At 73.0% G+C, this 55,617-nt stretch carries 53 protein-coding genes and 1 riboswitch (2 of these 54 running past the window's edge); of the genes, 32 read left to right on the top strand and 21 right to left on the bottom strand.

Annotated features, from left to right (window positions below):
- The 10 genes from OOK31_RS39555 to OOK31_RS22215 form a co-directional block, all read left to right on the top strand.
- Window positions 1–492 carry the 3' portion of a formate/nitrite transporter family protein gene (locus tag OOK31_RS39555; protein ID WP_353962694.1) on the top strand. It extends 111 nt beyond the left edge of the window, so 492 of the gene's 603 nt are visible here — the last part of the coding sequence; its start codon lies beyond the left edge, outside the window; its stop codon occupies window positions 490–492.
- A 119-nt stretch (window positions 493–611) separates the two neighbouring features.
- Window positions 612–1,349 carry a metalloregulator ArsR/SmtB family transcription factor gene (locus OOK31_RS22255; RefSeq protein WP_267089057.1) on the top strand — a complete coding sequence of 246 codons (738 nt, stop codon included), beginning with the start codon at window positions 612–614 and terminating at the stop codon, window positions 1,347–1,349.
- Complete coding sequence (gene sufB, locus OOK31_RS22250) at window positions 1,346–2,761, top strand: Fe-S cluster assembly protein SufB (protein ID WP_254383815.1); 1,416 nt, start codon at window positions 1,346–1,348, stop codon at window positions 2,759–2,761. The genes OOK31_RS22255 and sufB overlap by 4 nt, the downstream gene beginning before the upstream one ends.
- Before the next feature lie 59 nt (window positions 2,762–2,820).
- The gene (sufD, locus tag OOK31_RS22245) at window positions 2,821–3,999 is read left to right on the top strand and encodes a Fe-S cluster assembly protein SufD (RefSeq protein WP_267089056.1); all 1,179 of its coding nucleotides are present in this window, start codon (window positions 2,821–2,823) and stop codon (window positions 3,997–3,999) included.
- Window positions 3,999–4,316: a bifunctional 3-phenylpropionate/cinnamic acid dioxygenase ferredoxin subunit gene (locus OOK31_RS22240; RefSeq protein WP_267089055.1), complete on the top strand. Its 318-nt coding sequence runs from the start codon at window positions 3,999–4,001 to the stop codon at window positions 4,314–4,316. The genes sufD and OOK31_RS22240 overlap by 1 nt, the downstream gene beginning before the upstream one ends.
- Window positions 4,317–4,323: 7 nt before the next feature.
- Entirely contained in the window at window positions 4,324–5,091 is a 768-nt protein-coding gene (gene sufC / locus OOK31_RS22235) for a Fe-S cluster assembly ATPase SufC (protein WP_007263436.1), read from the top strand.
- Window positions 5,088–6,344, top strand: coding sequence for a cysteine desulfurase (locus OOK31_RS22230; RefSeq protein WP_267089054.1), 1,257 nt, complete (start codon window positions 5,088–5,090; stop codon window positions 6,342–6,344). The genes sufC and OOK31_RS22230 overlap by 4 nt, the downstream gene beginning before the upstream one ends.
- 22 nt (window positions 6,345–6,366) lie before the next feature.
- On the top strand, window positions 6,367–6,828 hold the full coding sequence (gene sufU, locus OOK31_RS22225; protein ID WP_267089053.1) for a Fe-S cluster assembly sulfur transfer protein SufU: 462 nt from the start codon (window positions 6,367–6,369) through the stop codon (window positions 6,826–6,828).
- Complete coding sequence (locus OOK31_RS22220; RefSeq protein WP_007263433.1) at window positions 6,825–7,169, top strand: metal-sulfur cluster assembly factor; 345 nt, start codon at window positions 6,825–6,827, stop codon at window positions 7,167–7,169. The genes sufU and OOK31_RS22220 overlap by 4 nt, the downstream gene beginning before the upstream one ends.
- Before the next feature lie 258 nt (window positions 7,170–7,427).
- Window positions 7,428–8,762, top strand: coding sequence for a hypothetical protein (locus OOK31_RS22215; RefSeq protein WP_267089499.1), 1,335 nt, complete (start codon window positions 7,428–7,430; stop codon window positions 8,760–8,762).
- On the opposite strand, the gene OOK31_RS22210 is transcribed toward OOK31_RS22215, so the two are convergent.
- Window positions 8,749–9,603, bottom strand: a complete 855-nt coding sequence (locus OOK31_RS22210) for a hypothetical protein (RefSeq protein WP_267089052.1) — start codon at window positions 9,601–9,603, stop codon at window positions 8,749–8,751. The genes OOK31_RS22215 and OOK31_RS22210 overlap by 14 nt on opposite strands.
- Window positions 9,604–9,720: 117 nt before the next feature.
- On the opposite strand from OOK31_RS22210, the gene OOK31_RS22205 reads away from it, so the two are divergent.
- Window positions 9,721–10,044, top strand: coding sequence for a multidrug efflux SMR transporter (locus OOK31_RS22205; protein WP_267089051.1), 324 nt, complete (start codon window positions 9,721–9,723; stop codon window positions 10,042–10,044).
- The gene (locus OOK31_RS22200) at window positions 10,044–10,583 is read left to right on the top strand and encodes a TetR/AcrR family transcriptional regulator (RefSeq protein WP_267089050.1); all 540 of its coding nucleotides are present in this window, start codon (window positions 10,044–10,046) and stop codon (window positions 10,581–10,583) included. Before OOK31_RS22205 ends, OOK31_RS22200 begins: the two co-directional genes overlap by 1 nt.
- A 49-nt stretch (window positions 10,584–10,632) precedes the next feature.
- On the opposite strand, the gene OOK31_RS22195 is transcribed toward OOK31_RS22200, so the two are convergent.
- Window positions 10,633–11,508 (bottom strand): winged helix-turn-helix transcriptional regulator, encoded by an 876-nt coding sequence (locus tag OOK31_RS22195; RefSeq protein WP_267089049.1) that lies wholly within the window; start codon window positions 11,506–11,508, stop codon window positions 10,633–10,635.
- Window positions 11,509–11,601: 93 nt separating this feature from the next.
- Here OOK31_RS22195 and OOK31_RS22190 point away from each other — a divergent pair, with 93 nt between their 5' ends.
- Window positions 11,602–12,831 (top strand): MFS transporter, encoded by a 1,230-nt coding sequence (locus OOK31_RS22190; protein WP_267089498.1) that lies wholly within the window; start codon window positions 11,602–11,604, stop codon window positions 12,829–12,831.
- A gap of 9 nt (window positions 12,832–12,840) precedes the next feature.
- Entirely contained in the window at window positions 12,841–13,821 is a 981-nt protein-coding gene (gene dapD / locus OOK31_RS22185) for a 2,3,4,5-tetrahydropyridine-2,6-dicarboxylate N-succinyltransferase (protein WP_267089048.1), read from the top strand.
- A gap of 233 nt (window positions 13,822–14,054) precedes the next feature.
- Here the strand turns inward: dapD and OOK31_RS22180 are convergent, their stop codons facing one another.
- The 3 genes from OOK31_RS22180 to OOK31_RS22170 all read right to left on the bottom strand — a co-directional run bounded on the left by OOK31_RS22180 (window position 14,055) and on the right by OOK31_RS22170 (window position 16,800).
- Window positions 14,055–14,309, bottom strand: coding sequence for a hypothetical protein (locus OOK31_RS22180; protein WP_267089047.1), 255 nt, complete (start codon window positions 14,307–14,309; stop codon window positions 14,055–14,057).
- Between the two features lie 137 nt (window positions 14,310–14,446).
- Window positions 14,447–14,896, bottom strand: coding sequence for a GNAT family N-acetyltransferase (locus tag OOK31_RS22175; protein WP_267089046.1), 450 nt, complete (start codon window positions 14,894–14,896; stop codon window positions 14,447–14,449).
- Window positions 14,897–14,958: 62 nt separating this feature from the next.
- Window positions 14,959–16,800, bottom strand: a complete 1,842-nt coding sequence (locus OOK31_RS22170) for an endonuclease/exonuclease/phosphatase family protein (protein ID WP_267089045.1) — start codon at window positions 16,798–16,800, stop codon at window positions 14,959–14,961.
- Window positions 16,801–17,141: 341 nt separating this feature from the next.
- On the opposite strand from OOK31_RS22170, the gene OOK31_RS22165 reads away from it, so the two are divergent.
- Window positions 17,142–18,641 (top strand): hypothetical protein, encoded by a 1,500-nt coding sequence (locus tag OOK31_RS22165; RefSeq protein ID WP_267089044.1) that lies wholly within the window; start codon window positions 17,142–17,144, stop codon window positions 18,639–18,641.
- 174 nt (window positions 18,642–18,815) lie between these two features.
- Entirely contained in the window at window positions 18,816–20,267 is a 1,452-nt protein-coding gene (locus tag OOK31_RS22160) for an alkaline phosphatase PhoX (RefSeq protein ID WP_267089043.1), read from the top strand.
- Between the two features lie 44 nt (window positions 20,268–20,311).
- On the opposite strand, the gene OOK31_RS22155 is transcribed toward OOK31_RS22160, so the two are convergent.
- From OOK31_RS22155 to OOK31_RS22140, 4 genes are all read right to left on the bottom strand, one after another.
- Window positions 20,312–20,488 carry a hypothetical protein gene (locus OOK31_RS22155; protein WP_267089042.1) on the bottom strand — a complete coding sequence of 59 codons (177 nt, stop codon included), beginning with the start codon at window positions 20,486–20,488 and terminating at the stop codon, window positions 20,312–20,314.
- Between the two features lie 102 nt (window positions 20,489–20,590).
- Window positions 20,591–21,757 (bottom strand): TerD family protein, encoded by a 1,167-nt coding sequence (locus tag OOK31_RS22150; RefSeq protein ID WP_267089041.1) that lies wholly within the window; start codon window positions 21,755–21,757, stop codon window positions 20,591–20,593.
- A gap of 53 nt (window positions 21,758–21,810) precedes the next feature.
- Window positions 21,811–22,032, bottom strand: a complete 222-nt coding sequence (locus OOK31_RS22145; RefSeq protein ID WP_267089040.1) for a hypothetical protein — start codon at window positions 22,030–22,032, stop codon at window positions 21,811–21,813.
- A 79-nt stretch (window positions 22,033–22,111) separates the two neighbouring features.
- Entirely contained in the window at window positions 22,112–23,656 is a 1,545-nt protein-coding gene (locus OOK31_RS22140) for an aldehyde dehydrogenase (NADP(+)) (RefSeq protein WP_267089039.1), read from the bottom strand.
- Between the two features lie 137 nt (window positions 23,657–23,793).
- Here OOK31_RS22140 and OOK31_RS22135 point away from each other — a divergent pair, with 137 nt between their 5' ends.
- The 8 genes from OOK31_RS22135 (at window position 23,794) to OOK31_RS22100 (ending at window position 31,954) form a co-directional block, all read left to right on the top strand.
- Complete coding sequence (locus tag OOK31_RS22135; protein ID WP_267089038.1) at window positions 23,794–24,588, top strand: IclR family transcriptional regulator; 795 nt, start codon at window positions 23,794–23,796, stop codon at window positions 24,586–24,588.
- Window positions 24,589–24,714: 126 nt separating this feature from the next.
- Complete coding sequence (locus OOK31_RS22130) at window positions 24,715–25,707, top strand: hypothetical protein (protein WP_267089037.1); 993 nt, start codon at window positions 24,715–24,717, stop codon at window positions 25,705–25,707.
- Between the two features lie 250 nt (window positions 25,708–25,957).
- Window positions 25,958–27,262 (top strand): sensor histidine kinase, encoded by a 1,305-nt coding sequence (locus tag OOK31_RS22125; RefSeq protein ID WP_267089497.1) that lies wholly within the window; start codon window positions 25,958–25,960, stop codon window positions 27,260–27,262.
- Complete coding sequence (locus OOK31_RS22120; RefSeq protein ID WP_267089036.1) at window positions 27,259–27,921, top strand: response regulator transcription factor; 663 nt, start codon at window positions 27,259–27,261, stop codon at window positions 27,919–27,921. Before OOK31_RS22125 ends, OOK31_RS22120 begins: the two co-directional genes overlap by 4 nt.
- 62 nt (window positions 27,922–27,983) lie before the next feature.
- Window positions 27,984–29,432 (top strand): penicillin-binding protein 2, encoded by a 1,449-nt coding sequence (locus tag OOK31_RS22115; RefSeq protein WP_267089035.1) that lies wholly within the window; start codon window positions 27,984–27,986, stop codon window positions 29,430–29,432.
- A 64-nt stretch (window positions 29,433–29,496) separates the two neighbouring features.
- The gene (locus OOK31_RS22110) at window positions 29,497–29,991 is read left to right on the top strand and encodes a GNAT family N-acetyltransferase (RefSeq protein ID WP_267089034.1); all 495 of its coding nucleotides are present in this window, start codon (window positions 29,497–29,499) and stop codon (window positions 29,989–29,991) included.
- A gap of 76 nt (window positions 29,992–30,067) precedes the next feature.
- Window positions 30,068–30,775 (top strand): DsbA family oxidoreductase, encoded by a 708-nt coding sequence (locus tag OOK31_RS22105; protein ID WP_267089033.1) that lies wholly within the window; start codon window positions 30,068–30,070, stop codon window positions 30,773–30,775.
- A gap of 120 nt (window positions 30,776–30,895) precedes the next feature.
- The gene (locus OOK31_RS22100; protein WP_267089032.1) at window positions 30,896–31,954 is read left to right on the top strand and encodes an aminotransferase class V-fold PLP-dependent enzyme; all 1,059 of its coding nucleotides are present in this window, start codon (window positions 30,896–30,898) and stop codon (window positions 31,952–31,954) included.
- Window positions 31,955–31,970: 16 nt separating this feature from the next.
- Here OOK31_RS22100 and OOK31_RS22095 read toward each other — a convergent pair whose 3' ends face one another.
- Complete coding sequence (locus tag OOK31_RS22095; RefSeq protein WP_267089031.1) at window positions 31,971–33,047, bottom strand: alanine--glyoxylate aminotransferase family protein; 1,077 nt, start codon at window positions 33,045–33,047, stop codon at window positions 31,971–31,973.
- Between the two features lie 64 nt (window positions 33,048–33,111).
- On the opposite strand from OOK31_RS22095, the gene OOK31_RS22090 reads away from it, so the two are divergent.
- Window positions 33,112–34,206 carry an amidohydrolase family protein gene (locus OOK31_RS22090; RefSeq protein ID WP_267089030.1) on the top strand — a complete coding sequence of 365 codons (1,095 nt, stop codon included), beginning with the start codon at window positions 33,112–33,114 and terminating at the stop codon, window positions 34,204–34,206.
- A gap of 292 nt (window positions 34,207–34,498) precedes the next feature.
- A complete protein-coding gene (locus tag OOK31_RS22085) occupies window positions 34,499–35,404 on the top strand; it encodes an SCO1860 family LAETG-anchored protein (RefSeq protein ID WP_267089029.1) in 906 nt (301 codons plus the stop codon).
- Here OOK31_RS22085 and OOK31_RS22080 read toward each other — a convergent pair.
- Both OOK31_RS22080 and cobC read right to left on the bottom strand, forming a co-directional pair.
- A complete protein-coding gene (locus tag OOK31_RS22080) occupies window positions 35,401–36,618 on the bottom strand; it encodes a CapA family protein (protein WP_267089028.1) in 1,218 nt (405 codons plus the stop codon). The two genes, OOK31_RS22085 and OOK31_RS22080, sit on opposite strands and share 4 nt — an antisense overlap.
- A 217-nt stretch (window positions 36,619–36,835) precedes the next feature.
- Window positions 36,836–38,245: an Rv2231c family pyridoxal phosphate-dependent protein CobC gene (gene cobC / locus OOK31_RS22075; RefSeq protein ID WP_267089496.1), complete on the bottom strand. Its 1,410-nt coding sequence runs from the start codon at window positions 38,243–38,245 to the stop codon at window positions 36,836–36,838.
- A gap of 113 nt (window positions 38,246–38,358) precedes the next feature.
- On the opposite strand from cobC, the gene OOK31_RS22070 reads away from it, so the two are divergent.
- Window positions 38,359–39,084, top strand: coding sequence for a ZIP family metal transporter (locus OOK31_RS22070; RefSeq protein ID WP_267089027.1), 726 nt, complete (start codon window positions 38,359–38,361; stop codon window positions 39,082–39,084).
- A gap of 58 nt (window positions 39,085–39,142) precedes the next feature.
- On the opposite strand, the gene OOK31_RS22065 is transcribed toward OOK31_RS22070, so the two are convergent.
- The 7 genes from OOK31_RS22065 to OOK31_RS22035 form a co-directional block, all read right to left on the bottom strand.
- Window positions 39,143–40,549, bottom strand: a complete 1,407-nt coding sequence (locus OOK31_RS22065) for a cobyrinate a,c-diamide synthase (RefSeq protein ID WP_267089026.1) — start codon at window positions 40,547–40,549, stop codon at window positions 39,143–39,145.
- 5 nt (window positions 40,550–40,554) lie between these two features.
- Entirely contained in the window at window positions 40,555–41,154 is a 600-nt protein-coding gene (cobO, locus tag OOK31_RS22060; protein ID WP_267089025.1) for a cob(I)yrinic acid a,c-diamide adenosyltransferase, read from the bottom strand.
- Window positions 41,154–43,277: a putative cobaltochelatase gene (locus OOK31_RS22055; RefSeq protein WP_267089024.1), complete on the bottom strand. Its 2,124-nt coding sequence runs from the start codon at window positions 43,275–43,277 to the stop codon at window positions 41,154–41,156. The genes cobO and OOK31_RS22055 overlap by 1 nt, the downstream gene beginning before the upstream one ends.
- A 340-nt stretch (window positions 43,278–43,617) precedes the next feature.
- A complete protein-coding gene (locus tag OOK31_RS22050) occupies window positions 43,618–45,138 on the bottom strand; it encodes a cobyric acid synthase (RefSeq protein WP_267089023.1) in 1,521 nt (506 codons plus the stop codon).
- A complete protein-coding gene (locus OOK31_RS22045; protein ID WP_267089022.1) occupies window positions 45,135–46,121 on the bottom strand; it encodes a cobalamin biosynthesis protein in 987 nt (328 codons plus the stop codon). The genes OOK31_RS22050 and OOK31_RS22045 overlap by 4 nt, the downstream gene beginning before the upstream one ends.
- Window positions 46,122–46,179: 58 nt before the next feature.
- Window positions 46,180–46,269: riboswitch (cobalamin riboswitch) on the bottom strand.
- 223 nt (window positions 46,270–46,492) lie between these two features.
- Window positions 46,493–46,714 (bottom strand): hypothetical protein, encoded by a 222-nt coding sequence (locus OOK31_RS22040; RefSeq protein ID WP_267089021.1) that lies wholly within the window; start codon window positions 46,712–46,714, stop codon window positions 46,493–46,495.
- A gap of 28 nt (window positions 46,715–46,742) precedes the next feature.
- Window positions 46,743–48,023 (bottom strand): inorganic phosphate transporter, encoded by a 1,281-nt coding sequence (locus OOK31_RS22035; protein ID WP_267089020.1) that lies wholly within the window; start codon window positions 48,021–48,023, stop codon window positions 46,743–46,745.
- 376 nt (window positions 48,024–48,399) lie between these two features.
- On the opposite strand from OOK31_RS22035, the gene OOK31_RS22030 reads away from it, so the two are divergent.
- On the top strand, window positions 48,400–49,530 hold the full coding sequence (locus OOK31_RS22030) for a S9 family peptidase (RefSeq protein ID WP_267089019.1): 1,131 nt from the start codon (window positions 48,400–48,402) through the stop codon (window positions 49,528–49,530).
- A gap of 290 nt (window positions 49,531–49,820) precedes the next feature.
- Window positions 49,821–51,155, top strand: coding sequence for a hypothetical protein (locus OOK31_RS22025; RefSeq protein ID WP_267089495.1), 1,335 nt, complete (start codon window positions 49,821–49,823; stop codon window positions 51,153–51,155).
- 57 nt (window positions 51,156–51,212) lie between these two features.
- Here OOK31_RS22025 and OOK31_RS22020 read toward each other — a convergent pair whose 3' ends face one another.
- Window positions 51,213–51,608 (bottom strand): VOC family protein, encoded by a 396-nt coding sequence (locus tag OOK31_RS22020; protein WP_267089018.1) that lies wholly within the window; start codon window positions 51,606–51,608, stop codon window positions 51,213–51,215.
- 78 nt (window positions 51,609–51,686) lie between these two features.
- Complete coding sequence (locus OOK31_RS22015; protein ID WP_267089017.1) at window positions 51,687–52,577, bottom strand: neutral zinc metallopeptidase; 891 nt, start codon at window positions 52,575–52,577, stop codon at window positions 51,687–51,689.
- A gap of 255 nt (window positions 52,578–52,832) precedes the next feature.
- Here OOK31_RS22015 and OOK31_RS22010 point away from each other — a divergent pair, with 255 nt between their 5' ends.
- The 3 genes from OOK31_RS22010 to OOK31_RS22000 all read left to right on the top strand — a co-directional run.
- On the top strand, window positions 52,833–54,431 hold the full coding sequence (locus OOK31_RS22010) for an ABC-F family ATP-binding cassette domain-containing protein (RefSeq protein WP_267089016.1): 1,599 nt from the start codon (window positions 52,833–52,835) through the stop codon (window positions 54,429–54,431).
- Between the two features lie 352 nt (window positions 54,432–54,783).
- Window positions 54,784–55,005: a helix-turn-helix domain-containing protein gene (locus tag OOK31_RS22005; RefSeq protein WP_267089015.1), complete on the top strand. Its 222-nt coding sequence runs from the start codon at window positions 54,784–54,786 to the stop codon at window positions 55,003–55,005.
- A gap of 207 nt (window positions 55,006–55,212) precedes the next feature.
- Window positions 55,213–55,617, top strand: partial view of an enoyl-CoA hydratase/isomerase family protein gene (locus OOK31_RS22000; protein WP_267089014.1) — the 5' portion only. Its footprint extends 375 nt past the window's final position; only the first 405 of its 780 coding nucleotides appear in the window; its start codon is at window positions 55,213–55,215; its stop codon lies beyond the right edge, outside the window.

Here is a 55,617-nt window from a genome sequence, read left to right as displayed (position 1 = left end):
CTAGCGTTGAGGGGTGAACAGCATCGCCGAGAACGTCGAAGCCACCTCCGGGCAGGCCGCGCACAAGGCCCGGCTCTTCACGAGCAACGTGATGGTGATGCTGGTCGGCGCGCTGTCGGGGCGGACCGGGCCCCGGGACCTGGCGGCGTCCTGGGGGCTCTCGCTCGCGGGGCCTGGCGGGCGGTGCTGTGCAACATGCTCGTGTGCCTGGCGGTCTGGATGTTCACTCGAGCCCGGGGTGATGCCGCCAAGATTTTCGTCCTCTGGCTGCCCGTGGCGGTATTCGTGGCGGTCGGTTTCGAACACTGCGTCGCGAACACGGCTCTTTTCAGCCTGGCGATCCTGGATGGCCCAACCGCTTTCAGTGATCTTTTCCGGAACCTGATGTTTACCGTCCCCGGGAACGTCGTGGGCGGAGGTCTGCTGGTGGGAGCCGTGTACTGGCTCACCGGAGGGGCCTGGAGGGAATGCGGAGTGCTGCCCTCCGATTAACTCTGCGTAGAGAAATTAGGTAACCCTTAGTGATGGAGGCCACCAGGAGTGGCCTCCATCACGGCTTGTCGTCGCTCGGTTAATTACGCAACAATGGCGTTGTGAAATACGGCGAACGGATGATCGAGACCCCGCAGGGGGAACTCGTGACCGGGGAGCGGTCGACCCGCAACCGGGTCGCGCGGTCCATCCTGGATCACGGTCCTTCCACCGTCGCCGACCTCGCACAGCGTCTCGGCCTCACCCAGGCCGCCGTCCGCCGCCATCTCGACACGCTCGTCGCCGACGACGTGGTCGCACCCCGTGAGCAGCGCGTGTACGGCACGCGCACCCGAGGCCGGCCCGCCAAGGCCTTCGCGCTCACCGACTGCGGCCGCGATGCCTTCGACCAGTCCTACGACACCCTCGCCGTGGACGCCCTGCGCTGGATCGCGCAGTCCGTCGGCGGAGGGGAGCAGGGCGAGGCGGCCGTCGCCGCGTTCGCCCGGGCCCGTATGGAGGCACAGGCGCAGACCTACCGGGAGTCCGTCGACGCGGCCGCTCCGGCGGACCGCACCGAGGCCCTGGCCAAGGCGTTGACCGTGGACGGGTACGCTGCTACGGCGAAGAGCGCTCCCGGTCCGCACAGCGGTGAACAGCTCTGTCAGCACCACTGCCCGGTCGCACACGTCGCCGAGCAGTTCCCGCAGCTCTGCGAGGCGGAGACCGAGGTCTTCTCCCGCCTGCTGGGGACGCATGTGCAGCGCCTCGCCACGATCGCCCACGGCGACGGGGTGTGCACCACGTTCATTCCGCGAAGCGCCACACAGACCGACACATCAGTATCTGCAAGTACGGCCGGGAGGAACCCCGCATGACCACGGAGACTGCTCACCCTGAGCTCGATGGCCTGGGCACCTACGAATACGGCTGGGCCGACTCCGACGCGGCCGGCGCGGCTGCCAAGCGGGGTCTGTCCGAAGAGGTCGTCCGCGACATCTCGGCGAAGAAGTCCGAGCCGGAGTGGATGCTGAACCTCCGCCTCAAGGGCCTCAAGCTGTTCGGGAAGAAGCCCATGCCCAACTGGGGTTCCGACCTCTCGGGCATCGACTTCGACAACATCAAGTACTTCGTGCGTTCCACCGAGAAGCAGGCCGCTTCGTGGGAGGAACTGCCGGAGGACATCAAGAACACGTACGACAAGCTCGGCATCCCGGAGGCGGAGAAGCAGCGCCTCGTCGCCGGTGTCGCCGCCCAGTACGAGTCCGAGGTCGTCTACCACCAGATCCGTGAGGACCTGGAGGAGCAGGGCGTCATCTTCCTCGACACGGACACCGCGCTCAAGGAGCACCCGGAGCTCTTCCAGGAGTACTTCGGCACGGTCATCCCGGTCGGCGACAACAAGTTCGCCTCGCTGAACACCGCCGTGTGGTCGGGCGGCTCGTTCATCTACGTCCCCAAGGGCGTCAAGGTGGACATCCCGCTCCAGGCCTACTTCCGTATCAACACGGAGAACATGGGCCAGTTCGAGCGGACGCTGATCATCGTCGACGAGGACGCCTACGTCCACTACGTCGAGGGCTGCACCGCCCCGATCTACTCCTCGGACTCGCTGCACAGCGCCGTGGTCGAGATCATCGTGAAGAAGGGCGGCCGCTGCCGCTACACGACGATCCAGAACTGGTCGAACAACGTCTACAACCTGGTCACCAAGCGCGCCGTGGCGTACGAGGGCGCGACCATGGAGTGGATCGACGGCAACATCGGTTCCAAGGTCACCATGAAGTACCCGGCCGTCTACCTGATGGGCGAGCACGCCAAGGGCGAGACCCTCTCCATCGCCTTCGCGGGCGAGGGCCAGCACCAGGACGCCGGCTCCAAGATGGTCCACATGGCGCCGAACACCTCCTCCAACATCGTCTCCAAGTCGGTGGCGCGAGGCGGCGGCCGCACCTCGTACCGAGGCCTGGTCGAGATCGGTGAAGGCGCCCACGGCTCCAAGTCCAACGTGCTGTGCGACGCGCTCCTGGTCGACACCATCTCCCGCTCGGACACCTACCCCTACGTGGACGTCCGCGAGGACGACGTGTCCATGGGCCACGAGGCCACCGTCTCCAAGGTCTCCGACGACCAGCTCTTCTACCTGATGAGCCGCGGTCTGACGGAGTTCGAGGCCATGGCGATGATCGTGCGCGGCTTCGTCGAGCCGATCGCCCGTGAGCTGCCGATGGAGTACGCGCTGGAGCTGAACCGGCTGATCGAGCTGCAGATGGAGGGCTCGGTCGGTTAGTCCCGGCCCGCCCGACGTCCCGCAGCAGATTCTTTAAGGAAGAGAGCAACACGACAGCCATGGCTGAGGCTCAGAACATTCCGGCGGGTTCGACCACCGCCGGCGCGATCGCGGTGGCCGCCGAGTCCACCGTCGCCACCCGGATGAGTGCCCCCCCGTCCTTCGACGTGGCGGACTTCCCCGTGCCCAACGGCCGCGAGGAGGAGTGGCGCTTCACGCCGCTCGCCCGCCTCAAGGGCCTGCACGACGGCACCGCGGTCGCCAACGGCACCATGAAGGCCCAGATCGACGCGCCCGAGGGCGTCACGATCGAGTCCGTGGAGCGCGACGACGCCCGCGTCGGCAAGGCCGGCACCCCGGTGGACCGGATCGCCGCGCAGGCGTTCTCGTCCTTCGCCAAGGCCACGGTCGTGACCGTGCCCAAGGAAGCGGTCCTCACCGAGCCCGTGCGCGTCTCGCTGCACGGCGAGGGCGGCACCACCTTCGGGCACACGGTCTTCGACGTGCAGGCCTTCGCCGAGGCCGTCATCGTCATCGACCACACCGGTGACGGCGTGCGCGCTGCCAACGTCGACTTCCTCGTCGGCGACGGCGCCAAGCTCACCGTCGTGTCGGTGCAGGACTGGGACGACACCGCCGTCCACTGCTCCCAGCACAACGCGCTGGTCGGCCGCGACGCGACCTTCAAGTCGATCGTGGTCACCTTCGGCGGCGACCTCGTGCGCCTCCACCCGCGCGTGAACTACGCGGGTCCCGGCGGCGAGGCCGAGCTCTTCGGCCTGTACTTCACGGACGCCGGCCAGCACCAGGAGCACCGCCTCCTGGTCGACCACAAGGCCCCGCACTGCAAGTCGAACGTGGTCTACAAGGGCGCGCTCCAGGGCCAGGACGCCCACGCCGTCTGGATCGGTGACGTGCTCATCGAGAAGACCGCCGAGGGCACCGACACCTACGAGATGAACCGCAACCTCGTCCTGACGGACGGCGCGCGGGTCGACTCGGTGCCGAACCTGGAGATCGAGACCGGCGAGATCGTCGGCGCCGGCCACGCCTCCGCGACCGGCCGCTTCGACGACGAGCAGCTCTTCTACCTGCAGTCCCGCGGCATCCCGGCCGACGACGCCCGCCGTCTGGTCGTGCGTGGCTTCTTCGCCGAGCTCGTCCAGCAGATCGGTGTCGCGGACATCGAGGAGCGGCTGCTCGCCAAGATCGAGACCGAGCTGCAGGCGTCCGTCTGATGACTTACCTCAAGGCCTGTGCGCTGAGCGAGCTGGAGGAGAACACCCCCAAGCGGGTGGAACTCGACGGCACGCCGGTGTCCATCGTCTCCACCGAGGGGGAGGTGTTCGCGATCAACGACATCTGCTCGCACGCGAACGTCTCCCTCTCCGAGGGCGAGGTCGAGGACTGCATGATCGAGTGCTGGCTGCACGGGTCGGCCTTCGACCTGCGCACCGGGAAGCCGTCCGGTCTGCCCGCGACCCGCCCCGTACCCGTTTACCCCGTAAAGATCGAAGGGGACGACGTGCTCGTCTCCCTCACCCAGGAGTCCTGAGGTATCCATGGCAACGCTTGAAATCCACGACCTGCACGTCTCCGTCGAGGCCGAGAACGGCGCCCGCGAGATCCTCAAGGGCGTCGACCTCACCGTCAAGCAGGGTGAGACGCACGCCATCATGGGTCCGAACGGCTCCGGCAAGTCCACCCTGGCGTACTCGCTGGCCGGGCACCCGAAGTACACGATCACCGGTGGCACCGTCACCCTCGACGGCGAAGACGTCCTGGAGATGTCCGTCGACGAGCGCGCCCGCGCCGGCGTCTTCCTCGCCATGCAGTACCCGGTCGAGGTCCCCGGCGTCTCGGTCTCCAACTTCCTGCGTACGTCGGCCACCGCCATCCGTGGCGAGGCGCCGAAGCTGCGTACCTGGGTGAAGGAGGTCAAGTCCGCGATGGAGCAGCTCCAGATGGACCCGGCCTTCGCCGAGCGCAACGTCAACGAGGGCTTCTCCGGCGGTGAGAAGAAGCGCCACGAGATCCTCCAGCTCGAGCTCCTCAAGCCGAAGATCGCGATCCTCGACGAGACCGACTCCGGCCTCGACGTCGACGCCCTGCGCCAGGTCTCCGAGGGCGTCAACCGCGTCCGCGCGACCGGTGAGGTCGGCACCCTGCTGATCACGCACTACACGCGGATCCTCCGCTACATCAAGCCCGACTTCGTCCACGTCTTCTCCGAAGGCCGCATCGTCGAGTCCGGCGGCGCCGAGCTCGCCGACAAGCTGGAGGCCGAAGGCTACGAGTCGTACAGCACGAAGGGTGGCGCGACCGCGTGACACAGTTGCCTGGCCTCCTCGACATCGAGGCGATCCGCAAGGACTTCCCCCTTCTGGATCGTGTGGTCCACGACGGGAAGAAGATCGTTTACCTGGACAACGCGGCGACCTCGCAGAAGCCGCGCCAGGTGCTCGACGCGCTGAACGAGTACTACGAGCAGCACAACGCCAACGTCCACCGTGGCGTGCACGTGCTCGCCGAGGAGGCCACGGCGCTGTACGAGGGCGCCCGCGACAAGGTCGCCGCCTTCATCAACGCGCCGAGCCGCGACGAGGTGATCTTCACCAAGAACGCCTCGGAGTCGCTCAACCTGGTCGCGAACATGCTCGGCTGGGCGGACGAGCCCTACCGGGTCGACCGCGAGACCGAGATCGCCATCACGGAGATGGAGCACCACTCCAACATCGTGCCGTGGCAGCTGCTCTCGCAGCGCACCGGCGCGAAGCTGAAGTGGTTCGGCCTCACCGACGACGGTCGGCTCGACCTGTCCAACATCGAAGAGGTCATCACGGAGAAGACGAAGATCGTCTCCTTCACGCTGGTCTCCAACATCCTGGGCACGGTCAACCCCGTCGAGGCGATCGTCCGGCGCGCGCAGGAGGTCGGCGCGCTGGTGCTGATCGACGCCTCGCAGGCCGCTCCCCACATGCCGCTGGACGTGCAGGCCCTCGGCGCCGACTTCGTGGCCTTCACCGGCCACAAGATGTGCGGCCCGACCGGCATCGGCGTCCTGTGGGGCCGCCAGGAGCTGCTGGAGGACCTGCCCCCGTTCCTCGGCGGCGGCGAGATGATCGAGACCGTGTCGATGCACTCGTCGACGTACGCTCCCGCGCCCCACAAGTTCGAGGCCGGTACGCCCCCGATCGCCCAGGCCGTCGGCCTCGGCGCGGCCGTGGACTACCTGACCGCGATCGGCATGGAGAACATCGCGGCCCACGAGCACGCGATCACCGAGTACGCGGTCAAGCGCCTCCTCGAGGTGCCCGACCTGCGGATCATCGGCCCGACCACGGCCGAGGACCGCGGCGCCGCGATCTCCTTCACGCTCGGGGACATCCACCCGCACGACGTCGGCCAGGTGCTCGACGAGCAGGGCATCGCCGTCCGCGTGGGTCACCACTGCGCGCGCCCGGTCTGCCTGCGGTACGGAATTCCCGCGACGACGCGAGCGTCTTTCTACCTGTACTCCTCTCCCGCCGAGGTCGACGCGCTGATCGACGGGCTGGAGCACGTACGGAACTTCTTCGGCTGACGAGGGCGACGAGGACGACGCTGTGAAGCTTGATTCGATGTACCAGGAACTGATCCTGGACCACTACAAGCACCCGCACGGGCGGGGGCTGCGCGACGGTGACGCCGAGGTCCACCACGTCAACCCGACGTGCGGCGACGAGATCACGATGCGCGTGAAGTACGACGGGGAGACGCTCACCGACGTCTCCTACGAGGGCCAGGGCTGCTCCATCAGCCAGGCCAGCGCGTCCGTACTGAACGAGCTGCTCGTCGGCAAGGAGCTGGCGGACGCGCGGAAGATCCAGGCGGTCTTCCTGGAGCTGATGCAGTCCAAGGGCAAGATGGAGCCCGACGAGGCGATGGAGGAGGTGCTGGAGGACGCGGTCGCGTTCGCCGGCGTCTCCAAGTATCCGGCTCGGGTGAAGTGTGCTCTGCTGAGTTGGATGGCGTGGAAGGACGCGACCGCCCAGGCACTGGGTGACGCGGAGAGGAAGACGGCATGACCGAGAACGCGACGCCCGAGGCGTCGATCAAGCCGGCCACCGAGGAAGAGGTCCGCGAGGCCCTCTACGACGTGGTCGACCCCGAGCTGGGCATCGACGTCGTCAACCTGGGCCTGATCTACGGCATCCACATCGACGACGCGAACATCGCCACCCTCGACATGACCCTGACCTCGGCGGCCTGCCCGCTGACGGACGTCATCGAGGACCAGGCGAAGTCGGCGACGGAGGGCATCGTCAACGAGCTCCGCATCAACTGGGTCTGGATGCCGCCGTGGGGCCCGGACAAGATCACGGATGACGGTCGTGAGCAGCTGCGCGCGCTCGGCTTCAACGTCTGACGCACCGCTTCACGAGAGGGCCCCCGGCACGGTCGTGCCGGGGGCCCTCCCTGTTTTCAGGAGCGGAGTCCGGACCCCCTTTTACGGGGTCGCTGTTCCCCGGGCGGACAAGTGAAATGCACCGGGAGTTGGCCACGGTGGCCGAATCTTCTCGACGGCCGTCACGACGTGACGGAGCACCTGAGAGGACCATCCGTGACCGTTCGCCATTCCCCGGTACGCCGCTGCGGCGCCGTGGGCGCCGCCGGGGCGGCGGCCCTGCTCGTCGCGGGCCTCACGGCCCCCGCGCACGCCGAGGCGGGCTACGCCGCTGTGACGATCACCCTGTCCGCCACCCACCTCAGCGGCGCGGTCGCGGCCGTCGCCGACCCGGCCGTCACGGCCGACATCGGGCAGGCCGGCGTCCCGGACGGCTTCCTGCGCCTCGAGGTCGTCGCCTCCAGCAACCCGGCCGTGGCCGGCCCCGACGACGTGCGCCAGGAGCGCACCGGGTCGGGCGACCGCAGGCTGACGGTCCGGGCGCGCGCCCGCGGGTACACCGACCTCACCCTGAAGGTCACCGGGCGCGGCGGCAGGGCCACCACCGCCACCCTCTCCTACGCCGCCTCCGCGCGCGTCGAAGGCACCTTCGCCACCCGCTACCTGACCGGCTCCAGCGACGCCTCGGCCGCCGTGGACGTGGGCGGCGGTTACGCGCTGGTCGCCGACGACGAGTCCAACGTGCTGCGCCTGTACGACCGTGCCCGCTCCGGCGCCCCGGTCAGGACCTGGGACCTCGGCCCCGCGCTCGGCCTGAAGAAGGAGGCCGACATCGAGGCCGCCGCCCGGGTCGGCGACACCGTCTACTGGACCGGCTCCCTGGGCAACAACAAGGACGGCAAGTACAAGGCCGAGCGGAACACCGTCTTCACCACCCGGATCACCGGCTCCGGAGCCGACACCGAGGTCACCTTCACCGCCGCCTACAAGGGCCTGCGCGAGGACCTCATCGCCTGGGACACGGCCAACGGCAACCGCTACGGCTTCGCCGCGGGCACCGCGGCCGGCCAGGTCCCCAAGCGGATCGACGGCTTCAACGTGGAGGGCCTGGAGTTCGCCCCGGGCTCCACCACCACCGCCTACCTGGGCTTCCGCGCCCCGCTGGCCCCCGCCGTGCCCGGCGGCAAGGCGCTGATCGTGCCGGTCACCAACCTCGACAAGGTGCTCTCCTCCGGGGCCAAGGCGGTCTTCGGCTCCGGCATCGAACTCGACCTCGGCGGCCTCGCCGTGCGCGACATCCGCAAGAACGCGGCCGGCCAGTACCTGATCCTGGCGGGCTCCTGGGCGGCCGACGACAACTCCGACCCCTACGCCCTCTACCAGTGGGACGGGATCCCCGGCCACGCCCCGGTCAAGCGGGCCGACCTGCCGACCACCGACCCCGGCGGCTGGGAGGCCATCGTCGAGGTGCCCGACCTGCGGGTGCCCGGCGCCCGCGTACAGCTCGTCACCGACAGCGGCTCCGCAGACCTGTACGGGGACGGGACCGAGGCCAAGGACCTGACGCACCCGGAGTGGAAGAAGGCCCGGGCGGCCTGGTTCACCCTGGGCTGACCGGCTCGGGACCGCTGCGGTCCGGATCCGCCGCGAGGGCCTCCCCGAGGTGCTCGCGGCGGATCAGCCGGTCCACGTAGAGCAGGCCGGCGGGCAGCTGCGGGAACGCCGGGAGCAGGAACAGTGCGAGCAGCGCCCCCACGGCCCCGAGCCGCAGCGGGAGCGCGACGGCGGCGGCCGCCGCCAGCACCACCGCCGGCGCCACCACCCACAGGCTCCGCCACCAGGACCCCCGCACCAGCGAGGCCGAACGCCGCAGCGCGGCCACCGGCCCCAGCCCCTCGTACCCGGCCGCGACGGGCGCCAGCACGAACAGCACCCCGAGCCACAGGGCGACCGGGGCCAGCGGGAGCAGCACGAGCGCCGGCAGCCCGGCCAGGGCGACGGCCGCGACCGGGCCCGCCGAGGCCGCGAGCGCCAGCAGCTGCGCGCCCAGCACCCGGGGGAGCGCCGGCAGCGCCGAGCGCAGCAGCCCGGACGCGGTCACGGGGCGGCCGAGCACCGCCGGGCGCAGCAGGGCCGCCGTCAGGGCGGTGGCCAGCGCGCAGGTGAACAGCAGGAACAGGGCCGCCGCGGGGAGCAGCGTCCACACGAAGGCCCGGCTGCCGGGCGTCGGGCTCAGGGAGGCCAGGGTGGCCGCCCCGGCCGCCGCCACCACCAGCCCCGCCGCGAGCTGCCCGAGCAGCAGGGCCGCGTACATCCGGCCGCCGTAGCGGCGCAGGGCGGTGAAGGCGCCGCCCGCGATCTCGGAAGGTGCCAGCGGGCGCAGGGGCACCACGCCCGGCCGGGGCCGCTGAGGGGGCAGCCAGCCGCCGCCCCGGTGGGTCCATTGCTGCGCCATGCGCGGGCCCCCTGTCGCCTGAGGGGGACACCGTAGTCCCGAACTCCGCCAGTGTCCCGGGGTCTGCGTGTGTACAGCTGTACGCATCGACTGCCGACGATGTGTACAGTCGTACGCATGCCCTACGTACTGCTTGCCGCGGCCATCGCCGCCGAGGTCGCCGGAACCACCGCCATGAAGTACAGCGAGGGCTTCACCCGGCTCTGGCCCTCCCTGGGCACGCTGGTGGGCTACGTGATCGCCTTCACCCTCCTCTCCCAGACCCTGAAGTCCATGTCGGTGGGCACGGCCTACGCGATATGGGCCGGGGTCGGCACCGCCGCCATCGCCGCGATCGGCATGGTGTTCATGGGCGAGGCGGCCACCGCCGCGAAGATCGCCGGGATCGTGCTGGTCATCGCCGGCGTGGTCCTGCTCAACCTCGGCGGGGCGGCCCACTGATGGCCCCCGGAACGCGCCGGTACGACCCCGAGCGGCGGCAGCGGATCGTCGACGCCGCGATCCGGGTCGTGGGCGCCAAGGGCATCGCGGGGCTGAGTCACCGCAGCGTGGCGGCGGAGGCGGACGTACCGCTGGGCTCGACCACCTACCACTTCGCGACCCTGGACGACCTGCTGGTGGCGGCCCTGCGCCAGGCCGACGAGGCCTTCGCCCGGGCGTTCGTGCTGCCCGAGGGCGTGGACCTCGCCGACGCCCTGGCGAAGCTGCTGGGGGAGTTCCTCGGGGCGGACCGCGGGCGCGCGGAGCTGGAGTACGAGCTCTACCTGGCCGCCCTGCGCAGGCCCGCCCTGCGCCCCGTCGCGGCCCAGTGGTGCGAGACGGTGTCGCGGGCGCTCGCCGGGTACACGGATCCGCAGACGGCGCGGGCGCTGGTGGCGGTGATGGACGGCATCAGCCTCCAGGTGCTGCTGACGGACACCCCGTACGAGGAGGCGTACGCCCGCGAGGTCCTGTCCCGGGTGCTGGGGCCGGCCCGGTGAAAGCCGGTGCGCCGGACCCGGGGCGCCCCTGGTCCGGCGCCGGACCCGGTCAGGGCGCCGTGCGCACCGCCGCGAGGGCCTCGGTCACGCTCGCCTCGATGTCCAGGATCGGGTAGATCACCTCGCGCACCGTCCGGTCCCGGTCCAGGACCAGCGTCAGCCGCTTGAGCCGGCTCGTCCCCGCCGCGCGGAACGTCGGCAGCCGCAGCGCCGTCACCAGGTCCAGGCCCGCGTCCGACAGGAGCGGGAAGCGCAGCTGCTCCTGCTCGGCGAACTCCCGCTGCTCGTCCGGGCGCTGGGTCGAGACCCCGTGCACGGTGGCGCCGGCCGCGGTGAACTCCGCGAGCTGGTCGCGGTAGGTGCACGACTCGAACGTACAGCCCTTCGCGCCCGGGATCCCGGCCCAGCCGGGCGGGTAGGACTCCGCCCGGGCGTAGGCGCCCGGGAAGCAGTACAGGACGGTGAACGGGGTGTCCGCCACCGGGTCGCGCAGCTCGCCGAACCGGTCCGGCAGCAGCAGCTCCGGCAGCCGGGTGCCGCGCAGCGCGTGGACCCGTACCGCCTCCTTCGAGGACTCCTGCGTCGTCGCCGTCATCTCTCCCTCTCCCAGGACCCAGGTGTCACCCCAGTCCTGGAGGGCCACCAGGACCGGCAGCAGCCCCCGCCCGCGCGGGGTCAGCCGGTATTCGTGCCGCACCGGGCGCTCCTGGTACGGCTCGCGCGTCAGCACCCCGGCCTCGACCAGCAGCTTGAGCCGCTCGGCGAGCACCTTGCGGGACACGCCCAGCTCGCGCTGGAGCTCGTCGAAGCGGTGCAGACCGCGCGCGGTGTCGCGCACGATCAGCAGCGTCCACCAGTCGCCCACGACTTCCAGGGCCTGGGCGATGGAGCAGTCCGCGTCGCCGAGATGTGTGCGCTGGGCCATGGCACTCCTTCGTCCGTTGACCCCAGGCTGTCATGCTGACATAGTCCGTTCCCAAAAGGAACTTACTCGGATCGCGAGGGGGACACGGGTGTGCTGCAGGGGATCAAGGACGTACCGAGGGTCGTGTGGCTGCTGGCTGCGGGGATCTTCGTCAACACCGTCGCCAGCTTCACCGTCGTCTTCGTCTTCCTCTACCTGACCGGCCCGCGCGGCCTCGGCACCACCCAGGCGGGCCTGATCGTCGGCATCGGCGGCATCGGCCTGGTCGCCGGCAACTTCACCGGCGGCTGGTACGGAGACCGTTTCGGTCACCGTCGGGTGCTGCTCACCGCCTCGGCCCTCGGCGGAGCCGCCCTCGTCTGCCTGCCGGCGGTCCCCACCGCCCTGCTGGCCCTCCTCCTGCCCCTCGCCCAGTACGCCTCCGGGGTGATCCGCGCCGCCAACTCCGCGCTGGTCGCGGTCACCGTGCCGGAAGGTTCCCGCCGCCAGGCCTTCGCCGTCACCCGCTGCCTGTCCAACGGCGGCTTCGCGGTGGGCGGACCGCTCGGGGCCCTCATCGCGACCGGGCTCTCGTACGACTGGCTCTTCGTCGCGGACGGCCTCGGCACCCTCTTCTTCGCCCTCTGGACCGCCCGGGTCGTCCCGGCCAGGGCCCCCACCGCCCCCTCCGCGGCCCCGGACGGGGGTCTGGGCCGCGGAGGGCTGTGGCGGGAGCTGCGCGCACGGCCGGCCGTACTGGTCCTGCTCGGTGCGATCGTCGTCATCGACGTCGTCTACCGGCAGCACCTCACGACCTTCCCCGTCTACCTCGCCGACCACGGTCTGGACACCCGCGCGTACGGCTGGCTCATCGCGGTCAACTGCGGCGTCATCCTGCTCCTGGAGATCCCCGCCGCCCTCGCCCTGCGGCGGCGCTCCCCGCTGCACGTCATCGGCAGCGGGCTGGTGCTGGTGGGCGGCGGCTACGCGATGCTGATGCTCGGGGTCGGTACCGCAACGGCCGTCGCGATGATGCTGCTGCTCACCCTCGGTGAGATCCTCTACAAGACCACCGCCATGGCGTACGTAGCGGACGAATCTCCCGAGCACGCCGTCGGCCGGTTCCAGAGCCTGTACGCGGGTGTCTCCATCAGTGGCTTCGTCCTCGCCGCGCCCCTCGGCGGAGCCTTGTACGACAGCGCGCCGGAGCTGCTGTGGCCGCTGTGCGCGGCGCTCGGCGCGGCCGCCGGGGGGATCGTGCTGGCCACGGGTGCGCGGGGGGTGCGGCGACCCGCGCGACCGTCACATGAGACCGGTTCGCAACCGAAGGCCGTCGCCGGTTAGGTTTCGGATATGACTGCTACGCGTACCACCGGCGCCGTCGCCGCCGGACTTGCCACCATCACCGCCGACGGCACCGTCCTCGACACCTGGTTCCCCGCCCCCGAGCTGGTCGACGGGCCCGGCCCGGCCGGCACCGAGCGCCTCACCGCCGAGCAGGCCGTGGAGTTCCTCGGCGCGGCCGCGGCCAAGGCCCTCCGCTCGGACGCGGTCCGCGGCGTCGAGGTCGTAGCCGTCCGCACCGTCATCTCCTCCCTGGAGGACAAGCCGCTGGACGCGCACGACGCGTACCTGCGCCTGCACCTGCTGAGCCACCGCCTGGTCAAGCCGCACGGCCAGAACCTGGACGGCGTCTTCGGCCTGCTGACCAACGTCGCCTGGACCTCGCTCGGCCCGGTCGCCGTCGACCAGGTCGAGACCGTCCGCCTGAACGCCCGCGCCGAGGGCCTGCACCTCCAGGTCACCTCGATCGACAAGTTCCCGCGCATGACCGACTACGTCGCCCCCAAGGGCGTGCGCATCGCCGACGCGGACCGCGTCCGCCTCGGCGCGCACCTCGCCGAGGGCACCACCGTCATGCACGAGGGCTTCGTCAACTTCAACGCCGGCACCCTCGGCACCTCCATGGTCGAGGGCCGCATCTCCGCGGGCGTCGTGGTCGGCGACGGCTCCGACATCGGCGGCGGCGCGTCCACCATGGGCACCCTCTCGGGCGGCGGCAAGCAGATCATCTCGATCGGCGCGCGCACCCTCATCGGCGCCGAGGCGGGCGTGGGCATCGCCCTGGGCGACGAGTGCGTCGTCGAGGCCGGCCTCTACGTCACCGCGGGCACCCGCGTCACCCTGCCGGACGGCCAGATCGTCAAGGCCCTGGAGCTCTCCGGCGCCAACAACATCCTCTTCCGCCGCAACTCGGTCACCGGCGCCGTCGAGGCCCGCCCGTACAAGGCGGCCTGGGGCGGCCTGAACGAGGTCCTGCACAGCCACAACTGACGCCCGGCCGGACCGGCGCCCGGTCCGCCCGTCACTGCCGAACGCCCTCCCACGGCCCACCGCGGCCCCGGGAGGGCGTTCGCCGTCGCGGGGCCGCGGTGGGCCGGTGCGAGGCCGCTCAGTCCAGGGGGATCAGGTGCGCCCAGACGGCGCGGAGCCTGGCGAGCAGGACACGTTGCTCCTCGCTCCAGCCGTCGTCCACGGTGAGGGAGAGGGCCCGGGGCTCCCGGACGTCAGTGCTGGGGGAAGGTGCGGATCAGGCCGGCGAAGGCCTGCTGCTCCGCCTCCGTCAGTTCCACCGACTCCATCGGGTGCGCGGCGCGGCCGCGCTGGGCCGGGATGACCGGCAGACCCTCGTAGGCGCCTGGCTCGGGGTGGTGGAAGCGGCTGTCCCACAGCATGTGGCCCAGGCCGAGGACCCAGACGAGGGCGGCCGCGAACAGGACGACGAGGCCGATTTCCTGGGCGAGGGAGATGGAGGGGAACACGCGGTCCTCCCGGGAGAGCAGGGTGGTGGATCGGGCGTGGAGACACTCTCCACCACAACCGGCCGATTTCGGTACGGATGTGTCGAGCGTCACGCCAGGGCCGAAAGGCCTGAATTCGCCGGGCGCGGGGCCGCCCGTCACTGCTCCAGGCGCAGCTTGAAACCCTCGTGGCTCCGTTCGAAGCCGAGGCGTTCGTAGAACCGGTGGGCGGCCCCCCGGCGCTTGTTGCTGGTCAGCTGGACCAGGCCGCAGCCCCGGGCGCGGGCCCGGTCCACCGCGAGGCGCATCAGCTCCGCGCCCAGGCCGCCGCCCCGGCGGTCCGCGCGGACCCGTACCGCCTCCACCAGGGCCCGCTCCTGCCCGTCCTGGCCCAGGCCCGGGATGTAGGTCAGCTGGAGGCAGCCGAGGACCTCCTCCCCGTCCGCGAGGACCAGCATCTCGTTGCGCGGATCCGCCTCGATGTCGGCGAAGGCCCGCTCCTGGGCCGGGCCGGCCACGACCGAGGCCGGGTCGACGACACGGTCCTCGTCGGCCAGCAGGGCGAGTACGGCGGGCAGGTCCCGGCGGGTGGCGATGCGGAAGATCATGCCCGGATTGTGCCAAGGGGGCCCGGCCGTGGCGGCGGCCGGGCCCCCTCGGGGTCCGGTGGCTACGGGCGGAAGCGCAGCACCTGCGGGTCGTGGTCGCTGTTCTGGGCCGAGAACTCCGCGTTGATGTGGACGCTGTCGTACGTGAAGTTCTTGATCGCCGGGCTGGTCAGGATCTGGTCCAGGACCTGGGCGTTGCCCTGGTAGACGTAGGAGTAACGTTCCGCCTTCGGCAGCGACTTGATCGCCGGGTACAGGGCCCCGCCGTCCGCCAGCGCGTTCGTCGTCGCCGAGAACTCGAAGTCGTTGATGTCACCGAGGACCAGGACGTTCGCGTTCTTCTCGGTCGCCAGGATGTCCTTGACGAAACCGTTCACCGCCTGCGCCTGGAGCAGCCGCTTGGCCTCCGAGGAGCGCACCGGCGGCTGGTGGTGCGAGGTCAGGCCCTCGTCGCCGCCCTTGGAACCGAAGTGGTTGGCGATCACGAAGACCGTACGGCCGCGGAAGAAGAACTCGCCGGCCAGCGGCTTGCGGCTGTCGGCCCACGCCGGGTTCGCCGGGTCGATGCGGCCGGGGGAGTGGGTCAGGGCGGCGTGGCCCTTCTCCCGGACGACACCGGTCGCCGTCGTCGCGTCGCCCGGGGCGCGCTCGGTGAAGGAGACCCGCGCCGGGTTGAAGAGGAACACCTGGCGGATGTTGCCGCCGGGCTCGCCGCCGTCCTTCTTGTCCTCGGGGTTGATGGTCCGCCACTGGTACGCCGGGCCGCCCGCGGCCACGATCGCGGCCGTGAACTTCGTCAGCGTCTGCTCGGCGGAGACGGTGCCGTCGTTCTTGGCGCCGTTGTCGTCCTGGATCTCCTCCAGGGCCACGATGTCGGGGGAGGCGAGGTTCTCCACGACCGCCTTGGCGAGGTTGTCGAACTTCGTCTGCGGGTCGGTCGGGTCGAGGTTCTCGACGTTGTACGTGGCCACGGCCAGCTCGCCGGGGGACTGCGCCTTGGTCTTCTCGGGGGCCAGGGTGCCCGCCTTGACCGTGCCCAGGGTGCGGGCCACCAGGGTGTAGCCGCCGAACTGGTTGAAGTCCAGGGGGCCTTCGGTGGTGCCGGTCAGCTTGTCGCCGACGTTGGCGACCGGGAAGGGCTGCTGCGCGAGCGGGGCGAGCTGCTGGATCTGGAGGCGGCCGGTGTTCTGGGACTCGTACGAGCCGTAGACCGTGCCGCCGCGCTTGGCGGTGTTCTCCCAGCCCTTGACCGTGACCCACAGCTCCGAGTACGGGTCGGTGGCGCCGACCACGCGCGAGGTGCCGATCTTGACGGTCATGCCCTCCAGGGACTCGTAGTGGTCCAGGGCGTAGCGCGAGGGCTCCAGGCGCAGGCCGTTGATGCTGCCGGCGGCGGCCGGGTCGCCCGCCGGGGCGTACTCGGAGGGGACCGTGTACTCGTTGATCGCGGTGGCCGCGGGCAGCGCGTTGCCCGAGGAGACCACGGTCACGGTGGGCTTGGCGATCTGGGTGACCGACTGGTTCCCGGAGTTGACCCCGCCGGGGACGTACTCGCCCACGGTGCCGGAGACCTTGACCGCGTCGCCGACGGTGACGGTCGGGACGGAGCTGGTGAAGACGAAGACGCCCTCACTGGTGGCGGCGTCGTCGTCGGCGTCCGGGTCCTGGATCCAGAAGCCGCGCGAGCCGTAGGTGCGCACGCCGGTGACGATGCCCTCGACGCCGGCGACCGCCTTGCCGTTGAAGGGGGAGACCCGGGTGGTGCCCTGGATGTCGTGGATGCGTATCGGATCGGCGGACACGGCGCCTTCGGCCGCGTCGGCGGAACCGGCGAGCAGGCCGGTGGCCAGCGCGGTGGCGACGAGGGCCGCGACGGCGGCGGAACGGGGATGCGAGGAGCGCATGGGCTGGAACTCCGGTGTGTGGAGGAAGGGGAGGACTGACGGCCTTGAGATGTCTACGCGCGTCAATTTCCTGTGTGACCAGCGAAGTTGTCAAGGCCTCCAGGGAAGACGGGAGCTGACTGTGGGATGAACCAACGGAGATGGCCCGCCAGGCGTGCCCGAAATGCGTCTACGCTGGGTCGCCGCACCAGGCCTGACGGACCGCGACCACCAGCACGGGCGCCGTGATTCCGCTTCCGCTTCCGCGCCGCACCCCGCGGGCCGACGGCGCACCACCGCACCACCGCTTCGCGCACCACCGCTTCGCGCATCACCGTTCGACCTCCGAGGAGAAACACCGCATGTCCGCAGAGCCGCGCCCCACGCTGCCGCCGGTACGGCTGCACTCCGATGCGGAGCTGGCCCGCGACGCCCTCGTCGCCCCGCTGTTCGCCCGCGCCGTCCGCCTCGCCCGCTGGGCCGGACCCGACACCCGCGTCGAGGTCGGCGGCGAACTCGCCGCCGACCAGCTGGCCGAAGCCGCCGCCGTACTCGGCCTCGACGCGGGTGACGAGGACGGCCCGATGTACGCGAGCCAGGCCTGGCGGGTGGCCGTGGACACCGGCCTGGTCGACGTGACCGAACCCGAGGAGGACGCGGGCGACGCCGAGGAAGGCCCGGACGGCGGCGAGCCCGACCACGGCACCGCCGCCCCCGGCGAAGACCTCGCCCTGCTCGCCGGCGGCGCCCCCGGCGACGTGCTCGACCTGTGGCTGGCGGCCCTCGACACCGTCCTCGCGGACGCCGCCGTACCGGACCTGGACGACCTCGTCGACGCGATGGACTCGGGCGGCGAGATCGACTTCGACCGGCTCGACTGGAACCCGCAGCGCGAGGCGGACTTCCTCGACGGCGTGCTCGCCAACCTCTACCTGCTCACCGTCGCCGAGGGCGGCTCGGGCGAGGGGCCGGTTCCGCTGCCGGTGCTCGCCGCCTCGATGATCGTCCCCGACGACATGGGCGACCCGACCGACGCCGTCCTGGAGCAGGTCTCGGACGCGATGATGCGCCTCGACGACCAGTTCCGGCAGCTGGAGCCCATCGGCCTGGTCGAGTTCCGACCCGTCGACGAGGAGCTGATGGCCGAGACGGCCGACGAGGACCTCGCCGCCGGCCCCCAGGGCATCGACGACGACGAGGACGTGTCCCGGTACGGGATGGTACGGCTGACCCCGCTCGGCCTGTACGGCGTCCGCGCCCGGATGCTGGAGGCCGGGGTCGACGCCCCCGCCATCGGGGAACTGGCCGACAAGGGCGCCGAGACCCTGCTCGACGCGGTCTCGTACTACCCCGAGAGCGCGGCGCAGGCCGAGATCGAACAGTGGCTGGACGGCCGCGAACTGCCCGCCGCCGTCGCCGAGCTGCTGGCCGCGGCCCGCGGTGACGACGAGGGCGCCCCGCTGCGCAGGCTGCGCTGCCAGCAGGCGCTCGCCCCGGCCGGACGGGAGGCCGAGCCGGCCGTCCGCGCCGTGCTGGACGACCCGCAGCTCGGCGGGCTCGCCCGGGTGTGGCTGGCGGAACACGGGGTGGCCGACGTACCCGCCCCCGACCAGGCGATGGTGTTCTGGCTGACGGTCGACACCATCGCGGCGCAGCTCGCGGCCGACGGGGAGACCGAGGAACTCCCGCTGCTGATGCGCGGGCTGACGGAACACCACGCCGGGTTCTTCGAGCAGGCGTGGCGGGTGGAGCACCCCGCGACGGCGTACGTGCTGGAGGCCATGGGCCGGCTGCACCCGGACAAGAAGGCGTCGAAGGAGGCGCGGAAGGCCGCGTTCAAGGCCCGCTCCCGCCGGCCCTGACCGGGCGGCGTCCACAACCGGCCGTTCCCTGGGCCGGAGCCCGCCATTCCGGGCACCGGCAAGGGATAGGCTCGTTTTCCGGGGTAGTTCAGCCGCCGTTCACGTGCGGGCGGGAGCGTGTGCGCCGACGACCGTACGTCAGGCGCACCACCTCCCCCACCCCCTGGAGACCCGATGCCCCTCAGCCGCAGAGACTTCACCGCCCGCACCGTCATCGCAGGTGCGGGTGTCGCGCTCACCGGGACGGTCGGCGCACTCGCCACCGCGCCCGGGGCGCTGGCCGCCGAAGACGCCCCCGCACCCGAGGACGGGCGCCAAGAGCTCGGCCGTCCGCACGGCCCCGGCTACGGGCCGCTCGTCGCGGACCCCGCCGGACTGCTCGCGCTCCCGGCCGGATTCTCGTACCGCGTGATCACCCACAGCGGGGTCACCACCCTCGACTCGGGCGAGAGCACCCCCTCCAACCACGACGGCACCGCCGCCTTCGAGGGACACCGCGGGGTGACCCTCCTCGTCAACAACCACGAGCTGAAGGGGCCGCGCGCGGGCTGGAAGCACCCCGTCCCGCTCACCGAGGGCCTCGTCTACGACCCGGCCGCGTCCGGCGGCTGCACGGTCGTCGAGGTCCGGCGCGGCGGCGAGGTCGCCGAATGGGTGGGCATCGCCGGCACCTCCACCAACTGCGCGGGCGGCTCCACCCCCTGGGACACCTGGCTGACCTGCGAGGAGAACGAGGACCTGGCCGGCAAGAACGGCATGACCAAGGACCACGGCTACGTCTTCGAGGTCGACCCGCACGACCGCCGGGCCAACCGGGACCCGAAGCCGGTCAAGGCCTTCGGACGGTACGCGCACGAGGCCGTGGTCATCGACCCGCGCCACGGCCACGCGTACCTGACCGAGGACGCCTCCGGCCCCAACGGCCTGCTGTACCGCTGGACCCCGCCGCAGGGCTTCCGGCACGGGCGCGGCAAGCTGCGCACCCTCGCCGCCGACGCCGGCGTCCTCGCCGCCGCCAAGTGCTTCGACAGCGCGGGCCGCTTCGTGGACGACCTCTCGCGCGCCACGAAGACCGGCACCGTGTACGGGGTCGACTGGGTGACCGTCCCCGACCGGGACGCGCGCACCACCGCCGTGCGCAAGCAGTTCGGGGAGGGCGCCGTGACGCGGGCCCGCAAGCTGGAGGGCATGTGGTGGGCGGACGGAGGCGCCTACTTCGTCTCCTCGTACGCGCGCGAGGAGAGCCCGGGCGCCGCGCACGACGGCCAGGTGTGGTTCTACGACCCCAAGCGGCGCACCATCCGGCTCACCGTGCTGATCGGGGTGAACGCCGACCCGTCGGCCGACGGCGGCTACGACGGACCGGACAACATCACCGTGTCCCCGTACGGGGGACTGGTCATCGCCGAGGACGGCAGCGGGCTCCAGCACCTCTTCGGGGCGACCGAGTCGGGACGGGTCTACCCGCTGGCGCGCAACGAGCTGAACATCGGGACCGAGCAGGAGCCGGAGTACTCGGAGTTCACCGGCGTCTGCTTCTCGCCGGACGGGCGCACCCTGTACGCCAACATCCAGGACCCGGGCATCATGCTGGCCATCACCGGCCCGTGGCGGCGCGGACGCTGAACCGGGCGGCCGGGCGGCCGGGCGGCCGCCAGGGATCCACGGCCCTACGGGGCCGTGGCCACCTCGGCGCGGTGGGCGGCGGCCCACTCCTCCAGGAGGAATTCGTACGCCTGCGAGGGCCACTCCCCGTCGACCCCGGTGTCGACGAGGTGCCGGATCGCCTCGTTCGCCTCTGCGGCGGACGGGCGAGCGGGACCCGCGGGCCGGAGTGTGTTCTGCATGCCTTCAAGGCTACGGGCGGGCACTGACAGCCACCGCCGAATTACGGGTGGCATCGATCACCCGTGACGGCCGGTGGTGGCGCCATGTGCCCGCCCACCTGCTCAGAGTGCCTGCGAGGCGGGCTTGACCATGCCGCGCACTGTGCGGGACTTCACAAACTCGCCCAGCGCAGTCATCTCCCACTCGCCGGAGAACTGCTTGATCAGCTTGGCCATCATGACCCCGGTCTGCGGCTCGGCGCCGGTGAGGTCGAAGCGGACCAGCTCCTCGCCGGTCGCCGCGTCGATGAGCCGGCAGTAGGCCTTGGCGACCTCGGTGAACTTCTGCCCGGAGAAGGAGTTCACCGTGAAGACCAGCCCCGTCGCGTCGGCGGGAAGCCGGCCGAGGTCCACGACGATCACCTCGTCGTCCCCGGAGCCCTCACCGGTGAGGTTGTCGCCCGAGTGCTTGACGGCGCCGTTCAGGATGGACAGCTTGCCGAAGTAGCAGCTGTCGATGTGGTTGCGCTGCGGGCCGTAGGCGATGACGGAGGCGTCGAGGTCGATGTCCCCCCGGCCGCCGAAGGCGGGCTCCCAGCCCAGCCCCATCTTGACCTGGGACAGCAGCGGGCGGCCGCCCTTGACGAGGGAGACCGTCTGGTTCTTCTGGAGGCTGACCCGGCCCTTGTCCAGGTTGATCTTGCCCGCGCCGAGGGGCGCGGCGGGCGGCGCGGCCGGAGCCGGGGGCGCGGCGGGCGCGGCCGGGGCGGCGGCGGCCGGGGCGGGCTCCTCCTCCACCGAGACGCCGAAGTCCGTGGCGATGCCGGCGAGGCCGTTGGCGTACCCCTGGCCGACCGCGCGCACCTTCCACGCGCCGCCGCGCTGGTAGACCTCGACGACCACGAGGGCGGTCTCGGCGCCGAGCTGCGGCGGAGTGAAGGTGGCGATCACCGCTCCGCCGGCCGCGTCCCGCACGGTGGCGGTGGGCTCGACGCCCTGGAAGGTCTGCCCGGCGGCGTCGGGGCTGGCCGTGACCACGATCCGCTCGATGCCGGGAGGCAGCGCGGCGGTGTCCACGGTGATGGAGTCCGGCGCCGCGCCACCGCCGGACCGGTAGGTGACACCCGGGCCGGACGGCTGGTTGTAGAAGATGAAGTCGGCGTCGGAGCGCACCTTGCCGTCCGCCGTCAGGAGCAGGCCCGACACGTCGAGCCGCACCGGGGCGGCCACGTCGACCGTCACACGGGCGGTGTTGAGCGGCAGGTTGGAACCAGGGGTCATAGCGGTCATGCACCGAGAACGACCGGGGCGGCTTTGCCGTTCCCTTACCCTCGGGACGGATTTCAGTTCCGGTTACGGGGGTGGTTGCGGGCCGTGCGCTCGTTGCCGAACTTGTAGGAACCGGTCCAGCGGGCCATCACCAGCTGCGCGTCACCCGCCTCCACCTCGGCGAGGAACTTCTCGGCGCGGCCCCCGCGCAGGGTGCTCGCGGCCCGGCCCTGGTGGGTGATGAGGACGGTGCGGTCGCTGCGCATCTCGTACGTGAACCCGTGCGGCTTCGGCATGACGCGCAGCCTGCCCCGCCGGGAGCGGGGCGGGCAACGCATTTACGCCGTCCGGCAGCCCGGCCCGGCGGGGCGCGGCTCAGGCCGGCGCCGGCCCGCCGCTCACCCGGCGCGGCAGGCCCAGCGGGTTGGCCTCGCGCAGCTCCGCCGGGAGCAGGGCGTCGGGCACCGACTGGTACGCCACCGGCCGCAGCCAGCGCTCTACGGCGGTGATGCCGACCGAGGTGGAGTGCGAGGTCGCCGCCGGGTACGGGCCGCCGTGGTGCTGGGCCGGGGCCACCGCGACCCCGACCGGCCAGCCGTTCACCACGATCCGCCCGGCCAGGCCCGTGACCTGCGCGATCAGCTCGCCGGCCGGTCCGGGCGCGCCCTCGGTCTCGGCGGCCGACAGCTGGAGGGTGGCGCTCAGGTTCCCGTCGAGCAGGCCGAGGACCGCGGAGGCCTCGCGCTGGTCGGCGTACCGGACCACGACGGTGGCCGGGCCGAAGCACTCCTCCAGCAGCAGCGCGTGCGGGCCGCCCGCGCCGCCCTCCAGCAGGGCCTGGGCCCGCACCTCCAGGTAGCCCGCGCCGACGGTGTGCTCGCCGCCGGAGCCGGGGGTGACGGGGGCGGTGACGCCGGGCAGCGCGGCGCGCTCGGCGACACCGGCGACGAAGTTGTCCCGCATCCGGTGGTCGAGCAGCACGCCCGGTCCCACCTGTTCGAGGGCCTTGGTGAGCGCGTCGGTGAGCCGGTCCCCGTCGGAGCCCCCGGGGACCAGGGCCAGGCCGGGCTTGACGCAGAACTGGCCGACCCCGAGGGTGACCGCCCCCGCGAGCCCGGACCCGATCTCCTCGGCGCGCTCGGCGGCGGCGGCCGGGGTGACCACGACGGGGTTGAGGGAGCCGAGCTCCCCGTGGAAGGGGATCGGTACGGGCCGGGCGGCGGCCGCGTCGAACAGGGCCCGCCCGCCCCGGACGGAACCGGTGAACCCGGCCGCCGCGACCAGCGGGTGGCGGATCAGCTCCAGACCGGCGTCGAAGCCGTGGACCAGGCCCACCACTCCGGCGGGCAGCCCGTGCTCCTCGGCCGCCCGGCGCAGCAGCGCGGCGCACAGCTCGGAGGTGGCCGGGTGGTCGGGGTGCGCCTTGACCACCACGGGGCAGCCGGCGGCGAGGGCGCTCGCGGTGTCGCCGCCGGGCACGGAGAAGGCCAGCGGGAAGTTGGAGGCGGCGTACACGGCGGCCACGCCCAGCGGCACCTTGTAGCGGCGCAGTTCGGGGCGCGGGGGGCTCAGGGAGGGGTCGGCGCGGTCGATCCGGATGTCGAGGTAGGTCCCCTCGTCGACGGCGTCGGCGAAGGCGCGCAGCTGGCCGGTGGTGCGGGCGAGCTCACCGGTGAGCCGGGCGGCCCCGAGCGCGGTCTCGGCGTCGGCGGTCTCGACCACCCGCGCGACGGCCTCGTCGAGCAGCCGGGCGGCCGTCCGCAGGAAGGCGGCGCGGACGGTCGCGTCGGCCAGCGCCCCGCGGGCGGCGTGGGCGGCGCGCACGGCCTCGTCCACCTCCAGGGGTGTGGCCTGTGCCGCAACCTGTCCGCGCTGCTTCCCGGTGCGGGGGTCCACACTCCAGACTGGTGTCCCTGCCATGGCCCGCTACCTCCTGGATCGTTCAGTATTCTGAACGCCGTTCCGGTGGATGAATGATCACTTCTGCTGCGGACTCTATTTCCGCGTCCACCGCGTGACAAGAGGCGATCAGAGCCGACCAGAGGGGAAGTAGGCGTATGACGACAGCCGAGACGGCCGAACCGGAGGGCGGCGCGACGGCCGCGGCGCCGGTGAAGTCGGCGGTGCGCACGGTCCTGCTGCTGGAGCACTTCGCGGCCCGGCCCGGCCTGCACAGCCTCGCCGACATCCAGAGCGACCTCTCCCTGCCCAAGTCCAGCCTGTACATGCTGCTGCGGACCCTGGTGAACCTGGGCTGGGTGGAGACCGACGCCACCGGCACGCGCTACGGCATCGGCGTACGGGCGCTGCTGGTCGGCAGCTCGTACATCGACGGGGACGAGGTCGTCGCGGCCGCCCGGCCCACCCTGGACCGGCTCTCCGACGACACCACGGAGACCATCCACCTGGCCCGGCTGGACGGCGCGAGCGTCGTCTACCTCGCCACCCGCCAGTCCCAGCACTACCTGCGGCCCTTCACCCGGGTCGGCCGCAGGCTCCCGGTCCACTCCACCGCCCTCGGCAAGGCCCTGCTGGCCACGCACACCGACGAGGAGGTGCGCAGGCTGCTGCCGAAGCGGCTGGAGGCGGTCACCGAGCACACCATCACCGACCGGGAGCGGCTGGTGGAGGAACTGGCGCTGGTACGGGAGCAGGGGTACGCCGTGGACCGGGAGGAGAACACCCTCGGGCTGCGCTGCTTCGGGGTGGCCGTGCCCTACCGGACGCCGGCGCGGGACGCGGTGAGCTGCTCGGTGCCGGTGGCCCGGCTGACGCCGGGGCACGAGCGGGTCATCAAGGAGGCCCTGTTCGAGGCCCGGGACCGGCTGTCGGTGGTGACCCGGCGGATGTGAGGTCCCGCCACGGTCGGTGCGGTCGGTGCGGGTCCTCCTGCCGGTGAGGACGTCTCCCCCACGCGGGGGAGGCGGTTCACCTTCGCGGGGGAGGTGGCGGGGCCCGGGAGACGGGACCGTGAGGACATGAGCGAAAGCACCGTCCACCGGACGCACACGACGCAGCCGTCGGCCCCCGCGCTGGGGACCGGGCGGCGGATCCTGCGGGCCGCCGCGCTGGCCGCGACCCTGCCCTACCTGACGCTGAAGGCGGCCTGGGTGGCCGGGAGCGACCTCGGGATACCGAAGGGCAGCGTGCTGCTGGAGCCCGGCCTGTTCTTCCCCGTGGCCAATGCGGTGACCCTCCTGATGGACTCCTGCGTCATCCTGCTCGTGCTGGTGCTCACCCGCCCCTGGGGCCTGCGCGTACCGGGCTGGCTGCTCACCGTCCCGGTGTACGTCGCGACCGGACTGCTGACCCCGATCGTCCTGGGGTTCCCGGCCCAACTGCTCGTCAAGGCCTTGGGGATGGGCGCCGGGGAGGCCGCGAAGGCGGCCCAGCCGCCCTTCCTCGACCCGTGGGTCTTCGGCGTGGTCTACGGGGGCTTCATCGTCCAAGGACTCGCCCTGGCCGGGCTCTTCGTCCCCTATGCGCGGGAGCGCTGGGGTGCGGGCCTGCGGGGCGCGCTGGGACAGCGGCTCCCGTCGCCCACGGGGGTGGTGGCGGGAGCCGCGGCCGTGGCGGGCACGGGGGAGGCCGCGGTGAGCCTGTACTGGGCCTTCGGCGGGAGCGCCGGACTGCCCGCCCAGCGGGTCGCGGTGTACTCGGCGGAGACGGGCGTGGTGTCCGCGGCCCACGCGGTGTGCGCGCTCGGCGGCGTCGTGGGCGTGGTGCTGCTGGCCCGCGGCGGCGGGCGGCGGGCGGCCTGGCCGCTGGCCCTGGCCTGGATCGGGTCCGCCGCCGCGCTGAGCTGGGGGATGTGGATGCTGGGCGCCACGCTGGGACCTGACCCCGTCTCGGGCGAACGGGCGACCCTCGGGATCACCCTGGCCTACGCTGGCCAGATGATCACGGGGATACTCGGAGCCGCCGTCCTCACCCGGCACCTCCGCTCCCGCTTCCCCCGCCCCGCGGCCTGAGGCGGGGCCGGTGGACGGGGGAGAGCGCAGCGGACCGGACGGGCCGGGCGGGCCGCGACCACTGGGCGACGGGCCCGGACAGCCGGAGGCCGGACGGGCCGATCGTGCCGGACGGACCGATCGTGCCGGACGGACCGATCGTGCCGGACGGACCGATCGTGCCGGACGGACCGGACGGACCGGACGGACCGGACGGACCGGACGGACCGGGCGGACCGGGCGGTCCGCGTGGCGCGGCTGGTTGTCGGTGGTGCGGGCCGGGGCCCGGTGGCTGCTGGGGGCGCGGGCCGGGCTGCGGTGGGTGCACCTGGTGCTCGGCGGGGCCCTGCTGATGCCGTACCTCCTCCTCACCCAGGTCGGGGTGGGCGTGGCGGCTGGCGGGAGCAACGCCCTGAACTCCTTCCCGCTGACCCTCATCGCCTACGCCGCCGCCCTGCCCCTGGCCGCCGTCACCGGGCTCGTGGGGCTGGTCCGGCCCCTGTCCGTGGCCGCCGTACGGGCCATGTGCGCGGTCCCCGGGGAACTGCTGGCCGACGGTCCGGCCCGCTCCTGGGCCGCCCGCTGGCGGGCCTCCGCCTGGTGGACCCTGCACCTGGGGGTCGGGGCGGTGATCAGCGGGATGAGCCTCGCGGGACCGCCCCTGGCGGTGGTGCTGCTCGCGGTGCCGTTCTCGGAGACCCTGCGCCGCTCCCCGTTCGGGCAGGGCTGGTTCGCTGCCCAGCCCACGGCCTACGCCGCCCCGCTGCTCGGGTTGGCACTGCTGGCCGGGATCGCGCTCTGCTCCGCGGGGGCGGGCGCGCTGCTGGCCCGGCTCGCTCCCGTCCTGCTCGGGCCGACCGCCGCCGACCGGCTGGCCGCCGCCGAGGAACGGGCCACCGACCTCGCGGTGCGCAACCGGCTGGCCCGGGAACTGCACGACGCCGTCGGGCACGCGCTGAGCGCCGTCACCCTCCAGGCGGGCGCCGCCCGACGGGTGCTCGACAGCGACCCGGAGTTCGTCCGGGAGGCGCTCGCCGCGATCGAGGACACCACCCGGCGCACGGTCGGCGAGCTGGACGCGGTGCTCGGCCTGCTGCGCGACGGGGACCCCGCCCGGGCCGACGCCGCACCCGCCCCCACCCTCGCCGCCGACCTCGACGGCCTGCTCGCCCGCACCCGGGCCGGCGGCACCACCGTCACCGCCCACCAGGACCCCGGCCCGGCCGCGGACTGGGCACAGCTCCCGGCGATCGCCTCCCGCGAGGCCTACCGCATCGTCCAGGAGGGACTGAGCAACGCCCTGCGCCACGGCGCCGGACCGATAACCCTGCGGATCCGGGTCCACGCACCCGGCGGACAGCGCGAACTGGAGATCACCATGACCAACCCGCCGGCCCGGACCGGGTCCGCCCACGAGGGCGGCCGGCCGCGCACCACCGGAGGCCGCGGACTGCGGGGCGCCGCCGAGCGGGCCGCCCTGCTCGGCGGCCGCGTCGATGCCGGACCGCACGAGGGCCGGTGGCGGCTGTGCGCGGTCCTGCCGCTGGGCACCGCCGCGGACGGGGCCGGGCGATGAGCCGGCCCCCGCTGCGCGTGGTCGTCGCCGACGACGAGCGGATGGTGCGCACCGCGCTGCGCGTCATCATCGACGCCGAACCGGACATGGAGGTCGTCGGTGAGGCGGCCTCCGGGGCCGAGGCCCTCCCGCTGGTGCGCTCCCTCGCCCCCGACGTGGTGCTGATGGACGTCCGGATGCCGGAGATCGACGGGATCCGCGCCACCGAGCAGATCCTCGCGACGATGGCGGAACCGCCCAAGATCGTGGTGGTCACCACCTTCGAGAACGACTCCTACGTCTACGACGCGCTGCGCGCGGGCGCCTCCGGTTTCCTCCTCAAGCGGGCCGGTCCCGACGAGCTGATCGGCGCGGTCCGCCTCGTCGCCCGCGGGGACTCGCTGCTCTTCCCGGCGGCCGTCCGCTCCCTGGCCGCCTCCCACGCCGCGGCCGCCCGGACCGCGGCGCCCGCCTGGGCGGCCCGGCTCACGGACCGGGAGGCCGACGTCCTGCGCCTGATGGCCGGCGGACTGTCCAACCACGAGATCAGCGAGCGCCTCGGGGTCGGCCCGCAGACCGTGAAGACGCATGTGGCGGGCGTCCTCGCCAAGACCGGTTCCCGCGACCGCACCCAGGCCGTCATCGCCGCGTACGAGGGAGGCTTCATGAAGAAAAGCTGAGAACCCGGCCACAATCGGGGCAGAGCGGAACGCCGGGGGCGGCTGGTGCGTCCTTCTGGGGGATGAACAAGACGATCAGGCGTGCGTCGGTCTTCTGTCTGCTTCTGGTGCTGGCCCTTTTGGTGCGGGTCACCTGGGTGCAGGCATATCAAGGCCAGGCCCTCGCAGACGACAAGAACAACCGGCGCAACCTCATCGGGCAGTACGAGAACCCGTTGGGGAACATCATCGTGGGCGGGGAGGCGATCACGGGTTCCACGAAGACGGGCGGCAAGGACTTCGGGTACAAGCGGACCTACGTCGACGGCCCGCTGTACGCGCCGATCACCGGATACAGCTCCCAGGCCTACGGCACGAGCATGCTGGAGGGTGTCTACAAGAACATCCTGAACGGCTCCGACACCCGCCTCAAGACGATGATGGACACCCTCACCAACAAGCGGGCCGACCCGGGCAACGTGCTGACCACCCTCGACAAGGGCGTGCAGAAGGCGGCGTACGACGCCCTCGACGGCAAGCAGGGCGCGGCCGTGGCCATCGACCCGGCGACCGGCGCGATCCTCGCGGTCGTCAACAACCCGTCCTACGACCCGGGCCGCATCGCCGGGGCCAACGACGGGGACGCCTGGAACGAGCTCTCCGCCGACCAGGGCAAGGCCATGGAGAACGTGGCCCTGCGCAAGCCGCAGGCGCCCGGCTCCACCTTCAAGCTGGTCACCCTCGCCTCGGCGATCGAGAACGGCCTGGTCACCAGCATCGACCAGCAGACCGGCATCCCCGCCCCGTACACGATCCCCGGCACCCGGACGAAGCTGCCCAGCGAGGCGGGCGACGAGGCCTGCAACAACGTCTCCGCCCGCACCGCCCTGAAGCTGTCCTGCAACAACGTGTTCGCGGAGCTCGCCTCCCGGCTCGGCCAGGACAAGATGCGGGCGACGGCGGAGAAGCTCGGCTTCAACACCCAGATCGACACCCCGGTCCGGACGAACCCGCCGAGCAAGTACCCGTCGAAGAAGATGTCCGTGGACCAGGTCGCGCAGACCGGTATCGGCCAGTTCGACGTCCAGGCCACGCCCCTCCAGATCGCCATGGTGACGGCCGCCATCGAGAACGGCGGCAAGCTCGTCGCCCCGCACATGGTCTCCGAGGTGACCGACGCGAACGGCAACGTGCTGGAGAGCTTCAAGAACCCGAAGTCCGAGCAGGTGATGAGCCCGAAGACGGCCTCGATGCTCCAGGACGCCATGCGTACGGTCGCCACCGAGGGTGGCGGCAAGCCCGCCCAGGTGGCGGGCGCCGAGGTCGGCGGCAAGACGGGCACCGCCCAGCGCGGCGTGAACAACAGCATCCCGCCGCTGGCCTGGTTCACCTCGTACGGAAAGTCCGGCGACAAGCAGATCGCCGTCGCGGTGATGGTCGAGAACTCGGACACCGACCGCTCCGAGATCGGCGGCGGCAAGCTCGCCGCGCCCATCGCCCAGAAGATGATGGCGGCCTGGCTGAAGAAGTAGCCACCGCACGCACGGGGGCGACGCGCCGGGAACCGAACAGGGTTTCCGGCGCGTTCCTCTTCCCATGATCAGAGCCGCGCTCCCCGCCGACGTCGACGCCATCGCCGCCCTGCACACCCGGGCCCGCGCCACCTACTACGCGGGCCGCTTCCCCGAGGAGACCTACGCGGGCGACCTGGCGGTGGCCCATACCCGCGAGGGCTGGTCCCGGGCGGTGGTCCGGGACCGGGCCGACGGCGGGGTGTTCTGCGCGGAGCGGGACGGGGAGGTCACCGGGGTCGCCGCCTTCCTCACCGCCGACGGCGAGACCACCCTCACCCAGCTGCACGTCGACCCCGGCCACTGGCGCCGGGGCACCGGCGCCGCCCTGCACGCCGCCTGCCTCGCGGCCTGGCGCCGGGCCGGGGTCGAGCGGGTCCGCCTGGAGGTCTACGAGCACAACCTCCGGGCCCAGGCCTTCTACGCCTCCCACGGCTGGCGCCCGGATCCGGCCGCCGCCCCCTCCGGCTCGCACCGCACGCTGTGGCTCCGGGTGGACGGGTCCCCGTCCGGGGAATGAGACGGGCCGACAGTTGGTTGAAGTCGAAACCGGTTGCCGCCGGAACCCGACCCCGAACCCGGAGAGAAGAAGGAACATGCGCGTCGAGATCTGGGCGGACATCGCCTGCCCCTGGTGCTACGTAGGCAAGGCCCGTTTCGCCAAGGGGCTGGCCGGGTTCGCGCACCGCGACGAGGTCGAGGTCGTATACCGCTCCTTCGAGCTCGACCCGCACAGCGCCAAGGGCGTCACCGCGCCCGTCCTCGACATGCTCGCCCAGAAGTACGGGCGCACCCTCGACGAGGCGCGCGACATGGAGGAGCACGTCGCGGGCAGCGCCCGCGCCGAGGGCCTGGACTACCGGGTCGACGGACGCGACCACGGCAACACCTTCGACATCCACCGCCTGCTGCACCTGGCCGCCGCCCGCGGCCGCCAGGAGGAGCTGCTCGACCGGGTCTACCGGGCCAACTTCGCGGAGGAGCGCTCCGTCTTCGACCCCGAGGTGCTGGTGGCGCTCGCCGTGGAGGCCGGACTGGAGGAGGCGGAGGCCCGTACGGTCCTCGCCGACGACTCCGCCTACGCCGACCAGGTCCGGGCCGACGAGCGCGAGGCGGCCGAACTGGGCGCGAACGCCGTGCCCTTCTTCGTCTTCGACCGCCGCTACGGCATCTCCGGCGGCCAGCCGGCCGAGGTGTTCGCCCAGGCGCTGGAGCAGGCGTGGGCCGGCCGCGAGCCCGCCCCGGAGCCCCCGGCCGCCGACGCCTGCACCCCCGACGGGGCCTGCGCCGTCCCGCAGGCCTGAGCCGACGCCCCGCGGGGCCGGGGACGGGTGGCCCCGGCCCACGGCCCATAAGACTTCCTTTGGGTTCACCAGGAAAAAATAGCAATGGACTAATGGGTGATCGTGGCGCAGAGTTGGCGCATGGATCTCACGCTCTCCGACGTGTCCCGTGCCGAGTTCGCGCACTCCACCACCTACCTCAACACCGCCAACTACGGGCTCCTGCCGCGCACCGCCCTCGCCGAGGTACACGCCCTGGCCGAAGCGGCCGGGGCCGGGGCGCCCGAGGGATCCGGTGACTTCGACCGCGTCGACCGCGTACGAGCCGCCTTCGCGCGGCTCGTCGGCGTCGCGACGGACCGGGTGGCCGTCGGCTCGACCGTGGCCACCCACGTCGGACTCGTCGCCGCAGCCCTCCCGGCCGGAGCCGAAGTGCTCGTCCCCGAGGGCGACTTCGCCTCCGTCATGAACCCCTTCGTGGTGCGGTCCGACCTCAAGGTCCGCTTCGCCCCGCTGGAGGGGATCGCCGAAGCCGTCGGCCCGGACACCGCACTCGTCGCGCTGAGCGCCGTACAGTCCGCGGACGGCCGGACCGCCGACCTCGCCGCCGTCCGCGCGGCGACGGACGAGCGCGGGGCCCGGATGCTCGTCGACGCCACCCAGGCGGCCGGCTGGCTGCCCTTCGACGCCACCCCCTACGACTACACGGTCACCGCCGGGTACAAGTGGCTGCTCGGGGCGCGCGGAGCCTCGTACCTGACGGTCTCCGAGGACGCCCAGGACACCCTCACCCCGCTGCACGCCGGCTGGGTCGCGGCGGCCTCGAAGTGGGACGCCACCTACGGCCCCATGCCCGAACTGGCCGCCGGAGCACGCCGGTTCGACGAATCCCCCGCCTTCCTCGCCTACCACGCCGCGGAGCCCGCGCTCGCACTGCTGGAGCGGATCGGCATCGAAGCCGTCCACGCCCACGACACCGCGCTGGCCGCCCGCTACCGCGCCGGGCTCGCCCGCCTCGGGCACGAGCCCGTACCCGGCGACGCCCCCATCGTGTCCGTCCCCGGGCTCCAGGACAGGCAGCCGCAGCTGCTCGACGCCGGGGTGGCCACCTCGGCCCGCGCGGGCGCCCTGCGGGCCTCGTTCCACCTGTACAACACCGAGGCGGACGTGGACCGGCTGCTCGACGTCCTCTCCGGCTGACCCCGCACGACAGGCCCTAGCTCCAGGCCGCCGACGCCGACGCCGCCGCGACCGCCGGCTCCGGGTCGGCGGTCAGGGCCGCCGCCAGTGCGCGCAACGCGTCCTCGACCGCCTCCGGCGAGGCCGCCGGGCCGTAGTGGTTGACCCGGACCATCTCCCGGGCCAGCGCCCCGCCGCCCGCGGCGAGCGGGGCCGAGGGCCGCGCCGACAGGGCCTTGGCCACCACCAGCGAGGCGTCCGCGACCCGCAGCGTCGTCGCCACCGGGGCCGCCTCGGCCGCGTCGGCCACCCACGGGGCGATCCCGAGCGCCGCCGCGCCCGCCCGGGTGGCCCGGGCGGCGGCCGCGTGCCGCTCCAGCACCTCCGCCAGGCCCTCTTCCCCGATCCGGTCCAGGCAGGCCTCCAGCGCCAGCATCTCCAGCTGCGCCGGGGCGTGCAGCAGCGTCTTGCGCCCGCCGTCGATCCAGCGCTCCTTCCAGTCCAGCAGGGAGAGGTAGGAGCGGCGAGGGGCCGCCGGGTTCTCCGCGAACCGGGCCCAGGCGCGCTCCGACACCGACACCGCCGACACCCCCGCCGGGCCGCCCATCGCCTTCTGGGCGCCGATCACGCACAGGTCCACGCCCCACTCGTCCGGCAGCAGCGGCTCCGCGCCCACCGAGGCCACCGCGTCCAGCATGAACAGCGCCCCGTGGGCCCGTACGGCCTCGCCGATCTCCGCGACCGGGTTCGTGTTGCCGGTGGCGGCCTCCGCGTGCACCAGCGAGACGAAGTCGATCTCCGGGCGTTCGGCCAGGGCCCGGGCCACCTGCTCGCCGGACACCGCCGTGTCGAAGGGCACCGCCAGGTCCACCACGTCCGCCCCGGCGTCGCGCAGCCAGTTGCCGAAGGTGGTCCCGTACGGACCGGTCACCACGTTCAGCGCGACCGAACCCGGCCGCGCCCCCGAGCGGATGCACCCCTCCAGCGGCAGCAGGGCCTCGCCCTGGGTGATCACCACGTCCTGCCGGGTGCCGAGGAGCCGCGCGACCCCCCGCTCGATCGACGCGAAACGCTCGGCGGTGAGCGGCGGAAGGTCCAGGAGGGGGTGGGTCACGGCGGGGCTCTCTTCGTCCGGGGTTACCCGGTGAGCGTACCCAGCACGCACGTACAGTGCCGACATGAGTGATCACAACGGTGTGCTCCATGTGAAGGGAAGAGTGCTCGTCGGGCCCCACGAGGCGCGCGACGAACTCTGGGTCGTCGGCGGCCGGATCTCCTACGAGCGGCCACCCGCCGCCCGCGAGGTCACCACGGTCACCGGCTGGGTCCTGCCGGGCCTCGTCGACGCCCACTGCCACGTCGGGCTGGACAGCCACGGCCCGGTGGACGCCCCGACCGCCGAACGGCAGGCCCTCACCGACCGGGACGCGGGCGCCCTCCTCATCCGCGACGCCGGATCCCCCTCCGACACCCGCTGGATCGACGACCGCGAGGACCTCCCGAAGATCATCCGGGCGGGCCGGCACATCGCCCGCACCCGGCGCTACATCCGCAACTACGCGCACGAGATCGAGCCCGACGAACTCGTCGCCTACGTCGGCCGCGAGGCGCGGCGCGGCGACGGCTGGGTGAAGCTGGTGGGGGACTGGATCGACCGGGACGCCGGCGACCTGACGGCCTGCTGGCCGCGCGCCGAGGTCGAGGCGGCCATCGCCGAGGCCCACCGGCTCGGCGCCCGGGTCACCGCGCACTGCTTCGCGGAGGACTCGCTGCGTGACCTCGTCGAGGCGGGCATTGACTGCGTGGAGCACGCCACCGGGCTGACCGAGGACACGATCCCGCTGTTCGCGGAGCGCGGGGTGGCGATCGTGCCGACCCTCGTGAACATCGCGACCTTCCCGAAGATGGCGGCGGGCGGCGAGGCGAAGTTCCCGCGCTGGTCGGCGCACATGCGGCGGCTGCACGAGCGCCGCTACGACACCGTCCGGGCGGCGTGGGACGCGGGCGTGCGGGTGTACGTCGGCACCGACGCGGGCGGATCCCTGCCGCACGGCCTGGTCGCCGCCGAGGTCATGGAGCTGGTCAAGGCCGGGATCCCGCCCCTGGACGCCCTCTCCGCGACGGCCTGGGCGGCCCGCGAATGGCTCGGCAGGCCAGGCCTGACGGAGGGGGCGCCCGCCGACCTCGTGGTCTACGGGGCCGATCCGCGTGCCGACGTACGGGTCCTGGCGCAGCCGGAACGGGTGGTCGTGAACGGCGTGGTCCGGGCATGACGCCACGGGAGGCGTGATGTTGACGGGGCGTGACATCGGCGCCCCGTCAGTCGTTGAAGACGCCGGCCCGGACGCCTGCGGGCCCCTCGTCCGGGGCGGGGGAGAACAGACGAGCCGCATGGGGCGCAATAAATCGAATACCTGCATGAAAACCACCCTTTGGGGTGAACTCACGTCAGGTTGCCGCCCGTTCACTCACAGTGCGTAAAGATTTCGAGCACCGAAGCCGTCGGCGCGCGATGTCCCCCATTGGCGGCGCGACGGCGCCCATCTCCCCGGGGGTTCCTCCATCTTGAACAGCAACACCTTCCGCATGCCCGCGGCCGTGCTCCTCGCCACGGGAGCGGTAGCCCTGCTCACCGCGCCCCCCGCCCTCGCCACGGGCGGCGGCGCGACGGGCGAGGGCAGCGCCGGAGCCGTCGTCCTGCGGACCGGACTGGACGTGGGCCTGCTCAACAAGGCCGTGCACATCCCCCTCAAGGCCACCCTCAACGAGGTCAGCGCCCCCGAATCGGCCGAGAAGACGGCCCTCACCGTGACCCTCGACGGCGCCGAACAGGGCAAGCCCGTCAGCGTGCTGAAGGCCGACGTCGCCACCTCCAAGGCCACCGCCGACAAGAACCGGGCCGAGGCCGAGGCCAACCTCGCCCACGCCAAGGTCCACGTACCCGGCCTGCCCCTGCTCTCCCTGATCGAGGTGGAGAAGGTCACCTCCAAGGCCGTCTGCGAGGCCGGCAAGAAGCCCGTCGCCACCTCCAACGTCCTCGGCACCGTCACGGCCCTCGGCAAGAAGGTCACCCTCACGGCCGGCGGCCCCACCCGGATCGAAGTCCCCGGCGTCGGCCTGGTCAGCCTGGAGCTGTCCGGTACGCAGACCACCTCCACCACGGCCGCCGCGGCCGCGCTCCGCCTGAAGGTGTCGGTGAACCCGCTGAACCTCAACGTGGCGCAGGTCGAAGGCGAGATCGTGCTCGCCGAGGCGCACTGCGAGGCCCCGAAGGCCGCCCCCGCGCCCACCCCGTCGGCCAAGCCCGACGTCAAGCCGCAGACCGCCACCGTGACCGGCACCGCCGCCACCCAGGCCGACCTCGCCGAGACCGGCGCCGCCTCGGTCACCCCGTACGTCGCCGGCGGCGCACTGCTCCTGCTCGGCATCGGCGCGGGCGCCCTCGTCGTCACCCGCCGGGCCAAGGACTAACGCGTCGCCCGCTCCAGACCCGAGGCCGCCGCGCCGCGCGACATCACGGCGGCGGTGACCTCCTTGTCGATGCGGGCGTACTCGGCCCGCTTCACCGCCGACAGGCCGGTGTCGCCCTCCGCGCAGGAGGCACAGACCACGCGGAAGGGCGGCCCCATGTCCGAGTACTGCGTGAGGTATTCGGCCTTCACCACCTCCCAGCGGCCCACGTGCGACGCCGAGGGGGCGAAGGTGAAACGGGGCACCGAGGACTGGTTGCCGCGCAGCTTGTCGGCCGGGACGAAGCTGGCCACCTGGTCACCCATGCCGAAGACCACCCAGGTGCCGTTGATCTTCTCGTAGGGCTGCGGCACGTGGTTGTGCGTACCGATGACCAGGTCGATGTCGGGGAGCCCGTCCGTCCCGCGCGAAGCGGTCAGCGCCCCGGCCAGATCGCGTTGCTGCTGGTCGGGGGCCGTCTGCCACTCCGTGCCCCAATGGACGCTGAGCACCACCACGTTCGCGCCGGCGGCGCGGGCCGCGCGGGCGTCGGCGATGATCCGCTCCTGGTCGATGAGGTTGACCGCCCATGGCTTGCCCTGGGGGAGCGGGATGCCGTTCGTGCCGTACGTGTACGCCAGCTGGGCCACCTTCGCGCCGCCCGCCGAAAGCAGCGCCGGGGCCTTGGCCTCCTCCGCGCCGCGGGCCGAACCGACGTGCCGGACACCGGCCCTGTCGAGGTGGTCGAGGGTGCGGACGAGGCCGTCCCAGCCGTCGTCCAGCGTGTGGTTCGAGGCGGTGGAACAGCTGTCGTACCCGGCGTCCTTGAGGGCGTCGGCCAGCTGGTGCGGGGCCTTGAAGGTGGGGTAGCCGGTGTAGGGGCCGCCCGGCTTTCCGTACGGTATCTCGTGGTGGCACACCGCCAGGTCGGCGGCGGCGACGAGGGGTTTGACCCCGGCGAGTATCTTCCGGAAGTCGTACTCCCCGGCCGTGCCGGCGTCCTGCGCGGACCGCTGGACGATCGAGGGGTACGGGATGATGTCCCCGGTCGCCACCAGCGTGAACGCCGCCCCGGCCGGCGCGGCCGCCGCGGGCGTGGTTCCGGGTTTCGCCCCGAGGCGCTGCTCGGGGGTGGCCGCCCCGGGGGCCACGAGCCGCGGCACGGCGTAGACGGCTGCGCCGCCGACCACTGCCAGGCCTGCCAGGCCGATGCCTATGCGCGCTGCCGTCCTCATGTGGCCGCCCCCTCCTCGCCGATGCCGCCATCGTAGGCGCGCCGCGCCCACCCGGCCCGGCGGCTGCGGCGTCCCGCTGCGCGGAGCCTGCCCCTCCCCACCCTTCCACCGTTCCCTGGGGCTCCGCCCCAGACCCCACGCCTCAAACGCCGGCGAGGCTGGAATTGGCGGCACCCCACCCCGTCCCCGACCCCGGCCCACCCCCCCGGAGCCCTGGTTACCGCGCGGCCAGCGCCAGGGCGTGGTCCAGGGCCTGCAGGAGGCGCCCCGTCGTGGTGCGGTCGCGGACCGCCAGGCGGAGCCAGGAGGGGTCCAGGCCCGGGAAGGTGTCGCCGCGGCGGACGGCGAAGCCGAGCGCGCGCAGACGGGTGCGGATCTCCGCCGCGCCCTCGACCCGGATCAGCACGAACGGCCCCTCCGCCACCCCCGCCACCGAGATCTCCTCGAACTCCGCGAGCCCCGCGAGCAGGTGCTCCCGGTCCACCGCGATCCGCCGCGCCGCGGCCTCCGCCTCGGCCAGCGCCTCCGGCGCCACGCACGCCTCCGCCGCCACCAGCGCCGGCGTCGACACCGGCCACAGCGGCTGCGCGGCCGCGAGCTTGGCGATCACTTCCGGTTCGGCCAGTACGTACCCGATCCGCAGCCCCGCCAGCCCCCACGTCTTGGTCAGGCTCCGCAGCACCACCAGCCCCGGCACGTCCAGGCGTCCCGCGAGGGCCTCCCGTTCACCGGGGACGGCGTCCATGAAGGCCTCGTCCACCACCAGGATCCGCCCGGGCCGGGCCAGCGCCGCGAGGGTGGCCGCCGGATGCAGGACGGAGGTCGGGTTGGTCGGATTGCCGACGACCACCAGGTCCGCGTCCTCGGGCACCGCCGCCGGGTCCAGCCGGAAGCCGTCCGCCGCCCGCAGCACCACCCGCTCCACCCGGTGCCCGGCGTCCCGCAGCGCCGCCTCCGGCTCGGTGAACTGCGGATGCACCACGACGGGCCGTACGGCCCCCAGGGCCCGCGCGATCAGTACGAACGCCTCCGCCGCCCCGGCCGTCAGCAGCACCCGCTCCACCGGCAGCCCGTGCCGCGCGGCCACCGCCGCGCGCGCGGCGCGGCCGTCCGGGTAGGCCGCGAGGTCCCCCAGGCACGCCGCGATCCGCTGCTTGAGCCACTCCGGCGGCGTGTCCGACCGTACGTTCACCGCGAGGTCCACCAGCGCCCCGGCCGCGTCCACGACCTCCGCGTCCCCGTGGTGGCGCAGGTCGTGCTCCTGCGCGGTGGCCACCGCGCACGTCGCCGCCACCGACCGGCGCTTCGGTACGAGCAGTTCCCCGCCGCCCGCGAGCGCCGCCGCCTCCGCCACCGAGGCGGTCCCGGCGGCGTCGTGCACGGTCGCCGAGGGGTGCGGTACCCGGATCCGGGCGAGTTCCTCGGCGGGATAGCCGATCAGCGGCACGCCGAAACGTTCCGCCGCCCCCGCGATCCCCGGCTCGCCGGTCTTCGCCTCCACCGTGGCCAGCGCCTTCAGCGCCCCGGTGGCCAGCCCGGCCCCCCGCAGCGTCTCCTCCACCAGCGCGCAGACCTCCGCGACGGAGACCCCCGCGCGTCCGCCCACCCCGACCACCAGCCGCGTCACGTACTCGCCCACCGGGATCCTCCCTCCGTCGGTCCGTCCTTCGTCAACACGGTGTCGTCCGCCACCCGGGCGCGGAAGTGCGCACGCGGCCGCCAGTCTGTATTCAGGGGCGCATGGCGGTGATCGTGGCTCTGTGCGCGTTCCTGATGACGCTGGCGGGCGGCTGGACGGCGCAACGCGTCACCGACCGCCGCCACCTGGTGCTCGGCCTGGCCGGCGGGCTGATGCTCGGCGTGGTGGGCCTGGACCTGCTCCCCGAGGCGATGCACGCGGCCGGCGGTGAGGTCTTCGGCGTCCCGCTCGCCCTGCTGCTCTTCGTGGGCGGCTTCCTCGTCGCCCACGTCGTGGAACGCGTCCTGGCCGTACGCCAGGCCGCGCACGGCGGCGAGAACGGCGCCCGCGCGCCGCAGGTCGGGCTCACCGCGGCCGCCGCGATGGTCGGTCACAGCCTCGCCGACGGGGTGGCGCTGGGCGCCGCCTTCCAGGTCGGAGGCGGGATGGGCGTGGCCGTGGCACTGGCCGTGATCACCCACGACTTCGCCGACGGGTTCAACACGTACACGCTCACCAGCCTGTACGGGAACGACCGTCGCAAAGCCCTCGGCATGCTCTTCGCGGACGCGGCGGCGCCGGTGGTGGGCGCCGCGTCCACCCTGCTGTTCACCCTTCCGGAGGAACCCCTCGGGGCGTACCTCGGCTTCTTCGGCGGTGTCCTGCTGTACCTGGCCGCCGCCGAGATCCTGCCCGAGGCGCACCACAAGCACCCCGCCCTGTCCACGCTGATGTGCACGGTGGGCGGGGTGGCCGGGATCTGGCTGGTGGTCGGCCTCGCGGACTGAGCGGACTGAGCGGACTGAGCGGACTGAGTGGACTGAGTGGACCGAGGTCACCGGCGCGTCACCGGGCCGCCTTCGCCGCTGCCGTGGCCGCCGCGGCCTCCGCGAACCGTCCGGCCACCGACGGCTGCGCCGCCCAGTGGGTGTGCAGGTAGCTGGCGTGCACACCCCCTTGTACGAAGCCTTCGACGCGGCGTTCGGGATGCGTGAACCCCCACGCCGGCGCGGCTCCGGCGCCGGGCTCGATCACCGTCCGGTGGAACTCGTGGCCCCGCAGACGGGTGCCCGTCACCGCGAGCGGGCTGTCCGACACCGCCACCGCCTCGCGGTAGCCGAGCGTGAGCCGCTCCGACATCCGGGCATCGGCGTCGAGGACCCCGCACATGGGCTTGCCGTCGAGGGAACGGGCCAGGTACAGGAGCCCGGCGCACTCGGCCGCGATCGGACCGCCGGCCGCGGCGAAGGCGGCGACGGCCTCGCGGAGCGGCTCGTTGGCCGACAGCTCGGGGGCGTACATCTCGGGGAACCCGCCGCCTATCACCAGGCCGGCGGTGCCGGGCGGGAGCGCCTCGTCCCGCAGCGGATCAAAGGTGACGACCTCCGCTCCGGCAGCGGTGAGCAGTTCCGCGTGCTCGGCGTACGAGAACGTGAAGGCTGCCCCGCCCGCGACGGCGATGACAGGTGCGGCGCCGCCGCCGGCGCTCCGCCCCGGACCCCGCGCCTCAAACGCCGGCGAGGCTGGATTCACCGGAGCCCAGGCCTCGCAGTCCAGCGGCGGGGCTGTCCTGGCCAGGGCCATCAGGGCGTCCAGGTCGCAGCCCGCCCGCACCTGCTCCGCGAGCGCCGCCACGGAGGCCAGCGCGTCGGCCCGCCGCTCCGCCACCGGGACCAGGCCCAGGTGCCGTGAGGGCGTCGCCACCTGAGGGGCCCGCCGCAGGACACCGAGGACCGGCATCCCGGCCTCTTCGAGGGCCTCGCGCAGCATCACCTCGTGCCGGTCGGAGCCCACCTTGTTGAGGATGACCCCGCCCAGGCGCACCTGCGGGTCGAAGGAGGCGAAGCCGTGCACGAGCGCGGCCACCGACCGGGACTGCGAGGAGGCGTCCACCACCAGCACCACCGGCGCCCGCAGCAGCTTCGCGACCTGCGCCGTCGAGGCCAGCTCGCCCCGCCCGGCGGCCCCGTCGTAGAGCCCCATCACACCTTCGACGACCGCGAGGTCGCAGCCGGCGGAGCCGTGCGCGAACAGCGGCGCGACCAGCTCCGGCCCGCACATGAAGGCGTCGAGGTTGCGCCCCGGCCGGCCCGTCGCGAGCGCGTGGTAGCCGGGGTCGATGTAGTCGGGCCCGGCCTTGTGCGGGGACACGGCGAGGCCGCGCTCGGCGAAGGCCGCCATCAGGCCCGTCGCCACGGTGGTCTTGCCGCTGCCGGAGGACGGCGCGGCGATCACCAGCCGGGGCACGTTCACGGACGTCACCACTCGATGCCCTTCTGGCCCTTCTGGCCCGCGTCCATCGGGTGCTTGACCTTGGTCATCTCGGTGACCAGGTCCGCGAACTCCACCAGCTTCTGGGGCGCGTTGCGGCCCGTGATCACCACGTGCTGGGTCCCGGGACGGTTGCGCAGCACCTCGATGACCTCGTCGACGTCGATCCAGCCCCAGTGCATGGGGTACGCGAACTCGTCGAGCACGTACAGCTTGTGGGTCTCGGCGGCCAGGTCGCGCTTGACCTGCTCCCAGCCCTCCTTCGCCGCCTGCTCGTTGTCGAGCTGCGCGTCGCGCTGGACCCAGGACCAGCCCTCGCCCATCTTGTGCCAGACGACGGAGCCGCCCTCGCCGGAGGCGCCGAGCACCTTCAGCGCGTTCTCCTCGCCGACCTTCCACTTCGCCGACTTGACGAACTGGAACACCCCGATCGGCCAGCCCTGGTTCCAGGCGCGCAGCGCCAGACCGAAGGCGGCCGTCGACTTGCCCTTGCCCGGTCCGGTGTGGACGAAGACGAGCGGGCGGTTGCGGCGCTGACGCGTCGTGAGTCCGTCGTCCGGAACGACGGACGGCTGTCCCTGCGGCATTACGCGGCCCTCCTGGAGACGCTGTTGGGTGATGCGGTCGATGTGACCGCGGTACGTACGTTCTTCACGAGCCCGGCCAGCGAGTCGGCCCGCAGCCCGTCGAGGGTCACGGCCGGCGCCCCCAGATCGGCGGCGAGCGCCCCCGCCAGCCCCAGCCGGACCGGCCCGGACTCGCAGTCCACGACCACCGAGGTGACCCCTTCGGCGGCCAGCAGCCGGGCACTGCGGCCCGACAGCGCGCGGGGATCGCCGCCCAGGGCCCCGGCCGAGGTGGCCCGCCCGTCGGTGACGACCACCAGCAGCGGGCGCCGCGAGGGGTCCCGCAGCCGCTCGATCCGCAGCACCTCGCGGGCCTTCAGCAGCCCGGCGGCCAGCGGGGTGCGGCCGCCGGTCGGCAGCTGCTCCAGCCTGGCCGCCGCCGTGTCCACCGAGGAGGTGGGCGGCAGCGCCAGCTCGGCGCCGGCCCCGCGGAAGGTGATCAGGCCGACCTTGTCCCGGCGCTGGTAGGCGTCCAGCAGCAGGGACAGCACGGCGCCCTTGACGGCGCTCATGCGCTGCCGGGCCGCCATGGAACCGGAGGCGTCGACGAGGAACAGGACCAGATTGCCCTCGCGGCCCTCCCGGGTGGCCTGGCGCAGGTCGTCCTTGCGCACCACCAGCCCGCGTCCGCTGCGCCCGCGCGCCTTCTGGTGCGGGGCGGCGGCGTGCACGGTGGCCGCCAGGTGCAGCTTCGTCAGGTGGCCCCGGGGGCGCTGCGCGCCGGTGGTGCGGCCGTGGGCGGTCCGGGCGCGCGAACGCCGTCCGGCCGCGCCCTCGCCGAGCCCGGGCACCGTCAGCATCTTCGTGCGGAACGGCTCGGTGGCCCGTACGGCCGCCTGCTCGGGGGCCGCGCCGGTGTCCTGGGCGGAGGGCTGCGGGGCGTCCTCCCGGGTGCCGGGGGAGTCGGGGGCCTCGGGCGCGTCCGGCGCCTCGGGGGCTTCCTGGCCCTCGGGGGCCGGGGGGCCGTCGTGCTGCGGGGGCACCCCGCCGCCGTCCCCGTCCGGGCCGCCGCCGTCGTCGCCGCCGTCGTCCGGGCCCTCGGGCTCTGGCTCCGGATCGGGTTCGGGCTCCTCGTCGGGGAAGCGGTCCAGGATCTCGTCGAGCTTGTCCTCGTCCAGGCCGGGCGCGTCGAAGGGGTTGCGCCGGCGCCGGTGGGGGAGCGCCAGCAGTGCGGCCTGCCGTACGTCCTCCTTGCGCACGCCGGTCCGTCCGGCCCACGCCGCCAGGGCGGTCGCCGTACGGGCCATCACGATGTCGGCGCGCATCCCGTCGACCTCGAAGCCGGCGCAGGTCGCGGCGATCTGCAGCAGCGCGGTGTCGCCGAGCACGACCTTCGGGAGCAGGGCCCGCGCGGCCACGACCCGGGCGCGCACCTCGTGCTCCTCGCCGGCGAAGCGGGTCGCGAAGCCCGTGGGGTCGTCCTCGTAGGCGAGCCTGCGGCGGACCACCTCGACGCGCTGCGCGGGCTCGCGGGAGGCCGCCACCTCGACGGTCAGCCCGAACCGGTCCAGGAGCTGCGGCCGCAGCTCGCCCTCCTCGGGGTTCATGGTGCCGACGAGCAGGAAGCGGGCGGCGTGGCGCACGGAGACGCCCTCGCGCTCGACGTAGGAGGCGCCCATCGCAGCGGCGTCGAGGAGGACGTCCACGAGGTGGTCGTGGAGGAGGTTCACCTCGTCCACGTAGAGGATCCCGCGGTGGGCGTCGGCCAGCAGGCCGGGCTCGAAGGCCTTCACGCCCTCGGCGAGGGCCCGTTCGATGTCGAGGGCGCCGACGAGGCGGTCCTCCGAGGCACCGACGGGCAGCTCCACCATCCGGGCCGGGCGGGCCGCGCCGGGCCCGGGCTCGTGGGGACCGTCAGGGCAGGCCGGGTCGGGCGCGGCGGGCGCGCAGCTGAACCGGCAGCCGGGCACGACGTCCACCTGCGGCAGCAGCGTGGACAACGCGCGCACGGCGGTGGACTTGGCGGTGCCCTTCTCGCCGCGTACGAGCACGCCGCCGACCGCCGGGCTCACGGCGTTGAGCAGCAGCGCGAGGCGCAGGTCGGTCTGGCCGACCAGTGCGGTGAACGGGTAGGGCGTGCTCATGCGGTGACCCCTCCTTGTGTGCGGGTGCGGGTGCGGGTGCGGGTGCGGGTGGCGGTGGTGGTGGTGGTGCGCGGGCGGCTGCGGGCGGCGGGGCAGGGTTGCCGGTGGCCGCTGCGCGGGGCCTGCCCCTCCCCGCCCTTCCGCCGTTCCCTGGGGCTCCGCCCCAGACCCCACGCCTCAAACGCCGGCGAGGCTGGATCTATCAGCCCCGCCGGCGTTTGAGGCGCGGGGGTCCGGGGGATGGCCCCCCGGGACGGGGCCGCACCGGCAAGGGGTCCGGGGCGTAGCCCCGGTTTCGGGAAGGGGCGGGTAGGGGAACAGCCCCGCAGGGCCGCGCCCGTCACGGCGCGCCCGGCGGCAGGAACGGGAGGCCCGCCGGGGCTCCGCCCTCGATCAGGCGCAGCAGCGCACCGGTGTCCGCGTGTTCCTCGATCAGGTCGCCCAGCAGGTCCAGCTGCTCCTCCCGAAGGGAGGCGAACGAGGTGTCCGGGGCCGGGACGAAGCGGCGCCCGGCAGCCGAGGCCACCTCCCGCAGGAACGCCCGGCGGAAGCCGTCCGACTCCAGCGAGCCGTGCCAGTGGGTCCCCCACACGGCCCCGACCCGGCACCCGTCCAGGAATGGCTCGCCGCCCAGGACTTCGGCCACGCCGTGGTGGATCTCGTAGCCCTCCACCGGCTCGCCCAGGGCGGTGCCGACCGGCCGCGCCAGGGTCTTCTCGACGGCGAACCGCACCCGCACCGGCAGCAGCCCGAGCCCGTCCACCTCCCCCGCCCGCGACTCGACCTCGTCGGAGATCCGCTCGCCCAGCACCTGGAAGCCGCCGCAGATGCCCAGCACCGGACGCCCCTCGGCGGCCCGCCGGGCCAGCGCGTCCGCGAGGCCCCGCTCCCGCAGCCACTCCAGTGCCTTCACCGTGCCCCGGGTGCCCGGTACGACGACCAGGTCCGCGTCGGCCAGTTCCTCGGCCCGGTCCACGAACCGGACGACGACGCCCGGCTCGGCGGCCAGCGCGTCCACGTCGGTGAAGTTCGACATCAGCGGCACCGCGCACACCGCGACCCGCAGCACGTCCTCGCCGACGGGCGGGGCCACCACGGACTCGCGTACCGCGCCCCGCAGGGAGACCCGCAGGCCGTCCTCCTCGTCGATGCCCAGGCCGTGCTGGAAGGGCAGGACCCCGTAGGTCGCCCGCCCGGTCAGGCCGCGCAGCATCTCCATGCCCGGCTCCAGCAGCGAGACGTCGCCCCGGAACTTGTTCACCAGGTAGCCCGCGATCAGCGACTGGTCCTCGGGCGACAGCAGGGCCGTCGTCCCGAAGAAGGACGCGAAGACCCCGCCCCGGTCGATGTCCCCGACCACGACCACCGGGAAGCGTGCGGCCCGCGCGATGCCCATGTTCACGATGTCGGTCCGGCGCAGGTTGATCTCGGCCGGGCTGCCGGCCCCCTCGCAGATCACGGCGTCATACGTGCCCCGCAGCTGCTCCAGGCAGTCCGTGACGATGCCGAGCAGCTGTTCCTGGCGTCCTCCGTGGTAGCCGCGCGCGCTCATCTCGCCGACGGGCTTGCCCAGCAGCACCACCTGGCTGCTGCGGTCGCTGCCGGGCTTGAGCAGCACCGGGTTCATGAGCGCGGTCGGCTCCACGCGGGCCGCCTGGGCCTGCATGGCCTGTGCGCGGCCGATCTCGGCGCCCTCCCTCGTCACGAACGAGTTCAGCGACATGTTCTGCGCCTTGAACGGGGCCACCTTCACGCCCTGCCGGGCCAGCCAGCGGCAGATGCCCGCCGTGACCACGCTCTTGCCCGCGTCCGAGGTCGTCCCGGCGACCAGCAGCCCGCCGCCCCGCTTCGCGCCGCTCATGCGCGTCCTTCCCTCGTCGGGCTCGTCGCCCTCGTCGCCCTCGTCGTTCTCGCCACGGCGTACCGGACGGCCACGCAGGCGCCCAGCGCCAGCCAGGTCACCCGCCGCGACAGCCGTACGGCCCGCTCGATGTCCGCGACCTCCACCGGCCGCCCGGCCGCGCCGTTCAGTACGGCCCGGTGCTCGGTCCGCCCGCCGTAGGCGAGGGTTCCGCCGAGCCGTACGCCGAGCGCTCCGGCGAAGGAGGCCTCGACCGGGCCGGCGTTGGGGCTCGGGTGGGCGGCGGCGTCCGCGCGCCAGGCCCGTACGGCTCCCCGCCGGTCGGGGCCGGCGGCCACGGCGGCGAGCGCCGTCAGCCGGGCTCCCGGCCAGCCGGCCAGGTCGTCGAGGCGGGCGGAGGCCCAGCCGTAGCGCAGGTAGCGGGGCGACTTGTGGCCGACCATCGCGTCCAGGGTGTTCACGGCGCGGAAGGCGAGCAGGCCGGGCACCCCGGCGACGGCCCCCCACACGAGGGCCCCGACGACCGCGTCGGAGGTGTTCTCGGCGACGGACTCGACGACCGCGCGGGCCATCTGCTGTCCGTCCAGGGCCTGCGGGTCGCGCCCGCACAGGTGCGGGAGCCGTTCCCGGGCCACCTCGGTGTCCCCGGCGGCCAGGGCCCCGCCGATGGCGCGGGCCTCCCGGCCCAGCGAGGTCCCGCCGACGACGGCCCAGGTGGCGGCGGCGGTCAGGGCGATACGGGCAGCCGCGGGCCGGGAGCGCACGGCGCGGGCGCCGAGCGCGCCGACGGCGGTCGCGCCCCCGGCGCACACCAGGGTGTGCAGGAGGCCCCGGGCGCGGTCGTCGCGCCACAGGGCGCGTTCGACGCGGGCGGCGGCTCGTCCGAAGGCGGCCACGGGGTGCCCTCGGCGCGGATCCCCGAGGATCCGGTCGCCGATCAGGCCCGCCGTGGCGCCGTACGCGAAGACGCGATCGGCACGCATGGTGGCAGGTATGTCCTCACTCAGGGTCCGCGCCCTGGTTCGACGTGTCCGGCGGCGAGAGTTCCTGGCTCCCGGGGCCCCGCACGCGCCGCGTGCGTTCCCCGGTGACAGTGGCGGGACCGCGCCGGATTCGCACCGGACTTCCTCTCCATGCCGCCGTATTGGCTCGGGCAGTCCACCACGCCCCGCGAACGCCCGTCAACTCGCTGTTGACCTGCGGTGGGACGGGGGACGGCCGGGGGGTGGTGCGGGGCGGGCGGTACGCGAAAGCTCCCTCCGGGAGGAACCCGGAGGGAGCTGTCACTCGTGCCGTGCCCGCGGCTCCCCGGCCGGTGGCCCGGCCGGGGACGGCCTCGACGGCCTCGACGGCCTCAGCTGACGATCAGGTAGATCCCGTAGGCCACGGCCGCCGCGCAGAGCGCGAAGCAGACGTAGGCGCCGCTGCGGGCCAGGGTGGCGGCCCCGCCCTGCTCGGTGGCGGTCTCGTGCTTGGAGAGACCCACCAGGCCCAGGGCGAACAGGGCCACGAGGGCGACGGTGGCGGAGAGGCTGACCCCGAAGACGGAGCCGAGTGCTGCCCAGTCGATCTTCATACTGCCGTTTCCTCTGTCGTTCTCGGGGTCAGACCGCGGCGGCCGGGGCCGCGGGGGTCGCCGGAGCGGCCGGGGTGGCCGTCGCGGCCGGGATGGTGGCCTTGAGGTCCTCGTCGGTCACGGCGGCCGTGGTGCCCGCGGTCGGCGGGACGGCCACGGCGGCGATGGCGGTGGTGACGACGCCGGGCTGCTCGTCCGCGGCGGCCGGGGCCACGTCGTTGACGTTGGTGTGGTCGACGACCTGGCGGCGCGAGATCACCCAGATGGCGAAGCAGGACGCGACGAGGAAGACGGCCACGGCGGCGACGCCGATGTCACCGGTGCGCATGACCAGCTCGGCGCCGGAGGCGACCAGGGCGGCGGCCGGCAGGGTCAGGCCCCACGCGATGAACATGCGCGTGGCGGTGGACCAGCGGACCACGCCGCCCTTGCGGCCCAGACCCGCACCCATGACCGCGCCGGAGCAGGCGTGGGTGGTGGAGAGGGAGAAGCCGAGGCTGGAGGAGGCCAGGATGACGCTCGCGGCCGAGGTCTGGGCGGCGAAGCCCTGCTGCGGCTGGAGGTCGGTCAGGCCGCTGCCCATGGTGCGGATGATGCGCCAGCCGCCCAGGTAGGTGCCCATGGCGATGGCCATACCGGCGGAGACGATGACCCACACCGGCGGGTTGGAGCCGGGGGCGAGGGCGCCGCCGGCGACCAGCGCCAGGGTGATGATGCCCATCGTCTTCTGCGCGTCGTTGGTGCCGTGCGCGAGGGAGACGAGACTGGCCGAGGCGATCTGACCGGCCCGGTAGCCCTTGGCGGAGGTCTTCTTGCCGACCTGGCCGTTGAGCTTGTACGTGACCTTCGCGGCCAGCATCGCGGCCACACCGGCCACGATCGGCGCGGCGATCGCGGGGATCAGCACCTTGGTGACGACGACGCTGCCGTTGACGGCGCCCATGCCGGCGGAGGCGACCGCGGCACCGATCAGGCCGCCCATCAGGGCGTGCGAGGAGCTGGAGGGCAGGCCGACCAGCCAGGTGACGAGGTTCCAGAGGATCGCCCCGACCAGGGCGGCGAAGATCACCTCTGGCTGGATGCCCTCCTCGTTGACCAGGCCCTTGGAGATCGTCTTGGCGACCTCCACGGACATGAAAGCGCCGACGAGGTTGAGCACGGCGGACATGGCCACCGCCGTCTTGGGCTTGAGGGCGCCGGTCGAGATGGTGGTGGCCATCGCGTTGGCCGTGTCGTGGAAACCGTTCGTGAAGTCGAACACGAGAGCGGTGATGATCACGATCCCGAGGAGAAGCGTTATGTGCTCCATTTACCCAGGCTTCTGTTTGACGTCAGTGGCTCGGCGACCGTAGGCAACCTGGGTGAACGGAAGATGAACTGACTCGGGACGGTTGGTGTCCCGGCCCGGCACGCGATCAGGCCCTTCGTCCCGATTCTGTCGTAGATCCATCGATTAATGCACGTCAAAGCCGGGTGAACGGACCGACCCGCGCAGGCCTTCCGGCTCGTACCCGCACCCCGGGCCGAGGGGGAAAGAGACCCAGATCACTCCACCCCTCCGGAGTTACTCAGAGTTACCCGGCCGTGCCCGCTCCGCTTCCGCTTCCACCGGGCCGGGCTCCGTGCCCGCCACCGTGCGGGCCTCTCCGGTGGCCCGCCCGCGCCCCTGCCTCGACACTGGAGCGGTGCGTACCGCCACAGCGACGGCAGCGGCCGTCACGACGACCCTGATCGGTGCCGGAGCTGCCGCCGTCGCGGCCGGCCGGTACGCCGCCGACGCCGCCCTGCGGCCCGAACCCGGCCGGCCCCTGCCCGGCAGCCCCCGCGTCAGCGTCCACTCCACCGCCCCCGGGCAGGTGGTGCTGACCCGCTCGCTGGCCTCCCTGCGCCCCGGCATCTACGGACTGGACGCGCCCGGCATCCACGCCGTGGCCGGCCCGGTCCTCCCCGGAGTCCCCCACGACCCCGACACGGTCGTACGCCGCCTCCTCGCCGTCACGCACGGCACCCTGGACCCGGGCACCCGCGTCCACCTCACCCCCCAGGTCCACCGGGGCAACCCCCGTACCGCCCTCGGGCTCGAGCATGCCGACGTGGACGTCGCCGGGGAGCTCGGCCCGCTCCCCGCCTGGTTCGTGCCCGCCGCCCGGGACACCTGGGTGATCACCGTCCACGGGCTCGGCGCGAGCCGGGAGCATCCGATGGTGGTCATGCCCTTCCTGAACCGGCACCAGCTTCCCGTCCTCTCCCTCGGCTACCGGGGCGACCTCGGCGCCCCCGCCTCCCCGGACGGCCTAGGGCACCTCGGCGAGTCCGAGTGGCGGGACCTGGACGCAGCCATCCGCTACGCCGTGCGCTACGGCGCCCGGCGCGTGGTCCTGCACGGCTGGTCCACCGGGGGCGCCATGGCCCTGCGCGCCGCGGAACGCTCGGCCCTGGCCGGGCGGATCTCCGGGATCGTGCTGGACTCGCCCGTCCTGGACTGGCACGCCACCCTGCGCGCCCTCGCCGCCGCCCGCCGCACCCCGGCCCCGCTGCTCCCCTTCGTGGTCAGGGCCGCCGAGGCCCGCGCCGGGCTGCGGGCGGACCGCGGGGCACCGGGCGCCGACCCCGGCGCGCTGCGCGTGCCCGTACTGGTCTTCCACGGGCCGGACGACCCCCTCGCCCCGTGGGAGCCCTCGCGCCGGCTCGCCGCCGCCCGCCCCGACCTCGTGACCCTGCACGCCGTCGCGGACGCCGGGCACGGGGCGATGTGGAACGCCGACCCCGCCCGGTACGAAGAGGCGCTGCGACGCTTCCTGACTCCGCTCATGTGAGCGCTCACCGTCCGTCCTCCTTATGTGTCGTGTGCACGACGGAATGTGACGGTGTGTCGGGGTGGTGTGTGGCGCTGGGGTGAAGGGGCTGTGGCGGACGGGGCAGGGTGGGGTGATTGTCCCGGTTCATCCACCCCGTGACCTGTGGAAACGACCCGTTCCGTTTGGGCTTTCGGCCAGTGACGGGCGAGACTGCTTCCGTGACGTCCCGAAAGCCTGATGAGCAGTTGGCTCGCGACTCCAGACTCCGACTCGTCTCCCCGCGTTCCGTCGCCACGGCACGCAAGGCGGTGACCGACCGGCGAACCCGGCCGGCCCCCCGGCCCCCGGCGGGCACCCCCGCCACGGCAGACCTGGCGAACCGGGCCCGCGCCTCCCTCGCCGACGCGGTGCGGCTGGCCCGCTGGGCCGAGCTGAACCTCGGAGCCGGTGACGGCGGCCGCCCCGCCCCGGCGGGCGCGCTGCCCGCCTCCGACGTCGAACGGGCCGCCGCGGAACTGGGACTGACGCACGGCCAGATCCGCGTCGGCTGGGACCGCTCCCGGCTCTCCGGCCTCGTCGAGGTGCACGGCGGGCACGCCCGCCCCGGCTGGCGGCTGCGCGCCTGGGACCGCGACGACACCGCCGTGCTGCGCGGCTGGGTCGCGCTCTTCGACGCCTGGTCGCTGGTCCACCCCGCCCCCGCCGACATCGCCGCCTCGGCCGTGGCCGAGGTGGTCGAGGCGATGCCCCAGCTCCTCTCCCTCCTCCAGCTGTCCGCCGGCCCGGTGACCGTCCCGGACCTGCTGGACCTCCTCGGCCAGCGCGTCACCGAACTGCGGGACGAACGCTGCGAGGTCCCCTACGACGCCGACCCTGCGGCCGGCTCCGCCGCCTCCGAGCACCCCGGCGAGCCCCGGCCGCTCCCGCTCGCCCGGCTGCTGCGCTGGGCGCTGGGCGGACTCGCCGCCGTCGACGCCGTCACCCTCGGCCCCGCGCAGGCCACCCTCACCCCGCTCGGCAGCTGGGCCGTCTGGGTCAAGCTGGAGCAGATCTGCGTCGCCGCGCAGAGCCCGGCCGGGAACATCGAGCAGTCCGCCGCCGCCATGCTCCACGGCTGCGCCCGGCTCACCCCCGGACCCGCCCGCGCCGAGTACCAGGCCTGGCTCGCCGCCCGCCCCGTCGGCCACGCCGTCAGCGAGCTGCTGCACGCCGCCCGGGGTGAGGACGCCCTGCTGCGGGGCCTGGCCTTCGAGGCCCTGCGCGTGGTCGGCGCCCCCGCCGAGCCCGAGGTGCGCGCCGCCGTACGGGAGCCCGCGCTGCGGCCCTACGCCCTGCTCTGGCTCGCCGAGCACGACGGGGTGGACCCCGACGAGGCGCAGCACGTACTGACCCCCGAGGAGTCCACCTGGCTCTGGGTGGACACGGCTGCCGCCATCGCCGACCACGGCGAGGCCGACCTCCTCGCCCGGCACCTGGACTCGGCCGTCCGCACCACCGTCCCCCGGCTGCTCGACGAGGTCCGGGCGGTCGGCCACCCGCGCACGGTCCAGGTCCTCGTCGCCCTCGCCGCCGCCCACCCCGACCCGGCACTGGCCAAGGCCGTCCGGCGGGCCGCCTTCCAGGTCCACACCGGCGGCGCCTAGGCGCCGCCCGCCCGCCCGGGGCCGTCCCCGGGCGGACGCGGTCCGGCGCCCGCGGGCTCAGAGCTGCGGGGCGTACGTCCCGAAGCTCCAGACGTTGCCCTCGGCGTCGCGCGCCATGTAGTCCCGCGAGCCGTAGTCCTGGTCGGTCGGCTCCATCAGGATCTCCAGCCCGTGCTCGGCGGCCCGCCGGTGGTGCGCGTCCACGTCGTCGACCACCACGTAGACCCCGGTCGGCCCGGCGCCCTCCATGACCTTGTCGAAGGCGCCCCCGCGCCCCTTGCTGCCCAGCATCACCGCGCCGTTGCCGTACGACAGCTCCGCGTGCATCACCGCGCCGTCGTCCCCCTCGTAGACCGCGACCTGGGTGAACCCGAACGCCTCGGTGAGCTGCTGGATGGCGGCCTTCGCGTCGCGGTAGAGCAGCGTGGGGTAGATGGACGGAACGCCTGCCATGACGATCACTCCCTCTCGTGACGGTGACCTGCGTGACCTACGTGACCCGCGTCACAGCATGGCAGGCGCCACCGGCAGTCAGCGGAAGGTGTTGCACTGGGCCATGTCACCGGTGCGGTAGCCCTGGTAGAACCACTGCTGGCGCTGCTCCGCCGAGCCGTGGGTCCAGGACTCCGGGGTGACCCGGCCCTGGAACTTCTCCTGGATCCGGTCGTCGCCGACCGCCGCCGCCGCGTCCAGGCCGTCACGGATGTCCTGGTCGGTGAGGCTGGTGATCAGGGGCCGCCCCGTGGACTCGTCCGGGGTCCGCGTCGCGTTGTGCGCCCACACCCCGGCGTAGCAGTCCGCCTGGAGCTCCACCTTCACCGCGTTGCTGTTCGCGCCCTGCCGCCCGTCCTGGGCCCGCTGGAGGGTTCCGGTCAGGTTCTGGATGTGGTGCCCGTACTCGTGGGCCACCACGTAGGCCTGCGCGAAGGGGCCGCCGCTCGCCCCGAACTTCGTCCGCAGCTCGTCGAAGAAGCCCAGGTCCAGGTAGACCTGCCGGTCACCGGGGCAGTAGAAGGGGCCGACCGCCGAGGTCGCGGCGCCGCAGGCGGTGTTCACCCGGCCCGTGAAGAAGACCGTGGAGGCCGGGCTGTACTGCCCGCCGCGCTTCTGGAACTCCTGCTTCCAAAAATCTTGTGTGCTGTTCACCACGGCCACGAGCCGACAGTCCTCCCGGGTGTTGGCGTCCTGCCCGGTCTTGCAGGCCTGCTGCACCTGGGCGGCGGAGGAAGCGGTCGAGACCGGCTCGGGACTGCCGTCGGACAGCCCCAGCTGCTCCGGGCCGACCCCGAAGATCAGCCCCATGACCAGCGCGATGAAACCGACGATGCCACCGCCGATGGTGGCCCTCCCGCCCGGGACGCGGCTGCTGCGCACGTCCTTGACCTCGGAAGTGTCCAGGTTGGCGTTGTCGTCGAACTGCATCCCGCACCGCCCTTGATCCGTGGAGCCCGGGGCCACGTGTCCGCCCTTGCGGCGAGTATCAACCCGTTCATCCTGATACGCGCTGCGGCGGCCCGGCCTCACCCGTGGGCCGAACGGGCGACGGGAGGCCCCGAAAAGTGGTTGCGCACCCCCGGTAGAATGGGTCCCATGGCAAATCTCCTCGCGGATTAGCGGCGTCGAAGCAACGCGCGTCCTGCCCCCCTTCCGCCGTCCCCACCGCCCTGGAGTATTTCCGTGATCACCGCCACCGGCGTCGAGCTGCGCGCCGGCGCCCGCGTCCTCATCGAGTCCGCCTCCTTCCGCATCGCCAAGGGCGACCGCATCGGCCTCGTCGGCCGCAACGGAGCGGGCAAGACCACCCTCACCAAGTGCCTCGCGGGCGAGGGCCAGCCCGCCGCCGGCTCCATCACCCGATCCGGTGAGGTCGGCTACCTCCCGCAGGACCCGCGCACCGGTGACCTCGACGTGCTGGCCCGCGACCGGATCCTCTCCGCCCGCGGCCTCGACGTGCTGATCAAGAAGATGCGCGCCAACGAGGAGCGCATCGCCACCGGCTCCGGCGGCACCCGCGACAAGGCGATGAAGCAGTACGAACGCCAGGAGACGGAGTTCCTGACCAAGGGCGGGTACGCCGCCGAGGCGGAGGCCGCGACCATCTCGGCCGCCCTCGGACTGCCCGACCGCGTCCTCGGCCAGCCGCTGCACACCCTCTCCGGTGGTCAGCGCCGCCGCGTCGAGCTCGCCCGGATCCTCTTCTCCGACGCCGACACCCTGCTCCTCGACGAGCCGACGAACCACCTCGACGCCGACTCGATCGTCTGGCTGCGCGACTACCTGAAGACCTACCGCGGCGGCTTCATCGTGATCTCCCACGACGTCGACCTCGTCGAGACCGTCGTCAACAAGGTCTTCTACCTGGACGCCAACCGCTCCCAGATCGACGTCTACAACATGGGCTGGAAGCTCTACCAGCAGCAGCGCGAGGCCGACGAGAAGCGCCGCAAGCGCGAGCGCCAGAACGCCGAGAAGAAGGCCGCCGCCCTCAACTCGCAGGCCGACAAGATGCGCGCCAAGGCCACCAAGACGGTCGCCGCCCAGAACATGGCCAAGCGCGCCGACCGGCTGCTCGCCGGCCTGGAGGCCGTCCGCGTCTCAGACAAGGTCGCCAAGCTCCGCTTCCCGGACCCGGCGCCCTGCGGCAAGACCCCGCTGACCGCCGAGGGCCTGTCGAAGTCGTACGGCTCGCTGGAGATCTTCACCGACGTCGACCTGGCCATCGACAAGGGCTCGCGCGTGGTCATCCTCGGCCTCAACGGCGCGGGCAAGACCACCCTGCTGCGCCTGCTGTCGGGCACGGAGAAGCCGGACACCGGCACGGTCGTCCCCGGTCACGGCCTCAAGCTCGGCTACTACGCCCAGGAGCACGAGACCCTGGACCCCGAGCGCACGGTCCTGGAGAACATGCGCTCCTCCGCGCCCGACCTGGACCTGGTCGCCGTCCGCAAGACGCTGGGCTCCTTCCTCTTCTCCGGCGACGACGTGGACAAGCCGGCCGGTGTGCTCTCCGGTGGCGAGAAGACCCGGCTGGCCCTGGCCACCCTCGTCGTCTCCTCGGCGAACGTGCTGCTCCTCGACGAGCCCACCAACAACCTCGACCCGGCCAGCCGCGAGGAGATCCTCGGCGCCCTGCGCACCTACAAGGGCGCGGTCATCCTCGTCACGCACGACGAGGGCGCCGTGGAGGCCCTCGAGCCGGAGCGGATCATCCTGCTCCCGGACGGGGTCGAGGACCTGTGGGGCCCGGACTACCGGGACCTGGTCGCCCTGGCCTGACCGGCCCCGGGCCGCTGATCCAGTTCCTTATGGATCATTCGGCTCAGGCGTGATCCATCATCTGAGTGAGACGGTCTCGTACCGTCGCGCGCTGTACGAGGGCCCCGGCCGCATCCGCACGGATGCGCGACCGGGGTCGCGTCGTTCCGGCGTCCGGCCCCTGACCTGGTGATTCCCCCCGGCGGTGGAGAAGTGTGACGGAGGTCATGCGGCGGAAGAGGAGATTCCGTTCTGCTGGGGTGTCCACAGGTCGAGAAATGCCGTCGTACCGACCTTGCTGAATGGGTGGCCAGGAAGCCGGGGAGGGGTGATCATGAGAAGTCCAGAGCGCACTTCCCATGAGGAGGCACGGGTGGCCGAGACTCTGAAGAAGGGCAGCCGGGTGACCGGCGCCGCGCGCGACAAGCTCGCGGCAGACCTGAAGAAGAAGTACGACTCCGGTGCGAGTATCCGGGCGCTGGCCGAAGAGACCGGCCGGTCCTACGGATTCGTCCATCGGATGCTCAGTGAATCCGGAGTCACGCTGCGCGGTCGCGGTGGCGCGACTCGCGGCAAGAAGGCGGCCGCGGTCTGACCCTGGCCGTCAGGCCGGGGCCGGTGCCGAGGACGCACGGCAGCTCCATGCTCGACAGCTCCATGCTTTGACGTCTTGTCGGATCGGTGGATTTCCTCCACGCGCGTTCCTTCGGTGACCCCCGGTCGGCCCCGTGGCCGACCGGGTGGTTACTGTGCAGTCACTTAGGCCGAGTACGCGGCCACGACTGCACACCGGAGGCACCAGATGGCTCTGCTCGACAAGGACGGCGTACGGCTCACCATCGACGACTCGGTCGCCACGGTGACACTGACCAATCCGGCCAAGCGAAACGCTCAGTCCCCCGCGCTCTGGCGGGCGTTGGCGGAGGCCGGACGGTCGTTGCCGGGCACCGTCCGGGTCGTGGTGCTGCGCGCCGAGGGCAAGTCCTTCTCCGCCGGCCTCGACCGGCAGGCGTTCACCCCCGAAGGCTTCGAGGGCGAACCGTCCTTCGTCGATCTGGCGCGCGGTTCCGACGAACTGCTCGACTCCACCATCGCCGAGTACCAGGAGGCCTTCACCTGGTGGCGGCGCACCGACATCGTCTCCGTCGCCGCCGTGCAGGGGCACGCGATCGGCGCCGGCTTCCAGCTGGCGCTGGCCTGTGACCTG

Source organism: Streptomyces sp. NBC_00249, from assembly GCF_026342355.1.
GTDB lineage: Bacteria > Actinomycetota > Actinomycetes > Streptomycetales > Streptomycetaceae > Streptomyces.
This window is presented reverse-complemented; position numbering and strand designations above follow the sequence as displayed.

What these genes read in the sequence shown, in the direction of transcription:
- OOK31_RS22255 (WP_267089057.1), top strand. Translation starts at nt 612, where the DNA reads ATGATCGAGACCCCGCAGGGGGAACTCGTGACCGGGGAGCGGTCGACC.
- sufB (WP_254383815.1), top strand. Translation starts at nt 1,346, where the DNA reads ATGACCACGGAGACTGCTCACCCTGAGCTCGATGGCCTGGGCACCTAC.
- sufD (WP_267089056.1), top strand. Translation starts at nt 2,821, where the DNA reads ATGGCTGAGGCTCAGAACATTCCGGCGGGTTCGACCACCGCCGGCGCG.
- OOK31_RS22240 (WP_267089055.1), top strand. Translation starts at nt 3,999, where the DNA reads ATGACTTACCTCAAGGCCTGTGCGCTGAGCGAGCTGGAGGAGAACACC.
- sufC (WP_007263436.1), top strand. Translation starts at nt 4,324, where the DNA reads ATGGCAACGCTTGAAATCCACGACCTGCACGTCTCCGTCGAGGCCGAG.
- OOK31_RS22220 (WP_007263433.1), top strand. Translation starts at nt 6,825, where the DNA reads ATGACCGAGAACGCGACGCCCGAGGCGTCGATCAAGCCGGCCACCGAG.
- OOK31_RS22210 (WP_267089052.1), bottom strand. Translation starts at nt 9,603, where the DNA reads ATGGCGCAGCAATGGACCCACCGGGGCGGCGGCTGGCTGCCCCCTCAG.
- OOK31_RS22205 (WP_267089051.1), top strand. Translation starts at nt 9,721, where the DNA reads ATGCCCTACGTACTGCTTGCCGCGGCCATCGCCGCCGAGGTCGCCGGA.
- OOK31_RS22200 (WP_267089050.1), top strand. Translation starts at nt 10,044, where the DNA reads ATGGCCCCCGGAACGCGCCGGTACGACCCCGAGCGGCGGCAGCGGATC.
- OOK31_RS22195 (WP_267089049.1), bottom strand. Translation starts at nt 11,508, where the DNA reads ATGGCCCAGCGCACACATCTCGGCGACGCGGACTGCTCCATCGCCCAG.
- dapD (WP_267089048.1), top strand. Translation starts at nt 12,841, where the DNA reads ATGACTGCTACGCGTACCACCGGCGCCGTCGCCGCCGGACTTGCCACC.
- OOK31_RS22175 (WP_267089046.1), bottom strand. Translation starts at nt 14,896, where the DNA reads ATGATCTTCCGCATCGCCACCCGCCGGGACCTGCCCGCCGTACTCGCC.
- OOK31_RS22170 (WP_267089045.1), bottom strand. Translation starts at nt 16,800, where the DNA reads ATGCGCTCCTCGCATCCCCGTTCCGCCGCCGTCGCGGCCCTCGTCGCC.
- OOK31_RS22165 (WP_267089044.1), top strand. Translation starts at nt 17,142, where the DNA reads ATGTCCGCAGAGCCGCGCCCCACGCTGCCGCCGGTACGGCTGCACTCC.
- OOK31_RS22160 (WP_267089043.1), top strand. Translation starts at nt 18,816, where the DNA reads ATGCCCCTCAGCCGCAGAGACTTCACCGCCCGCACCGTCATCGCAGGT.
- OOK31_RS22155 (WP_267089042.1), bottom strand. Translation starts at nt 20,488, where the DNA reads ATGCAGAACACACTCCGGCCCGCGGGTCCCGCTCGCCCGTCCGCCGCA.
- OOK31_RS22150 (WP_267089041.1), bottom strand. Translation starts at nt 21,757, where the DNA reads ATGACCGCTATGACCCCTGGTTCCAACCTGCCGCTCAACACCGCCCGT.
- OOK31_RS22145 (WP_267089040.1), bottom strand. Translation starts at nt 22,032, where the DNA reads ATGCCGAAGCCGCACGGGTTCACGTACGAGATGCGCAGCGACCGCACC.
- OOK31_RS22140 (WP_267089039.1), bottom strand. Translation starts at nt 23,656, where the DNA reads ATGGCAGGGACACCAGTCTGGAGTGTGGACCCCCGCACCGGGAAGCAG.
- OOK31_RS22135 (WP_267089038.1), top strand. Translation starts at nt 23,794, where the DNA reads ATGACGACAGCCGAGACGGCCGAACCGGAGGGCGGCGCGACGGCCGCG.
- OOK31_RS22130 (WP_267089037.1), top strand. Translation starts at nt 24,715, where the DNA reads ATGAGCGAAAGCACCGTCCACCGGACGCACACGACGCAGCCGTCGGCC.
- OOK31_RS22120 (WP_267089036.1), top strand. Translation starts at nt 27,259, where the DNA reads ATGAGCCGGCCCCCGCTGCGCGTGGTCGTCGCCGACGACGAGCGGATG.
- OOK31_RS22115 (WP_267089035.1), top strand. Translation starts at nt 27,984, where the DNA reads ATGAACAAGACGATCAGGCGTGCGTCGGTCTTCTGTCTGCTTCTGGTG.
- OOK31_RS22110 (WP_267089034.1), top strand. Translation starts at nt 29,497, where the DNA reads ATGATCAGAGCCGCGCTCCCCGCCGACGTCGACGCCATCGCCGCCCTG.
- OOK31_RS22105 (WP_267089033.1), top strand. Translation starts at nt 30,068, where the DNA reads ATGCGCGTCGAGATCTGGGCGGACATCGCCTGCCCCTGGTGCTACGTA.
- OOK31_RS22100 (WP_267089032.1), top strand. Translation starts at nt 30,896, where the DNA reads ATGGATCTCACGCTCTCCGACGTGTCCCGTGCCGAGTTCGCGCACTCC.
- OOK31_RS22090 (WP_267089030.1), top strand. Translation starts at nt 33,112, where the DNA reads ATGAGTGATCACAACGGTGTGCTCCATGTGAAGGGAAGAGTGCTCGTC.
- OOK31_RS22080 (WP_267089028.1), bottom strand. Translation starts at nt 36,618, where the DNA reads ATGAGGACGGCAGCGCGCATAGGCATCGGCCTGGCAGGCCTGGCAGTG.
- OOK31_RS22070 (WP_267089027.1), top strand. Translation starts at nt 38,359, where the DNA reads ATGGCGGTGATCGTGGCTCTGTGCGCGTTCCTGATGACGCTGGCGGGC.
- cobO (WP_267089025.1), bottom strand. Translation starts at nt 41,154, where the DNA reads ATGCCGCAGGGACAGCCGTCCGTCGTTCCGGACGACGGACTCACGACG.
- OOK31_RS22055 (WP_267089024.1), bottom strand. Translation starts at nt 43,277, where the DNA reads ATGAGCACGCCCTACCCGTTCACCGCACTGGTCGGCCAGACCGACCTG.
- OOK31_RS22050 (WP_267089023.1), bottom strand. Translation starts at nt 45,138, where the DNA reads ATGAGCGGCGCGAAGCGGGGCGGCGGGCTGCTGGTCGCCGGGACGACC.
- OOK31_RS22045 (WP_267089022.1), bottom strand. Translation starts at nt 46,121, where the DNA reads ATGCGTGCCGATCGCGTCTTCGCGTACGGCGCCACGGCGGGCCTGATC.
- OOK31_RS22040 (WP_267089021.1), bottom strand. Translation starts at nt 46,714, where the DNA reads ATGAAGATCGACTGGGCAGCACTCGGCTCCGTCTTCGGGGTCAGCCTC.
- OOK31_RS22035 (WP_267089020.1), bottom strand. Translation starts at nt 48,023, where the DNA reads ATGGAGCACATAACGCTTCTCCTCGGGATCGTGATCATCACCGCTCTC.
- OOK31_RS22020 (WP_267089018.1), bottom strand. Translation starts at nt 51,608, where the DNA reads ATGGCAGGCGTTCCGTCCATCTACCCCACGCTGCTCTACCGCGACGCG.
- OOK31_RS22015 (WP_267089017.1), bottom strand. Translation starts at nt 52,577, where the DNA reads ATGCAGTTCGACGACAACGCCAACCTGGACACTTCCGAGGTCAAGGAC.